Consider the following 49,643-nt stretch of genomic DNA (forward strand, 5'->3'; position numbering starts at 1 on the left):
ACCATGCGCGGATCGATCGGGATTTGCTTTGAGTTCCAGCACTTCTGCCTGCAGGAGAATTGCCTCTTGCAACTTGTCGAGACCGGCACCGGTTTTCGCGGAAACTTCCACGTCTAGAACGTCACCGCCCATATCTTCAACAAAGATTTCATGCTGGAGCAATTCCTGCCGTACCTTGTTCGGATCGGCGGCAGGTTTGTCACATTTGTTGATGGCGACAATAATTGGCACTTCTGCCGCCTTCGCATGTTTGATCGCCTCAATCGTCTGGGGCATCACGCTGTCATCTGCGGCAACAACCAGAATAACGATATCAGTGACCTGCGCGCCGCGCATGCGCATTGCCGTAAAGGCTTCATGGCCCGGAGTGTCCAGGAAGGTAATGATCTCACCGGAGGCAAGGGTTACCTGATATGCACCAATGTGCTGAGTAATACCGCCCGCCTCGCCGGAGACAACGTCCGACTTGCGAAGGGCGTCCAGCAGCGATGTTTTACCGTGATCGACATGGCCCATGACGGCAACAACCGGCGCACGGGGCAGGAGGTTTTCAACTGAATCCTCCTCTTCACCGCCCAGGCCGATTTCCACGTCGGACGCGGCAATTCGGCGTGCTTTATGGCCAAGTTCTTCAACAACCAGCTCCGCCGTGTCCGCATCGATGGTCTGGTTGGCTGTCGCCATGATCCCGAGTTTCATCAGCGCCTTGATCACATCAACAGAGCGTTCAGTCATGCGATTGGCAAGTTCCTGCACGGAGATAACTTCCGGAATGGTAACTTCGCGGAAAATCTTCTGTGGCGGTTCTGCATCTTGCTGCTGCTTTTTGCGGGCGCGCCGAATAGAGGCGAGGGACCGCTGTTTCGGCCCGCGGTCATCAAGCGCTTCCCCAATGGTCAGGCGGCCTGAGCGGCGGCGTTGCTCATTCGGTTTGCGAGTAGGCGTGGGACGTTCTTCACCCCCGCGTGTGTTTTTCGTTGGTTTCTTGCGGCCACCAGCGAGATCATTACCTGCCGTGTCGTCGCCTTCAACGGTTCGCAGATTGCGTGGCGGTGGCGCTTTCGCTTCGCGCCGAAGTTCCTCATCTTTCGCAGTTGACTTAACCTTCTCACGATGGACGGCAACTTGCGCATTTTTGGTCGCATTCGCTTCTTCTGAAAGGCGACGCGCCTCTTCCTCTTCTGCACGGCGTCTTTCTTCAGGAGAGCGACGCTTCGGCGCTTTCGCGGGTTCCGCTGCGGCTTCCGCCTCTTTTGCGGCGTCATCGGCAGCTTTTGGTTCTTCTGCCGCTTTGCGGGCGTCCTCTGCGGCTTGAGCTTCTTCGCGGGCTTTTTGCTCCGCGGCATCACGCAAGGATTGTTCGCGGGCGAGACCTAGCGCCGCTGCCCGCGCCGCCTTCTCGTCATTAGTCAGAATAACAGCTGCGTCTTTGGAGCCGCTGGATTTTGACGTTTCCGTTGATTTTTTCTTGCCTGCCGCAGGCTGCGCGACATGGAGAGTCTTCTTTGCCGCCGGTGCAGCGGGGCTCGCTGTAGCGGGCTTCTGACCGCCAAGGCCGAGGGTACTGCGCTTTTTCCGCACTTCCACCTGTACCGTTTTGGAGCGGCCATGGGTAAAGCTTTGACGGACCTGACTATTGCCGCCAGCGGATTTTTTCGCTTCTAACGGTTTATTCAGGCTAAGCGACTTACGCCCATCCTTGTCATTTGTCTCAGTCATTCTTACTCCGACACTTCGGTATTTAAGTTGCGTTGGCCCCTGAACATTTTCAGTCGGGAGGCCGCCGTCAAAATCTTTTTCGTCAGGGCGCTGTTTGTCAGGCAGGCATGGATCGCATTTTCCAAACCCAACGCCTGACTTAATTCGGCGCCGCTGAATATTTCTATCACTGGCAGCGGTCCAGCGATCCGCTTGAGCTTCTGTCGTCCGTCTTCGGCACCATCGTCGGCGGCAATCAACAAGGTTGCTTTCCCCGATTTCAGCGCCTTCTCGACCTTGGCAAACCCGACGGTCACCAGCGCGCCTTTACGTCCAAGCCCAATCAGGGACAGACACCGTTGCGCCAGGGACCGGTCAATCATCGTCGCCAGATCGTCCGGCACAGTCACCGCCTGCTTCGCAGACTTGGCGAACAACCGCTTTTTTACAGCGAGTTCAACGGCGTTTGCATCGCAGCTTACCCAGATTCCGCGTCCAGGCAAGTTAAAGCCAATATCATGAACCAACTGACCATCAGGTGAGATCGCAAAGCGAAGTAGTGCGTCCTTTTCCTGTATTTGTCCAGTGGCTATACACCGGCGCTGCGGATCACTCAAGTCTACTTCTCCGCCCGTTGTCTCAATCGGCTGAAATTTCTTCCTCTGTTTCTTCTTCTGCGGCGGCATCCTCGTCTTCGAACCAATGCGCGCGTGCTGCCATTACGACCTGGTTGGCTTCATCTGCTGTCAAACCGAATTCGCGTAAAATTCCGTCTTCCGGGCTGACAAGTTCGTCGCCGGACAGATCCGCGAGATCGTCTAGTTCCTTAACACCGGCTTCGCCCAGAGCGACAATCATGGCAGGGGTCAGGAGCTGCAAATTCACGATGTCATCACTGACACCCATTTCCTGCCGCTTTTCTTCCAGCTCGGAATTAGTCTGTTCGACATATTCCCGCGCACGATTGCTCAGCTCAGCTGCGATTTCTTCATCGAAGCCTTCGATTTCGGCAATTTCGCTGACATCCACATACATGACGTCTTCAACAGAGGTGAACCCTTCCGAGGCCAATAGTTGGGCAATCGTCTCGTCCACATCAAGAGCCGTCATGAAGTTTTGTGTGCGTTCAGTGAATTCAGCCTGACGCCGGTTGCTTTCCTCTTCCTCCGTCAGGATATCGATATCCCAGCCGGAAAGCTGCGAGGCAAGCCGAACATTCTGTCCGCGCCGGCCAATAGCGAGAGAAAGCTGATCATCGGGAACCACTACTTCAATGCGGTTGGCATCTTCGTCCAGCACGACTTTTGCGACTTCCGCCGGGGCCAGCGCATTAACGATAAAGCTCGCCTGATCCGGGGACCATTGAATAATATCGATTTTCTCGCCCTGTAACTCATTGACAACAGCCTGCACGCGAGACCCGCGCATACCCACGCAAGCGCCAACCGGATCGATACTCGGGTCGCTGGAGAGAACGGCAATCTTCGCCCGGCTTCCCGGATCGCGAGCGACCGCCTTCACCTCGATAATGCCGTCATAAATTTCCGGCACTTCCTGACCGAACAGCTTCGACATAAACTGCGGATGGCTGCGGGAGAGGAAAATCTGCGGTCCGCGCGGTTCCTGCCGGACGTCGTAAATATAGGCGCGAATACGGTCGCCTTGCCGGAATGTTTCCCGTGGCAGCATTTCGTCGCGGCGGACAACGGCGTCGGCTTTACCAAGATCAACCGTCACATTGCCATATTCGACACGCTTAACGATGCCGTTGACAACTTCGCCAACGCGATCCTTATATTCCTGATACTGACGCTCCCGTTCCGCTTCACGGACTTTCTGGACAATAACCTGTTTGGCTGTCTGGGCGGCGATGCGGCCAAAATCGATCGGCGGCAGCGGATCAACCAGCAGATCGCCAACGACGGCGCCTTCTTTTTCCGGCTGGGCGTCGGCAACCGAAATCTGGGTGGCCTCGTTCTCAACTTCCTCGGCAACCTCCCGGATGCGGGCGAGACGAATTTCACCCGTTCCCCGGTCGATATTGGCGCGAATGTCGTTCTCATGCCCATATTTGGCGCGCGCCGCTTTCTGGATGGCCTCTTCCATTGCCTCCAGAACGATATCCCGATCAATGACCTTTTCCCGCGCAACCGCATCAGCGACTTGCAACAATTCCAGGCGGTTTAAACTAGCTGCGTTTTCCATGACCAAATGTCCGTCCAAAAAACATGTTTACGATTTAACCGCGTTGCGTACTCGCTGCGATCAGTTCGTCTGTCAAAATCAATTTTGCCTTTCTCACTTCCGAAAAAGGCAGTTCCAGTCGGTTGCCATCATCCAGCTGCATGACGACCATATCATTTTCGAGGCCCAACAGCTTTCCGCGATATCGGCGCTGGCCGTCAACAGCCTGCTCCAATTCCACTTTTGCCTCGAACCCGGACCAGCGCTGAAAATCCTTGGGACGTGTCAGCGGCCGGTCAATTCCAGGAGAGGAGACTTCAAGATTATAGGCACCCGAAATGGGATCTTCCACATCTAACAGCGCCGATACCATCTGGCTTACTTCCGCGCAACCCTCAATGGTCATTGTCCCGTCCGGCTTCTCCGCCATAATCTGAAGCACTTTGCTTTCGCTTCCCGTCAGGCGTACCCGCACGACGTCATAGCCCATATCATTCAGGGACGGGGTGATCAGATCCTCTATTTTCTCGATCGCGTTCAGGGTACTTCTCGCAGTTGTGACAAACCATAAAAAAACAGCGGACCAGAGGCCCACCGCTCAAATGCTCATCCTGACGGTGAGCGAACAGTATGTGTATAGCTATAATAGCTGAGATACCAGCAAAGCCAAGCTTTTTATTTACCTTGGCCCCGCAGGAACCGGTCTATTGGCGGCGAAATCGATAGTAGACGGGCCGCAACCCTTTTTCGACCGCCTTCATCTCATAGCGCGTTGGAGGCCAGTCGCTCCCACGCTCCCGCCAATCCTCCGGTTTTTCGGATATCCATATGAACTTATCGGATTGCAGCATGTGCCAGAGGATCCAGGCTCCGTAATCCTCATGGTCAGTACCGATTCGAAGTTCTCCACCAGGTTTTATCACCCGGGCGAGAGTATCAATATTTTCCTTTGAGACGAATCGCCGCTTTTTATGTCCACTTTTTGGCCAGGGATCGGGGAAGAGAATAAAGGACCGTTCAATGCTTGCATCGGGCAGTTTTTCGATCAGCAACTCCGCCGCGTCGTTATGGAGACGCACATTTTCCGCATCATTTTCTTCCAGCTTGCCAAGAAGGGTCGCGACACCGTTAATATAAGGCTCGCATCCGATAAAGCCGATATCAGGATTGGCATTCGCCTGCCACGCCAGATGCTCCCCGCTGCCAAAGCCAATTTCCAGCCAGAAGGTGCGGCAAGGCGCGTCAAAAAGGCCGGGAAGATCCAGCATGTCTGCATCCAATGGAATGGTAAGCGCCGGAAGGCGGGAATCAATCAGGCGCTGCTGCCCCTTGCGGAGGGGCTTCCCCCGGCGGCGGCCATAAAGAATACGCGTGCCCTTCGCCTGTCTGTCAGACATTGCTACGCCGTCAGGAGAGCGCGGATTTCAGGCTCTCCACAAGATCGGTTTTTTCCCAGGAGAAACCGCCATCCGCTTCGGGCGCTCTGCCGAAATGGCCATAGGCGGCGGTCCGGGCATATATCGGCTTGTTCAGGCCAAGATGCTCCCGTATGCCGCGCGGCGTCAGATCCATAACTTCCATCAAGGCTTTAGCGAGTTTATCCTCGTCAACCTGGCCAGTGCCATAAAGATCGACATATAGCGATAACGGCTTGGAAACACCGATTGCGTAGGAGACCTGTATGCAGCACCGATCGGCAAGGCCGGCGGCAACGACATTTTTCGCGAGATAGCGGGAGGCGTAGGCGGCAGAACGGTCAACCTTGGTCGGGTCTTTACCGGAAAAGGCGCCGCCACCATGAGGTGCGGCACCACCATAGGTATCCACAATGATCTTGCGACCGGTCAGTCCAGCGTCACCGTCCGGGCCACCGATAACAAATTTTCCGGTCGGGTTGACGTAGAATTCATCCTCCGGGCACATCCAGCCGTCCGGCAATACATCGACGACATATTTGCGAACAATCTCCCGCACGGTATCGGTGTCAAGGCCGTCATCATGCTGGGTGGAGACAACAATTGAGGTTGTGCGCACAGGTTTGCCATCTTCATAAGCGAGAGTGACCTGGCTTTTCGAATCCGGTCCCAAGCCTTTTTCCGCGCCGCTGTGACGCGCGTCCGCTAGCGCTTTCAGGATGTTGTGGGAATAATAAATCGGTGCGGGCATCAAGACATCCGTCTCGTTCACCGCGTAACCAAACATAATACCCTGATCGCCGGCGCCTTCATCCTTATTGCCGGCGGCATCAACTCCTTGCGCGATGTCCACGGACTGCGCATGCAGATACACATCGACGGACGCATTCTTCCAGTGAAAGCCATCCTGTTCATAGCCGATGTCCTTGACGGCGGCGCGGGCGGTTTCTTCTATCAGGGATTTCGTGATCTCGGCGGGCCCGCGAACTTCGCCGGCAAGCACAATTTTATTCGTTGTGGTCAGAGTTTCGCAGGCAACGCGGGAAAAGGGGTCCTGCGAAAGATATAAATCGACGATACTATCTGAAATCCGGTCACAAACCTTGTCAGGATGCCCTTCCGATACCGATTCACTTGTGAAAAGAAAATTTTTGCTAGGCACGCGAACATCCTTTTGTTTTAGTCGATGGCGCTTTATGGAAGCCAAAGGGGACGGCGCCGACCACCCAATTTGAAAGTCTGCCGCACTCTATCAAAATCGAAGTTACGGTCAAGAAAATCTGCGTCCCGGTCTATTTCGCCGAAGCAGACGTGTCTTTATCCGTCTCATCAGAGGCCAATGCCTTGATGACATCGAACACCCGCTTGCGAACATCCAGATTATCAATTTTGTAGTAGGCGCGGACAAGCTCCAGCGTTTCGCGCTTTCCGAGAAACTCATGCTCGAATTCGTCCGTTGGTTCTTGAATGCCGGGGGTTTGTGAGGTGCCCCCCGTTGGCATCTCATCAAAGAAGAAGGAGGGCTTTACATCCAGAATACGGCTGAGCTCGAACAGGCGGCTCGCACCGATGCGATTGGCGCCGCGCTCATATTTCTGGATTTGCTGGAACGTCAGGCTCAGCTTTTCTCCCAGCTTTTGCTGGCTAAGACCGAGTAATGTCCGGCGCATCCGGAGTCGGCTCCCTACATGCGCATCTACCGGATGATTTGGCATCGATATTCCTCGTACTATCTGATGGTTCGAAAAGAAACCATACGTGCTAACAGTTTGCACTTCTAAACCTTCAAGTTGTTTTTTATCAGTATCGCCAAAGAAATTCCTAGTCAAGAAGACAGGCGCGTGTTTTTCGGCGGTCGACGGCGAAGACCGACCCCAATTCCGATAAAGGCGATCACCAGGGCAACCGGGATTGCTTCGCCATATTGTGCATACAGGGTCCGCTCCGGTATCGGTAGAGGCAATTCTCCGTCGATAAAGCCGGTTTCATTCAACGCGAGTTCTTCTCCGGCGCGGCCATAGGGATCAATGATTGCCGATATGCCCGTATTCGCGGCCCGCACGACCGCGACGCCCTGCTCAATGGCGCGGGTGCGGGTCATGGCAAAATGCTGATAGGGCCCCGATGTCGTGCCAAACCATCCATCGTTGGTGATATTGAGGATCCAGGAGAAGGCGGTGTCGGGGTCGACCTCCCACGGAAAGACAATTTCGTAACAAATCAGGGCGCGGGCGGGCGGCAGGCCGGGAATGGAGATTACCTTTTTCGCGGAACTATCCGGCGTGGCAAAATCCGACATCTGATCGAGTGCGGGAATGATTTTAGAGAGGCCCGTTGCCGCCATAAATGAGCGGAGCGGCATATACTCGCCGTAAGGCACCAGATGCTGTTTGTCATAGATATCCAGTATCTCACCGGTTTCGCCCAGAACCTGCAGGCTGTTCCATGATTGCCGGACAACCGGATCGCGGCGCGGCGCGCCGGTAACGATGGCGCCGCCAGACGGGATAATTTGCGCCAGTTCTTTTTGCAACGGTTTCGTCGTTGTCAGGTAATAAGGTACTGCCGTTTCCGGCCAGATAAAATAGCGAGGGGAATTGCCGTCATCGGTCAGGCTGAGTGCCACAATCTTCCGCAAATGATCAAGAAGGAGATCATGTTTCCATTTGTCTCTTTGTGAAATGTTCGGCTGAACAATGCGCATCGTTGAATTTTCGAAGGACTGCACGGGGCTGTCCGGAACCCGCAAAACCCCGACGCCATAGAGCGCAACAAAGAGCCCCAAGGTAATAGTGAGCGAAACAAGCGCCGTTCTTCGCGGCGTCCCAGCTTCTCCCAAAAGCGCGGGCAGGGAGCTTAGGAAAACAGTCAACAGGGTCAGGCCATACACCCCGATAAAGGCGGTTGATTGCAATACCGGGAGAATACCGCTCCAGCTATAGCCAATAGTGTTCCAGGCGAATCCGGTGAAAATCACGCCGCGGACATATTCAAATGCGATCCAGGCCCCGCTGAATAAAAATACTCTCGCAAGCGATTTCGCGCCGGACATATGGGTTACAAGTGTCGCGCAGCCTGAGACAATGGCAAGAAACGCAGGCAATACAAGAACGGGCAGGGGCATCAATAGGGCATGCGTTTTTGCATCCACCGTGAAGGCGACGCCGATCCAGTATAGGCCAGCAATAAACTGACCCCAACCGAACCACCATCCCGCGAGGAAGGCTTGCCAACGCGTCTTTGCAACGCTCAGAATCCAGAGAAGCCCCGTGAAACTGACTGGCAGTAGAAAGATGAGGTTGAGCGGTGGCAACGCGGCCGCGATAAGCATGCCCAAAACAAAAGCGAGAAGATATTTTTTAAGCCGGGGCAGGCTAGAAACCCAGGCGTTCAGGGCTGTCATTCAGCCAGTTCCGCATCCGGTGCGCGACGCCGAATTCTAACCTTTTTGACTTTTCTGGGATCCGCGTCGATAATTTCGAAATCCAACCCGCCGGAGTGGGAGATAATTTCCCCCCGCGCAGGAATCTGACCGGCGAGCTGAAAAACAAGGCCGCCAACGGTGTCCACTTCATCGTCTTCCTCTTCGGGAAGCAGATCCATATCCACCAGCGATTCAAGTTCCTCGATCGAGGCGCGCGCGTCGGCCTCCAGCATTCCATTCGCGCCGATAACGATCAGGGGGCCCTCCTGCTCGTCATGTTCATCCTCGATATCTCCGACAATTTCCTCAACCAGATCTTCGATCGTGACGAGACCGTCGATACCGCCATATTCATCGACAACGGCGGCCATATGGATATGGGTTGCCCGCATTTTAAGGAGAAGGTCGGGCACGGTCATCGATGGCGGAACAAACAGGATTTCCCGCCGGAAATTGAGCCAGTCGCCGCCGTCTTTCTCGTTCCAGAAATTAATAAGGTCCTTGATATGGAACATGCCGGTTACATTATCCAGCGTCTCGCTGTAAACCGGCATGCGCGAATGGCTCGTTTCTTTGAACCGCTCCACCACCTCATGCAGAGCCGAGTTCGCGTCGATCGCCTCAATATCCGCGCGAGGAACCAATACGTCGCTGATGCTGAGCTCACTGAAACTCAGGATGTTGGTCAACATCAGTTTCTCAGTGGCGTTTATGGATTGTTCCGGGTCGTCATGTTCCTCGATCAGTTCTTCCAGCGTAGAGCGAACGCTCCTGTCCGTTTGCTGGCCGATCCCCAGAACCCGCTTGAGCATACGTAGGACACCATTTGAGGATTTTGGTGATGTCGGGCCTTCCGGCGTTTCGGGAAGGCTCTCGCTCGACACATTCTCGGTCATTTTTGGTCAGGGGTCTCCTGTCGCGGTTGTTCAGAAAGCTCGTAAGGACTGGAAATATGTAAGCTTTGCAAGATCATGATTTCAAGATTTTCCATCTTTTCAGCTTCATTTTCTTCCATATGATCAAAACCGGCAAGGTGTAAAACGCCGTGGACCAGCAAATGTGTCAAATGATCGCGGATGCTCTTGTTCTGCTCGGCAGCTTCGCGGATCAATGTTTCCCGCGCCATGACAACATCACCAAGCATCAGTGGCTCTTTCATCCACATAGCATCTGCAAGTTCCGTCTGATCAAGCGGTGTGTTCGGAAAAGAAAGAACGTTTGTAGGCGCATCCTTGTTACGGTGATCCCGGTTCAGGATTTGAACTTCCGCATCATCCGTGAACACAAGGCTGATCTCTACCGCTGGCTTTTGGGCGTCGGCAAGAGGCGCAAGATTAAACTCCTTGCTGACAGCGCCAAGAGTTGTCTGGATGGCTTCCGTCGTCAGGCTGTCGATGTCTGAAACATTTTTCCGCCACGCGTCGTCGTTGATGGATATGGCTAGATCAATGGTAAAGGGGAGGTCGTCCATCAGGGCATCAGGATTTCCGCGACTTCAATGCCAACTGTTTTTCCCGGTCATGTTCCCCATAGGCGCGGACAATGCGGGTGACCAGCGGATGGCGGACAACGTCAGATTCACCAAAATTGATAAAATCGACACCTTTGACGCCCTTTAAAATTTCAACCGCCTCATGCAAACCGGAGCGCATCCCGAGTGGCAGGTCGATCTGGCTCAAGTCGCCAGTCACGGCCATGCGGGAATTTTCACCCATCCGGGTGAGCAGCATTTTCATCTGTACCGGTGTTGTGTTCTGTGCCTCATCGAGGATAATTGCCGCGTTGGAAAGCGTCCGCCCTCGCATGAAGGCAAGCGCGGCCACCTCAATTTCCCCGTTTTCAAGGCGTTTGACGACTTCTTCAGCGGGTAGCATGTCATAGAGCGCGTCATAAAGCGGCCTGAGGTAAGGATCGATTTTATCGCGCATATCACCGGGCAGAAAGCCGAGCTTCTCTCCGGCTTCCACGGCGGGCCGCGCCAGGATCAGCCGGTCGACTTTATTCTCGATCAGCATGGCGACGGCATTCGCCACGGCTAGATAGGTTTTACCCGTACCTGCCGGCCCAAGACCGAATACCAGTTCATGGGTACGCAAGGAATTGACGTAAACGCCTTGATTGGTGGAGCGGGGCGTGATCCGCCGACGCTTGGTGACAATCAAGCCATTTTCGCCGGAAACGGAGCCGCGACTGCCGTCTTCCGCCGGCGCGTCATTGGCCATGCGGATGGCGCCATCGACCTCACCTTCGGTGACATCCATCCCTTTTTTCAATCGCTCGTAAAGATCGAGCAGAACGGTTCTTGCGGCGGCCTTCGCCGTGTTACTACCGGACACTGCCATTTTGTTGCCGCGAGATACAACAGAAACATCAAGTCCCTGCTCAATCCGTGCAAGATATCGATCATGCTCTCCGACGAGCTGGGCGAGCAGATGATTGTCATCAAATTCAAGAATGGTTGCGTTGTTCTTGTCGGGGCTGGATTTCGAAGGTTTGGTGCTGGTTTGATTTTTTGCCACGTTTGTTCCTATGCCGCGTCTGCGACACTACCGGGTTTCAATTCGCCACGTAGAGAGTTTGCATTTCCCTCTTGTACGATGACAGTTGCGATGCGCCCAATTCGATGGGAGGGAGAGGGAACAAAGACGGATTGCATATAGGGGCTGCGACCGACGAGTTGCCCTTCGCGCTTTCCTTCCCGCTCCAGCAGGACATCGATTTCCTTGCCGACAAAAGCCTGGTTATAGGCAAGCTGTTGTTCGTTCAGCAGGGCCTGTAGCCGTGCCAATCGCTCTGATTTCACCGCCTCGTCAATCATGTCGCCGTCCAACGCGGCTGCGGGTGTTCCCGGGCGCGGGCTGTATTTGAAACTATAGGCCTGCGCATATTCAACATCGCGCACCAGTTGAAGGGTATCTTCGAACTCCTGATCCGTCTCGCCGGGGAAACCGACGATAAAGTCTCCCGACAGTGCGAGGTCCGGCCGGTGATGACGGAGCTTGTCAATAATACGTCGGTATTCGTCGGCTGTATGGCGACGGTTCATCGCGGCGAGGATACGGTCAGAGCCAGCCTGAACGGGCAAGTGAAGGTAGGGCATCAGGACATCTACATCCCGGTGGGCTTGGCAGAGGTCTTCGGTCATCTCCAAAGGATGCGATGTCGTGTAACGCAGCCGGTCAATCCCCTCAATCTCTGCCAGTTCGTTGATCAGGCGCGCAAGGCTTGCCGGATTTCCGTCCGCTCCCTCACCGTGATAGGCGTTCACATTCTGTCCGAGCAGGGTGATTTCCCGGGTTCCGCCAGCGACCATGCGTTTTGCCTCATCCAGAATCGCGGCGACCGGGCGGGAGAATTCCGCGCCGCGCGTATAGGGCACGACACAGAAGGCGCAGAATTTGTCACAGCCCTCCTGCACGGTGAGGAAAGCGCTCAGATTCTTGTCGATTGCCTCTTCCGGCAGATAGTCAAACTTGGGCTCGACCGGGAACTCAGTCTCCAGAATATGGCCGACACCGCGGGTGGCCTGCGCCACCATTTCGGGAAGCTGGTGATAGGACTGTGGCCCGAACACCATATCCACATAGGGCGCCCGTTTCATGATCTCTGCGCCCTCGGCCTGCGCGACGCATCCGGCAACGGCGATAATCATGTCACCTTCCTCACGGGATTTCTTGCCCTCCCGCATATTGCGCAAACGACCCAGTTCAGAGAATGTCTTCTCCGATGCTTTTTCGCGAATGTGGCAAGTGTTGAGAATTGCCATATCCGCATCTGCGGGTTTATCTGTCAGGGTGTAGCCGAGTGGGGCCATCAAGTCTGCCATGCGGGCTGAATCATAGACATTCATCTGGCAGCCATATGTCGAGATATAGAGTTTCTTGTTCACGCGTCCTAGTCAACCTCACCGGTTTCGAGGGTCTTGTCCATCAATCCAGACAATCATTTTATCATCGGTAAATTAGCAGTTATATGACAAATAGAGAAGCACGGTCTGGAATTCACGGGAAAAATTGCCAAATGCGCATTTTCCCCTAAATTGCAGGGCGTTAAGGCTCTTCTCGGCCTGTTAATGCCCGGCTAAGGCTTTTCGCAATGGTCAATTGACAGTCACTCGCCATTGTTTTTCGAGAATCATAGTCATCAATCGTCACTGGCGGGTGGAAGCGCAGCTCCGCCGTGATTGTGCCTCGTTTCAGAAACTCCCAGATATGGCTGAGCAATTCTTCATCCCCGACCCAGGCGACAATCCGCATGGTGCCGCGGGTCAATGGAATTCCGTTCAATCGGCTATAGGCGACGGTGACAGGCTGTACAAGAAGATGGCGATCGTTAATTTCCCGCTCCGCCAGCCCGAAATAGGCGCTCTTGAAATTCTGGATAATAATCCCGTTTGACGAGGTGCCCTCGGGGAACAGGAACAGGTTATCGCCATTTTCAAGATGTTCCTGCATCTCACCTTTATGGCCTTTGATGGCAGGGCGGGTGCGTTCGATAAAGATTGTCTGTTGCAGCTTGGAGATCGCCCCGACGAGAGGATATCGCTCCACCTCTTTCTTGGCGACAAAGCTGCCCGGAAGAACCTTTCCGACTACCGGAATATCGAGCCATGAAATATGGTTGATCACGAACAGGGTCGGGTTGCCATGCTCAATCTTGCCCGAAACAACAACCTTAACCCGCAGCAGCCAGCAAAGCCCCGTATGGAAAAGCTGAGGAATGCGATACCGGTGCCGTTTAAAGAACAGAAGAGAGATCAACTGAAAAGGCACCAGAATCGCCGCCCACAAAAGGACGGCCAGCACGGTAAGAATTGGACGGATGTTACTCATAAATGGAGACGCGCGGAACCATTAATCGAATTTCTTGCTGTGGATTGTCTGCTTGATATTGACGACGGATTCCTCGGGAGACACTTTCGTCATCTTCGATTTTGACAGTGGCTTTCCATAAAGTTCAAGCCGGTGGTCGATCAATTCAAAACCAAGTTCTTCGGCAATCTTCTTCTGCAATTCTTCGATCTGATCGCTGGTAAATTCAATCACCTGGCCCGTTTGCACATTGATCAGGTGATCATGATGATTTTCGGAGGCTTCCTCGTAGCGAGCCCGACCGTCGCCGAAGTCATGCCTCTCCAGAATGCCGTTTTCTTCGAACATGCGAACGGTTCGATATACCGTGGAAATACTGATGGTATCGTCAAGCTCCGAGGCCCGCTTATAAACCAGCTCAACATCAGGATGGTCCTGCGACTCCGAAAGGACGCGCGCAATTACGCGGCGCTGCTCTGTCATGCGCAGGCCCTTGTCAAGGCAGATTTGTTCCAGACGAGTAGGCATATGAACCTCTGTTACATTCAACGAACGCTGAACTTGCTGTCAGCGTCCCTGATTTTATACAAATTATTTTTTAGGGCCAGCGAAAGTAGATATTACTTGCTCTTCGCTTTTCTGCGGCGGGTGCCAAGGCCAATTTTCTTCGCGAGAGTGCGGCGCTGTTCAGCATAATTGGGAGCCACCATCGGGTAATCGACCGGCAGACCCCAACGTTCCCGATATTCATCCGGCGTCATGTCATAAGAAGTCTTGAGATGCCGTTTAAGCATTTTCAGCTTTTTACCGTCTTCCAGACAGATGATGTAATCCGGATGCACGGATTTGCGGATGGCAACGACCGGCTCCGGTTTGTCTTCTTCCTCGACTGCTTCACCAATGGTTGAAAGAGTCTTATATACATCATTAATCAGTGCCGAAATTTCCCCGGTGCTGACAGAGTTGCGAGACAGATGTGAGGTAACGATATCCGTCGTCAAAGCGAGAAGCTCCAGCTTTTCTATTTTCTCGGACATTGTAATAACCTTCCTCAATATCGAATGACTTAAAGTGTATAGTCAATATAATCCAAACAATGAAATATAAAATAGAATAAATAAAAAAAATATTATAATCTAACATTATTCTAATGTTATAATTTGTAACCTTATACAGGTTAAAGGATTTTCTTCATCATGATCGCGTCTTCCCGCTTCCCGCCATGGTTGTAATAATTTCTCCGAAGACCGATTTTTTGAAATCCTTCTGTAACGTAAAGACGGTTCGCAGTGAAATTTTGCGACCCAACTTCTAGATGTAGAAACCGCACGCCGGCTGTCTTTAGTTTTTTTATGCCCACGTCCAGAAGTTGCGTGGCAATTCCCTGATTGCGAAATTCTGGCAGGGTCCCGAGCGTAAGAATCTCCGCTTCATCCGATACAATCCGGTAAAGCGAAAAGGCGGCAGGCTCTCCGTCGCGGCTTAGTATCTGCAACAGGGTCCCCTGAATGCCAAGCGCGGAGGTAAACTCAGCTTCACTCCAGCCTGCTGCGAAACAACGGGCGTGCATCTCCGCCGCGAGAGTTACAGCAGATTCATCGGTGAAGAAGTCGATGGATATATTATCTTCCTGCATGGATCGCCTCGATCAGCCCGCCAGCGGATCTTTCCCGCCCGGTAGTTTCGCGTCTGGGGCGCGAAGATAGAGCGGGGCGGGTGACGGTGCCCCTGCCGCCGGCAAACCGCGCACAGCCGCGAGATGGACAAGATTAACCGCATCAGGATCGTCAAGAAAATCCAGGATTTTATATTTCTCGGCGTCAAAATCGGGCATGCTTTCCAACAGACGCGCGCCCGAGCCGACAACAACTGCCGTTTCAATATCAAGTGAGACCAATACCAGCTCCGTCCTGATCGCGGTGGGGGTTGTGAGAGGGAGAATGATCTCGCCCTGATCCAGACGCTTGAATGCCTGCACATAAACTTCCCCGCGCCGGGCGTCGACGGCTGCAATCACCGGGCGACCCTCCGTAAGGGCAACAGGCACAGCGGCGGTAAGCGTCTCAAGCGTGGTGAGGCCGATGATTGGCTTTCTGGCGGCAATGGCAATCCCGCGCGCAGCGGCGAGCCCGATCCGAAGCCCTGTAAAAGTGCCCGGGCCGACAGTGACGGCAATCAGATCAAGATCCTTATATGCCAGACCGGCTTTCTTCATCTCGGCTTCGATCATAGGCAAAAGGGTTTCCGCATGTCCCCGGCGACGTTTCTCATGCACATGGGCAAGAATATTGGTCCTGTCGGCAATGGTAACGGAACAGGCATTCAGGGCCGTATCAAATGCCAGTATCTTCATTATATTGCCTTCCGTAATCCAGCCATGTAGGGTCACCGTGAGGCGAGAGTGTTACGCTCAATGCCGCGTGATTTCAAGTCAACAGGTTCAAGATGCCCTTAAATGAGTCGTTAGTCGAAATAACCGCTGAAAATTTCAAAGTCGACCTTGATCTGCGTTATGCAACAACGAATAATTTCACCGATAAGGCGATATATAGCCGGGGCGCCTGTTTCCTGAATCAGGAGGCGGCGGAGAATTTGCGGCTTGCTGTCGACTTGGCGGCGGATATCGGTTTGCGGTTCAGGCTATTTGACGGTTTTCGCCCAACCGAGGCGGTGCAGGCGCTCTGGGATCATACACCGAACCCGGATTTTCTTTCCGCGCCGGGCAGTGGCTCACCGCATTCAAGAGGGGCGGCAATCGACCTTACCCTGATCGATAGTGCCGGGCAGGAGCTGGAGATGGGAACCGAATTCGATGCGATGACACCTACGTCTTATCATGGCGCGCGCGATATATCGGCCGAAGCGCAGCGAAACCGGGCCATATTGCTCGGTGTGATGACAGCGGCGGGCTGGGATTTTTATCGAAATGAATGGTGGCATTACCAATTGTTTAGACCCCGCCGATATCCTACTCTTTCGGACAAGGCAGCCGGCAGCCGGATGATGGAGAGAACCGGCCATTCAGGGGCGGATTAGAGAGACATGAGACAGACAAGAAAAGCAACAACACGCATCTTACAGGCCGTTTTAACTGCCGCCGCAATTCTGGGCATGAGTGGCCTTGCGCAGGCGGCGGACTGGGCGAGCGTGATCATGTATCACCGCTTCGGCGAGGACCAGTACAGCTCGACAAATATTCGCGTTGAACAGTTTAAAGAACATATCGCGGAACTTCAGAACGGCCAATATACTGTTCTCCCGCTTAACGAAATCGTAGATCGTCTGGAAAAAGGAGAAGAGCTGCCCGATCGTACCGTTGCCCTTACCATTGATGACGCCTACGCCTCTGTTTATGATGTTGCCTGGCCTTTGCTGAGGGAGGCAAAACTGCCGTTTACGGTTTTTGTCGCTGTCGAAGGGGTCGACAAACAGTTTGCGGACTATATGAACTGGGATCAGGTCAGGGAACTTCGTGATGCAGGCGTTCATATCGGCCATCATACCTATTCACATACCCATCTACCGCTCCTGAGCCCGGAAGAAATTGAAGCCGATATCAATCTGGCGAGCGAACGGTATGAGGCGGAACTGGGCTTCGTTCCCGCCATATTCGCCTATCCCTACGGTGAATATGGCAATGATGTGAAGGCGGCTATTCGTAAAATCGGTTTCAAGGCCGCCTTCGGCCAGCAGTCTGGCGTCTCTTATTCCGGACATGACCGGCTTGAGCTGCCGCGCTTTGCGATGAGTGAGAATTATGGCGGCATCGGGCGCTTTCGTCTGGCGGCCAATGCGTTGCCGTTGCGGGTAACGGATGTGACGCCGTCGGATAATGTATTGAAGCGCAATCCGCCCAATTTCGGTTTCACCATTGCCGAGGATTATGGCGGTCTTAACGGTCTTTCCTGTTTCTCCTCCAACCAGACCGGGGGTGCGGTGCCGATTGAGAAAATCGGCAATGCCCGCATTGAAATACGGCTGGCATCAGAATTTAAGCCCGGACGCGGCCGCATAAATTGTACGCTTCTCGGGCCGGATCGCCGTTGGCGCTGGTTCGGTTCGCTGTTTTACATCCCGAAATAATATTAACGAAAACGAGGAATGCCGATGTCGCGTCCGAACACCCTAAAAGAAAAACTAAAAGCAGGTGAAAAAGCGGCGGCCTGCTGGCTCTTCTCAAATTCCTCGGACATGGCGGAGATTGTGGCGGGCGCCGGGTTCGATGCGCTTATGATCGATCATGAGCATGGTTCCGGCAGTTTAGAGACCGCAATTGATCAACATCGGGCAGTCCGATCAGTCAGTGACGTGATCGTTCTGATGCGGGTTCCCTGGAATGATACTGTGCTGATCAAGCGGGCACTGGATAGCGGAATGGATGGCATCATGGTACCATCTGTCAATACCGCAGAGGAAGCAAAAGCGGCCGTTGCCGCCTGTCGCTACCCGCCTACGGGAATAAGAAGTGCAGGGTTTGGCGCGGCGCGCGCAGGCGGATATGGTCGCTCGGCACAGGCATATCGCGACAATCTGGACAAGGATCTGATGATTATCTGTCAGATCGAAACAAAGGAAGCCGTCGGTAATATCGACAGCATTGCGGCCGTTGATGGCGTGGACATGCTGTTTATCGGTCCCAACGATCTCTCCGGCAGCATTAATAAACTCGGTGAATTTGATGATCCTGAAGTCAAGGCCCTCTTTGAAGAAGCGAGGGACTGCATAAAGGCGAGCCCAGCCTTTCTGGGGTGTATTTCGAAAGGCATAAAACAGACCAATGACCTGTTTGCACAAGGGTTCGATTTTCTGCTTTGCGCCGGGGATACTGGCCTTGTATCAAGCGCAGCGGATGAGTTACTGAAGAACATCAAGAAATAGCTCTGCCGTCTAAGGGTAGATGTTCTCAGACAGCAGAACCGATTATAATGTCACATTATGACTCGCGGCGGCTTCGGTGATCTGACGCCAGGTTTCCTCGTCAATCTCGATGCCATCGGCGCGACGTTTCTCCCGCTGCTCCCGCTCTGGATCCCCCGGCACAATGACGTTGTCATACCCTGCGCGGGGCGGAGAATCGCGCACATAATCGCACATGGCTTTCATCTCGCTTGCGATATAGTCCGCCTCCGTCAGGCGGGCCGGATCGATGACGATCGAGAGCATGTTGTTGATGATGCGGGTATCACGGACATTCTTAGGCTGGATTGTTCCGCCGCCGCCGATGGCGCCGGTTAGTAACTCGCACATCAGCGCGAGGCCATATCCCTTATGCTCCGCCAGCGGAAGGAGAGAGCCTACTTCATCTGCGAACATGACACCGGGATCGGTGGAGGCGTTGCCATCCTTGTCGATGAGCAGGCCCTCTTCCAGTTTCTTGCCACTGTTGTGGGCAACCCGGATCTTTCCAAGCGCGACCTTGCTTGTTGCGAAATCGAGGATGATGCGGGGCTCTTCCGCGGTATCGGGGAGAGAGATACAGATCGGGTTGGTGCCGTAGCGGGCATCCGCGCCACGATGTGGCGCGACAAGCCCCCGGTGGCCCGTGACATTGACAAAGTGGATAGAAACAAGGCCTGCATCAGCGCATTGTTCCCCATAGGTGCCGACGCGGCCGATATGATGGGCATTTCGAAGCGCGGAGAGCGCGAGGCCGGTTTCCTTGGCGACCGAGATGGCCGCGGCCATTGCTTCGCGGGCGACGACTTGGCCAAAACCGGCCCTGCCATCAAAAACCAGGATTGAACCGTCCTTCTTGACCTGCTCCACATGCTCATTGGGATGAAGCGAGCCGGCCTTGATGTTGTCGATATAGCGGGGGATCATCCCGACGCCATGGCTGTCATGACCGGAAAGATTAGCGAGGACGAGATGATCGGCAATGATGGCCGCCTCTATGGGCTCGCTCCCGGCGGCTTTAAAAATATTCTCGACAAAGGCCTGTAGGACGTCATGCTCAATACGCATAGATCGGTTTCTCCCGCTAATTGTTATTATTTTATATCGCTGTCATGCCACCATCGACTACAAGCTCTGACCCCGTGACATGGCGCGCCTCACTGGAGGCGAGAAAGAGGATGCAATTGGCTATGTCAACGGGTTCCGCAGCGGCTTTCAATGGCACACGTCCGGGGATGGCGTCCCAGCCTTTATCGATATTCCCGCCATACATCTCCATCAGTTCGTCTCCCATATTGGTGCGGACCGGATCGGGATGTACGGAGTTACAGCGGATACCATATTCATTGTTTGCGCAGTGAATGGCGACCGTTTTGGTCAGTTGCCGCACCGCTGCCTTCGACGCGCCATAGGCCGCGAGGGTCGGCGTGCCGATAATGGCAGCAACGGAGGATATATTGACGATGGAGCCGCCCCTGCCCTTCATCGCCTTGACGGCTGCCTGGCACCCCAGAAAAACGCCTTCGACATTGACCTTCTGAATAGCCTGCCAATGGGCGAGATCCGTATCCTCAATGGTTTGATGATCGCCGATTGAGAGAATGCCGGCGTTGTTTACGAGAATATCGAGCCCCTTGGTATCAGAAGTGATCGTTGCCATTACTTGCTGCCAGTCTTCTTCTTTTGAGACGTCCTGAGCGATGAACCGGGCATTTTTACCAAACTCCTTCACGGAGGCTTCCCCTGCCTCTGTATTTTTGTCGGTCATCAGGACATAAGCCCCTTCCTCGACAAACCGCCGGGTGGTTGCAAGCCCGATACCGGTTGCAGCCCCGGTTATCAGCGCGACCTTGTTTGCTAGTCTATCCATGTTTCCCCCTTTATTTTTCTTATGGCGTGCTCTGGATGAAGCACCGCCTTTTTTCAGCTTTGCGCTCGCCTATCTTTCCACATACTTCGGCAATATGCGAGATGGAAAGTCATCGCACTAAAACGGAGAAACAGAAAGACAAAAGGGGTTACGGTCGGCTGTCCGCTAGTTGCTCAGGAGAAAGGGCCGCATCTTCGAAATCATCGAACTGGTTTGTTTCAATCAACGACCGCAGATTATCCACATATTCCGGTCCCTTTTCGGAATAGACATGCAGCGTATCAAGGAGAGGGGAGGTATCATGTGTGATTTGCATGCCCGAATGACGACGCGCGCGAATTTCCCGGAATTCAGCATAGGCTGAATGGGAATTGAGATTATGGATATAGGCTGCGATCGAGTCGCCAATTGACCTGAACGCCTTTACCTCGTGGGATTTGTCCTCAGCCCTGCCTTCGGGCACAATCCCCTTGCCGGTCGACCAGATCCGCTGACCGAAGAGGGCATTTCCCTCCCGCGCGAAGCGTGACGTGCCCCATCCGGACTCTTCCACGGCCTGAGCAAGTGCCAGTGATACAGGAATCTTATCGACCTTTAACAAAAGCTGTTCCGGATCGGTCGCTTCCTCACGGTATTGGATGGCTATCTCATCAAGCCATTTTTGGTCTGCAGGGGGGAGGTTATCATTCCGGGACTTATCTTGAAGAAGGACCGAAAGACGTTCCCGTCGTTCCAAGATTTTCTCATTGGTGCTCAGAATGAGGGGTAAAACAATCTTGATAAAGGCCTTTTTGCGCTGGTCTACGTCCGTAATATCGGCAATATCAACCGGAATCTGAGGAACATAGAAGCGTGGCACAGGTTGCCCATTCCGAATGTCTTGCAGTTGGTAGTCAACCTGATCAAGGGCGGTATCCAGCGAGGCCATGTCGAATTGATCCGACTTGGACATGCGCCCCGGTCTGCCAACAGGAAATGCCCCGTTCTTGGCGGAGAATACTCGGGCTTCACCGTTGGACGCAGTGCGGACATCATAAGTGCTTTCAACGAGCTCAGGCACCAGATATGCCGCCGCCAGAACAAGTCCTGCTAACGTCGCGATCTTGTTTGATTTAATACCAGATTTAAATAGCTGCATGATTAAGTTTGCGTTGTGTCCCTAGCAATCAAAATGCATCACATAGTGTAAAGCACAATATATAGGTGGTACTATCGATTTTCTACACAATATATAGGCCCAAAATGCATTTTATGCCACTTTGAGCCGAGGATGGAATATGTGGGTCTCTCACCAGGATATCAAGAGCAGATTTTTTTGATCCCATTTTAGCAATCGATTCAACTGGTTATAAAATTGCCGTCAATTTTTTGCAAATTCGGCCCAAATTAAATTGGGCTGAATCGCGAATCGAGAGGTTGATGCAAACGGTAACGAGAACTGGCGAGATCAAGTCACCGCATCCAGCTGCCGGGTTGTCAGATTTCCCGGAACAACGGTAATCGGGATGGCGAAGGTGCCGGACATTTCCCCGACAAGGCTCTTGATCAGAGGACCTGGCCCACCCGTATCGGGCGATGCGGCGAGAACAAGGACGCGGATATCAGAGTCTTCCTCGATCAAGGCCAGGACTTCTTCTTTCATATGGCCGTCGCGGATGACAAATTCCGGGACTATCGTTGTTTCCTTCTGAATCTCTTCGGCGAGATTCTGGAGAAGTTCTTCCGCTGCTTCACGGGCCTCTTCCCGCATCGCCTGCTCCACTCCCATCCAGTGCTGGAACTCGGGTGGTTCAATAACATAAAGCAGGATCACGCCGCCCCCGACGTGCCAGGCCCGGCGGCTGGCGAAGCGTATTGCCGACTTGCATTCCGGCGTTTCGTCGACAACGACAAGAAATTTGTTGCGCACGCTGCTTTGGGTCTCCTCTGACATAAAGACTCCGTCAGTTGTTTTGGGAAAATTATCCTGCCACTATCGGCACGGTTATTTCAAGAGAATGTTGCTGATCTCTTGCAGCTGTGTCCGGGCGCGCAATACATAGAAGCCCTGCGCGGTCAGGTGATTGGGGAGGAACTGGGAATCCGGTGCGGCATTGACGACGATAAAGGGATCAAGGTCAATCACGGATTTGAAGCTTGCCAGCATCTGCGCCCAGGCATTGGTGAGGCCCCGCTCCTTGATCAGGCTTTCATAATCCTGCGACAGCGCCTTGAGCAGAAGGTAGTAGCCATAGGCCTGCCCTTTGACGCCATAGAAAATATCATCTGCCTTGAAATCAATGAGATCGCCGGAATTTTCATCGATATGCTTGTCGATTGTCGCCGTGGATGACCCGATATCAAGGGCAATCCGGTCAAGCGTTGCCAGCAGGTTATCGGCGCGCTTCTCGAACACGGCCTTACCTTCGGCCAGCCGCTTGTTATAGCTGATCAGGGAAGTGCGTGCCTTCTCGTACTGCTCCTCAGAGGCAGCCGTCGGCAGCAATGAGACCGACGGATCCCAGGCCCATTTTGTGCCCGAATATTGCAGCAAACCAGCGGCTTCCTGCAAATCGGGGTCTGTCTGGCTGGACCCGCGTGTCCGGCCGATCTGATCGGTCAATTCAAACCCGAACCGGGCAAGCGCGGAGATAATCCCCTGCTGGTAATTCGGCATATTGTCGAGAGCGGCGGAGGGCATGAAGAAAGGGTCATTCGCCGTCCAGCGATTGACATTGATTTCCCGGTCAATAAGCCCGGCCATCATATCTACCGCATGGCTACCCCCGGCAACGACATTTGTCCCGGTGGGCACGAATTCCGTATCATCCTCGATATTATGGATCATGATCATCCCGACGGGATAATAGAGAAGCAGGAAGAGCAGAATAAGCAAGGCAAAGACTTTCCAGCTTCGCTTTGCGCTCTCCCGAACTGCTGCGGCACGCCGACCGATCCGTTTGGTTTCCGTCCCGCTACTGCCGATTTCGCTCATCTAACCTGTCCCGTCACCGCGTGATCCGTTCATCTGGCTTTAATGAAAGATGTATGTTGTTTCGATCAGACTTACAAGCAGCCTTACTCAAGGGCGAATAAATCCGACAACTTCCTTCACCTCCGCCATGACCGGCGCCGCGAGGGCAGCGGCACGTTCCGCCCCTTCTTTCAGGATGGCATCCACATGCGCTGGATCCGCCATTAGCCGCTTCATCTCCTCGCCTATAGGACCGAATTTCTCGACGGCCAGATCGGTAAGCGCAGGTTTGAAGGTCGAAAACGCGGCTCCGGCGAATTCATCGAGAACGGCCTGTTTGTTAAGGTCGGCAAGCGCGGCATAGATACCAACAAGATTGGCGGCTTCCGGGCGGCCTTCCAGCCCCTCTTCCTTTTCAGGGAGCGGATCTGCATCCGTCCGCGCCTTGCGGAGTTTCTTCGCAATGCTGTCGCGATCATCGGTGAAGGTGATGCGCGAATAATCACTCGGATCGGACTTCGACATTTTCTTCGACCCATCGCGCAAAGACATGACCCGCGTTGCCTCGCCGAAGATTAAAGGTTCCACCAGCGGGAAAGTTTCGGTTTCGTAGTCATTATTGAACTTCTGCGCGATATCGCGAGTTAACTCCAAATGCTGCTTCTGATCTTCGCCAACCGGAACATGGGTTGCCTTATAGGCGAGGATGTCGGCTGCCATCAGGCTAGGATAGGCATAGAGGCCGAGAGAGGCATTCTCGCGGTTTTTGCCAGCTTTTTCCTTGAACTGGGTCATGCGATTCAGCCAGCCGAGACGCGCAACGCAATTAAATATCCAGGCAAGCTCCGCATGAGCCGCAACAGTGCTTTGCGCAAAAATTATCGAGCGCTTGGAATCTACCCCCGCCGCCAGATAAGCGGCGGCCACTTCGCGGGTATTGCTGCGCAAATCGGCCGGGTCCTGCCAGACCGTGATGGCATGCATATCGACGGCGCAATAAATGCATTCATAGTCATCCTGCAGTCCGACGAAATTGCGGATTGCGCCGAGATAGTTACCGAGATGAAGATTTCCGGTTGGCTGAACGCCGGAGAAAATACGAGACATAACTTAAAGCTCCTCACGCTTTGGACACGGGCCCCAAATTGACGAACTGACGATCAGGCCGCCGGGACCGGGATGGGCAACTGCCCGGGAATTGATCCCGGCCTTATTGCAGGCGCCTTGAGGAACGTCAACAGATTTACGCGCCCGACCGGCGTTTCAGCATGGATTTTATTTCGTGAAGATGGGCCGTGCCGGTAAGAAGACTGCTGATCGCGTAAAGCGCGCCGCCACCCGCCACAAGTGCGATCAGTGCGCCCACTCTTTCCGCCAGGTCTCCTGTGAAGGCACTGGCCAGATACTCCCGCGCGAAATAGAGCCCGGCGGCCATGATGGCGGACGCGACGATCATCCCGACAAGCCGCCGCAAGAGCCGCGCGTCCGCAGCATAGTGTCCGCGGCGATGTAGAATCACGAACAGAAGGACCACATTAAACCAGGAGGAGAGGGATGTTGCGAGCGCAATCCCCACATGATCCAGATAGCGGATCAGAATGAGGCTCAGCACCACATTCAGTATCATGGCGAGAACGCCGACAATCACGGGCGTGGTCGTATCCTCCCGCGCGAAAAATCCGGGCGCGAGGATTTTCACAAGAACATAGGCCGGAAGGCCTGTCGCGAAGGCAAGGAGGGCCGCCGCTGTTGCGCGGCTTGCCTCTGGAGTGAATTCCCCATGCTGAAACAGGACAGAGGTAATTTCTTCCGGGATAACAATCAACGCCGCCGCCGCAGGTAACGTCAGCAGCATGGAAAGCTCCATCGCGCGGTTCATACTGTTCATCGCGGTTTTATCTTCGCCTGAACGGAGTTGACGTGAAAGCATCGGCAGCAACGCCGTGCCGACCGCAATGCCGATCACCCCGAGCGGCAGCTGATACACCCGGTCAGCGTAATACAGATAGGAAATGGAGCCGGTCGCCAAAAATGACGCGATAATCGTGCCAACAAGTATATTGATTTGCATTACGCCAGCACCGAGCGCGCCGGGGAGCATCAGGCGGAAGAGACGTTTGATATCCGCGTTGAAGACGGGCCGACGAAACTTTATTGCGATTTCCGCGCGTTTGCACGCGACGGCAAGAAATATAACCTGCGCCAGTCCAGCAAGGGCAACCCCGATGGCGAGTAGCATGCCGACGTGGGCCTCCGTCTGGCCGATCCCGATCAGCAGGCAGGCAATCAGGATAATATTGAGCAGGATTGGCGCCGCGGCCATCGCTGCGAATTTATAGAAGGCATTCAGGATGCCGCCCAGAAGGGCGACAATCGCCATCGCGGTAAGGTAGGGAAAGGTGATGCGGGTAAATTCAACTGCCAAGTCAAAGCGCAAACCATCGGGCGTAAATCCGGGCGCGAGCATAAGCATCATCACCGGCATGAAGATCATGAACAGGGCGGAGAAGATAAGAAGAAAGCCAACCAGAATGCTGAGCGCATGGCCAGCGAACTCCAACGCGATTTCTTTGCCCTCTGCCTCCAGTTTGCGGGCGAAAAGCGGAATAAAGGCAGCGGAAAATGCGCCCTCTGCCACTAGTCGGCGAAACATGTTCGGAATGCGAAAGGCGATGAAAAATGCGTCCGCTACCGGTCCGGCGCCCAAGACCGACGCCATCAGAATGTCGCGTAGAAACCCGAGGACGCGACTGATCATGGTAAAGCCACCGACTGTGGCCACGGACTTAATCAAACTCATGCATCCCCTATAGCACAGGCGCGCTAGAACTGCCCATCAGCTTCCGCTACTCGCCGCTTTTTTTGTCCGGGTTGTTTTTCGTTTCGGTTCCATATCCTCGGTAAGAGCGAGAAGCAGTTTCTTCTCGATATTGGCAAGTTTGACCTTGTTGGTGATTTTCAGACCGAAACTGTCCTTCACATAGAAGACGTCAACAGCCCGTTCGCCATAGGTGGCAATATGCGCTGAAGAAATCGACAGGGATAACGTGAATAAGGTCCGCGCGAGGTTCGCGAGGAGGCCAGGGCGATCACGGCCTCGCACCTCGATCACTGTATGGGTGTTGGAGGCCTTGTTATCGAGAATGACAGCCGGCTGGACTGTAAAAATCTCTGTCCGGCTCGGCAGGCTCGACTCCCGTCGGTCGACAATCTCCAGATGCGGTTTGCGCGTCCCCTGCAGGGTGTCTTCAATCGTTTGACGCAATTTTTTCATGCGCCCTCGCTGATCGTAAACCTTGCCTTCTGAATCCTGAATAAAGAAGGTGTCGAGCGCCATGCCGTCCGTCGTCGTATGAATTTTCGCGTCCACGATATTGGCGCCGCTGACAGACATCGCCCCGGTAATCCGGGAAAAGAGGCCCGGATGGTCGGCCGTATAAACAATAACTTCCGTAATCGAACGGAAGGGGTCGCTTTTTGACTCGATAGTAAAAAGGGCTTTTTCCTTGTCCGCCTTTCGCATCAGTTCCGCTTGGGTGACGCGGTCTTCACTGCTGGTTCCGATCCAGTAGGATTGATAGAAACGCCTGATATGGGCATCGATTTCCCCTTTTTTCCAAGATTTCAGAAGCTCACGCAGCTCTTCCTGATAATGCGTGGCCCGCTCTGCCCGACCTTCAGAGATATGGCCGCCAGTAAGGGCGTTTTCGGCCGCGTAATATAGCTCGCGTAGAAGCTGGCCTTTCCAACCGTTCCAGACGTTCGGCCCGACCGCGCGAATGTCCGCGACCGTCAGGACAAGCAATAGCCTCAGCCGCTCCGGGCTTTGAATGATTTTGACGAAATCCTCGATAGTTTTTGGATCCGAGATGTCCCGCTTGAACGCGAAACCGCTAAACACCAGATGATATCGCACGAGCCAGGCAACCGTCTCCGTTTCCGATGGAGACAGCCCAAGCCGGGGGCAGAGTTTCTCCGCCACCTCGGCCCCGAGGATGGAGTGATCCCCGCCGCGTCCTTTGGCGATATCATGGATCAGAACGGCGCAGTAGAGGACGTTCCGCGAGACAATCTTTGGCATGATGTTGTGGGAAAGCGGGTGATCCTCTTTCAACACCCCGTCTTCAATCTGCGAGATGATGCCGATCGCGCGGATCGTATGCTCATCCACTGTATAGACATGATACATATCATGTTGCATCTGCGCGACGACGCGCCCGAAATCCGGAATAAAGCGACCGAAGACACCCGCCTCATTCAGGCGCCGCAGGGTCGTTTCCGGGTCCTTGCGGCTGGTCATCATTTCAAGAAAGAGCTGATTGGCGCGTTCGTCGCTGCGGATATTGCGATTGATCAGCTTGAGGTCCTGACGGATCAGACGGAGCGCATTCGGGTGGACATCCAAGCCTTTTTCCTGGGCTAGATGGAACAATTCCAGCATCCGGACGGGGTCTTTCTGAAAATCATCATCTTGTGTCACGTCAATGCGCCCGCTTTCGACGACATAGCCTTTCAGCTTTCGTTTGGCGAGTCCGAACCGCGGGATTGGCAGGCGGTTTTTCTTCTGCTGTTCGGCCTCCAGATTGGCACAGAAAATACGCGTCAGGTCACCGACATCTTTCGCAACGAGGAAATAATGCTTCATGAACCGCTCAATTCCGCTGGTGCCGGCGTGATCCTTATATTGCAGCCGTTTGGTGAGCTCTGTCTGAACGTCAAATGTAATGCGCTCTTCCGGTCGTCCGGTCAGATAGTGAAGATGGCATCGCACGGAACGGAGGAAATTCGATGCCTTGGTAAATCTGCGGCGCTCCTTCTCGGTGAAAACGCCAAGCTTCACAAGCTTTGAAATATCTGTAGTCCCGTGCAAAAATTTCGCTATCCAGAACAGGGTCTGCAAATCTCGAAGGCCGCCTTTTCCCTCTTTGATATTTGGTTCGACAACGTACCGGGAATTGCCAAACCGGTCATGGCGTTCTTTTCTTTCCTGCAGCTTGGCCTCGATAAATTCGCGGCTGTGCCCGGAAACAACATCCTTCATATATTTGCGATACATCTCCTTGAACATATCCTGATCGCCCCAGACATAGCGCGCCTCCAGCAGCGCAGTCTGGATCGTTGTATCTTTTTTGGAGAGACGGATGCATTCATCCACAGTGCGGGTGGAATGCCCGACTTTCAGGCCGAGATCCCAGAGCATATACAGAACGAATTCAATCACCTGTTCACACCAGGAGGTCTGTTTGTAGGGAAAGAGAAAGAGCAGGTCGACATCGGAGAAGGGCGCCAGTTCCCCCCGGCCATATCCCCCGACAGCAACAAGTGACAGCTTTTCTTCCGGTGTGGGGTTGCTCAATTGATAGACATACTGGGTTGCGACATCGAAAATACCGCGAATTAGCTGATCGACCAGGAAGCATTGGGCATACATCATCGCCCGGCCCTTGTTCGACTGCATAAAGCGTTGCTCCACCGCCTTGCTGCCGTGATCGAGACTTTTCTTGAATTGACGCAGGACTTCCTGCCTGAACTCAAAACTGTCCGGCGCGAATTTGTCTGCTGCTTTGGCAATCGACTGAACTAATGCGCGTCGGTCGATAATCTCTTTACGGTTTGGAATTTTTTCCATTTCTGATCCAATTGGTCTGCCAAGCTTGCCATATGGCAGACGGCCTTTTAAACTTTATTGAAAGGCTGTTTAGCAAATATCGGGATCAAAAGCCCGAAATATATGCTCAGCCCGACTATGTAGCGCGGCATTCTATCAACAGGCTCAGCATCATGAAACAGTTCGATATAGAAGATTTATCGGTTGCTGCGGCGTATAAATCCTATCCCGAAAAACAAAGGAACAAACTGTTGGCGCTGCGGCAGCTCATTTTCGAGACGGCTGATACTATTGGCAATGTGACGCTCACTGAGACCCTGAAATGGGGGGAGCCGAGCTACAATGCAAGCAGCAAGGCGGGAACGCCAATCCGGCTTGCGCCATCCAAGGAAAAGGGGGTGTGCGGCCTTTTCGTGCATTGCCAGACCAGCCTTGTCGATGAATTCAGGGATAAATATCCGCAGGCGTTTCAATACAGCGGCACGCGTGCCCTTCTTTTTGCGCCTGATGATAAACTTATAAAGCCGGAGCTTCGTGAGTTTATTACCGCGGCGCTGACCTATCATCGGCGAAAATCCTCCGCCACTAAGAGCTGACTTTATGAATTTTCTGGCATTTGCTGATGGCGCGGTGCTGGGTGCCGCCCTGATTATCGCCATCGGCGCACAGAACCTGTTTGTTCTGCGGCAGGGCGCGCGGCGGGATCAGATATTTATCATCTGCCTGCTGTCTTCCTTGATAGACGCATCGTTGATCTTGTTGGGCGCGATGGGACTCGGTTCCATCATAGCAGCCTTTCCCTCTCTGGTCCCCTGGGCGAGTTGGGGCGGCGCGCTTTTCCTGATCGTTTTCGGGGTTCTTTCCTGTCGGCGGGCGATCTGGCCGGAGCCCCTGCAAACAGGCGAAGATACACCGACCACCACTTCACGGCGAAAAGCGGTTCTGCTGACGCTTGCGTTCGGATTTTTAAACCCGCATGTCTATCTGGATACGGTAATCCTGTTGGGCGGGATTGCGGCCGGATATGCGATGCATGCGCGAATCTACTTTGTCATCGGGGCAGTTATCGCCTCCTTCGCCTGGTTTTTCGCTATTGGATATGGCGCCCGCGTGCTTGCGCCGTTGATGCAAAACCCGACGGGTGCCCGTAGTCTTGATGTGATTGTTGCCGCGATGATGTTCTTTATTGCGGCCAGCCTGATCCATGAGCAGCTGACCGCAATAGATTAAGGGCTGAATCAGGTGATCGTCTGGCCGCCATCAATCACAATCGTCTGGCCGGTCAGGAACGTACCGGCATCGGACGCCATCAGTATGGCGGCGCCGGCAATTTCTTCAGGCTGTCCGATCCGTTGAAGCGGTGCGCGTGATGTCGCGCGTTTCAGGATCTCAGGATCTTCCCAGAGCGCGCGGGCGAAATTTGTCTGAATCAACCCGGGCGCAATTGCATTCACGCGAATATTATCCGCGCCATGTTCCACGGCGAGGTTGCGGACGAGCTGCATATCGGCCGCCTTGGAAATACTATAGGCGCCCAAAACAGCAGAGCCACGAATGCCGCCGATCGAGGAGACAATAATGATTGCGCCATCCTTGCGGGCCTTCATCTCCGGGAGGACCATGTTGCAGAGCCAGTGGTTGGACTTGATATTGGCGGACATGATCTTGTCAAACGCGTCATCGGGAATATCTGTGGACGGACCGAAGAAGGGGTTGAGGGCTGCATTACAAACCAAGGCATGGATATCGCCCAACTCTTTATGCGCCTCATCCACCAGATTTTGCAGCGACTCCTTGGAATTGATGTTGCAGGGGATGACAATTGCCTTGCCGCTGCTTCCCTCTGGCAGACTGTCATTGATTTCCTTGGCAACCTCTTCACAAACATCGGCTTTCCGGCTTGAGATCGTGACTTTTGCGCCCGCCAGCGCCATCTGATGGGCAATTGCCTTGCCGATGCCCTTGCTGGAGCCGGTAATGACAATATTTTTTCCGGACAGATCAAACATATAATGTCTCCCTTATTGTTTTTTTGTGGTTTTTGCTGAGTTGAAACCTAATGAGTTGTGACAGTCTTGTCATTAACAAGTTGGTCAATCGCGGCCCAGTTTCTTAAGCTCATAAAGCAGGTTGAGCGCGTCACGAGGGGATAGGTCGTCAACATTGACGGACTTGAACCGTTCTTCAAGCTCGGATGGTGTTTTCCTTTTTTCCTGTGCCGCTGTTTCCTCAATTACCGCAGAGAAAAGGGGCAGGTCATTGGCGAGCCGCGTCGCCGCCGATCCCTGGTCTTTTTCCTCCAGCGCGGTCAGAACAGCTTCCGCCCGCTTGATCACGGCTTTTGGAAGACCGGCCAGCTTGGCGACCTGAATGCCATAAGACCGGTCTGCCGATCCGTCTCCAACTTCATGGAGGAAGATGACGTCGCCTTTCCATTCCCGGACGCGCATGCTGTGGTTCTGGAGTGCGTCAAGCTTGGAGGCAAGCGCCGTCAGTTCGTGGTAATGGGTCGCGAACAGGGCTCGGCATTGATTGATATCATGCAGATTTTCAACGGTTGCCCAAGCGATGGACAATCCGTCATAGGTGGCAGTTCCTCGCCCGATCTCATCAAGGATCACCAACGCGCGCGGTCCCGCCTGATTGAGGATGGAGGCAGTCTCCACCATCTCGACCATAAAGGTTGACCGACCCCGGGCTAAATCATCGGCGGCGCCCACCCGGCTGAACAAGCGATCGACGATGCCTATATGGGCGGCGTTCGCGGGCACAAAGGCGCCCATTTGTGCCAGGATGGTAATGAGGGCGTTTTGCCTTAAAAAAGTACTTTTACCCGCCATATTCGGGCCGGTCAGAAGCCAGAGGCGTTGGGTTTCGTTGAGGCAGCAGTCATTGGCAACGAAATCTGCTTCGGCGCTCGTTTTAAGCGCGGCTTCAACAACCGGGTGACGTCCTCCGGTAATTTCAAAGCTGAGACTGTTATCTACGATAGGACGGCAATAGGATTGCTCAATCGCCAGTTCCGCATGGCTGGCGGCGACGTCTATGCGGGCAATGGCTTCCGCAGCGGACAAAATGGCCGGACCCGCTTTCTTCACCTTATCGACCAGTTCATCAAATAAAGTTATTTCCATCGCAAGTGCCCGGTCCGCCGCGCGGGAGATTTTACCTTCCAATTCCCCGAGCTCGATCGTTGAATAGCGCACTGCATTTGCCATGGTCTGGCGATGGATGAAATTCTCCGTCATTTTGTCGACGAATCTTGGGGTGATCTCGATAAAATAACCTAGCACATTATTATGCTTGATCTTGAGCGACGGGATATCGACCTCTTTCGCGTAAGCCGCCTGCAAATTAGCGATATGGCGGCGGCTTTCGTCGCGGAGCGTGCGGAATTCATCCAGATCGGCACGAAAACCGCGAGCGATAAAGCCGCCATCCCGGGCGAGCAAAGGAACATCCGGTGCAAGGGCCGCGCGAAAAAGGTCAACAAGCTCCGCATGGTACCCAAGCTGTTCGCTTGCCTCTATTAAGCCAGCGGGCAGGGAATCAAGCTCGCCTGTTGCCATGCCTGCCCGGATATTGGCAGTCTCCGCGAGGCCATCTCGAATAACCGCAAGGTCGCGTGGTCCGCCACGGCCCAGCATCAGACGCGACAGCGCCCGCTCTGTATCGGGGCAGCGCCGCAGGATGTCGCGAAGCTGCTCTCGTCGGCCACGGTCGCTCGTAAAAAAGCTCACCATATCGAGCCGCTTTGCGATTTTCGCGGGATCGGTCAAAGGGCTCGACAGATCGGCGGCGAGGCGTCGGCCGCCACCGCCGGTGACCGTCCGGTCGATTGTGGAAAGCAGGCTTCCGTTCCGTTCTCCGCTCATTGTGCGGATCAGTTCAAGATTACGGCGGGTGGCCGCATCAATGGACATGACATCATTTGCCGCGAGCTTCACCGGTGTTTTGATCAGGGGGAACTTTCCCTTCTGCGTCAGTTCCACATAATCCACCAGCGCCCCGGCCGCAGCCAGCTCCGCTCGGTTGAAAGCCCCAAACGCATCGAGGGTTGCCACATCGAAGAGGGATTTAAGGCGGTTTTCACCATTCTGGCTGTCAAAGCGGACAGACGGCAGTGGAGTCAGCGCTTTTCCCCAGTCGCTTACTAGCTCTGAAAAATTCTCTTCATCCAGCCACTTGTCCGAAATAAGAATTTCGCCGGGTTGCAGGCGCGCAATCTGCGCAGACAGTTCCTCCGGCTCGGTCCCGGCCGCGAAAAATTCGCCGGTCGAAATATCAAGCCACGCCATTGCATAGTCTTTCCCGGCACGCGCGAGCGCGAGCAGGAAATTATGGCTTCTGGCGTCAAGAAGGCTGTCTTCGGTAATGGTACCGGGTGTGACCAGACGGACAACTTCGCGCGCAACCACGGCCTTATAGCCGCGTTTCTTCGCCTCCGCCGGGCTTTCCGTCTGTTCAGCAACTGCGACGCGATGTCCTTTCCGGATAAGCTTTTGCAAATAGTTGTCCGCCGCATGAACGGGAACGCCGCACATGGGTATGTCGCCCCCTTCGTGCTTGCCGCGTTTCGTCAGCGCAATATCCAGCGCTTTCGACGCGACTTCGGCGTCGTCAAAAAACAACTCGTAAAAATCGCCCATCCGATAGAACAGCAGGCTATCAGGATGTGCCTCCTTGATAGCGAGATATTGCGCCATCATGGGCGTTACTGCTTTATTCGGTTGCGACTTGGTTTTGACTAGGGTAGGCATGGGGGAAAACTACCATAGCAGGCCATTTTGCCAACTGCTTAATCGTAATTTTTAAACATGAAAAAATACAAGAGTTTTTTGGGGACAGGGGTCGATGAGCGATAAACCGGATTTCAGCCAGTATGAAGAGGCATTGCGTTACCATGCGCAGGGTAAGCCCGGGAAACTTGAAATTGTGGCGACCAAGGCCGTGGCTACTCAACAGGATCTTTCCCTTGCCTATTCACCAGGTGTTGCGGGGCCGTGCCTTGCGATCGCTGACGATCCCGAGCGAGTGTATGACTACACCACGAAAGGAAATCGCGTCGCCGTTATTTCCAATGGCACGGCTGTCCTTGGTCTTGGCAATCTGGGTGCTCTCGGTTCCAAGCCGGTAATGGAAGGGAAGGCAGTTCTTTTCAAGCGCTTTGCCGATATCGATTGTTTTGATCTTGAGCTTGATACCGAGGATGTGGATGAATTTGTCAATTCGGTCCGTCTGATGGGACCGAGCTTTGGCGGGATTAACCTTGAGGACATCAAGGCACCGGAATGCTTTATTATCGAGCAGCGCCTGCGCGAACTTATGGATATTCCCGTCTTTCACGATGACCAGCATGGCACGGCGATTATCTGCGCCGCTGGAATCATCAATGCGCTGGACCTGACGGGACGGTCGCTCAAGAATTGTAAAGTTGTGGTAAATGGCGCGGGAGCTGCCGCTATCGCCTGCCTTGAGTTGATCAAGGCAATGGGGCTGCCGCATGACAATGCCATTCTTTGTGACACGAAGGGCGTTATCTATCAGGGCCGTGAAGACGGGATGAACCAGTGGAAATCTGCCCATGCGGTCACGACGGATTCCCGCACGCTGGAAGAAGCCATGGTGGGCGCGGATATATTCCTTGGACTATCCGTAAAGGATGCCGTCAGCAAGGAAATGGTCACGACCATGGCGGACAAGCCGATCATTTTTGCCATGGCTAACCCGGACCCGGAGATACGCCCGGAGGAAATCGCCGAGGTGCGAAAAGATGCGATTGTCGCGACGGGACGTTCCGACTTTCCGAATCAGGTGAATAACGTTCTCGGCTTTCCCTATATATTCCGCGGGGCGCTCGACGTGCGGGCGACGACGATTAATGAGGAAATGAAGATCGCCGCCGCCGAAGCGCTGGCCGAACTGGCGCGGGAGGATGTCCCCGATGAAGTTGCTGCTGCCTACAAGGGAAAACGCCCGATCTACGGCCCTGAATATATCATTCCGGTACCGTTCGATCCGCGGCTGATTAGTCATGTGCCGACGGCGGTCGCGAAAGCGGCCATGGATAGTGGCGTTGCCCGCCGCCCTATCATAGATGAACTGGCCTATCGCAATGAGCTTCGGGCGCGTCTCGACCCGACAGCAGGGTCCTTGCAGCTCATCCTCGATGAAGTGCGCGCCGCGCCGCGCCGGGTTGTTTTCGCGGAAGGTGAGGAAGAAAAAGTCATCCGTGCAGCCGTCGAATTCCAGAAAGCCGGGTACGGTATTCCGGTCCTTATCGGGCGTGAGGACGAAGTTAAAAAAATCATGACCGGAATCGGTATTGAAGGTTCCGAGAATATCGAGATTTACAATGCCCGCGAGATGGAAAATCGGGAGAAATACTATAATTTTCTCTATGAACGGCTGCAGCGAAAAGGATATCTGCTTCGGGACTGCGCGAGACTCGTAAACCGGGATCGTAATATCTTCGCTGCCTGTATGGTTGCGATGGGGGATGCGGATGCGGTTCTTACCGGTGTTACCCGCCGTTTCTCCGTTGCCTTCAAGGAAATCCAGAAAGTGATCGATCCAAAGCCTGATCAGCGCGTGATCGGGGTTTCCGTCATTGTCGGTCGCGACCGCACGGTTTTCATGGCCGACACAACTGTTACCACTTTGCCAACGGCGGAAGAGCTTGTCGCGATTTCCAAGGAAACAGCGGAAGTTGCAAGGCGTTTGGGACATGAGCCACGCGTCGCGCTTCTGTCCTATTCCAATTTTGGAAACCCGAAACATTATACTGCCGACAGCGTTCGCGAGGCAGTTGAGATGATGGATCGCGAAGAGCTCGATTTTGAATATGAGGGTGATATTTCCGCAGATGTCGCACTGGATCCGGATTTGATGGCCAGCTTCTACCCGTTTTGCAGATTGTCCGGCCCGGCTAATGTTTTGGTCATGCCCGGGCTGCATTCCGCCAATATTGCAGCGAAACTGCTGCCAGTGCTGGGTGAGAGCAAGGTGATCGGCCCGTTGCTTGTCGGGTTGTCAAAGCCAGTGCAGATTGTCCCGATCGGGGCAACTGTTTCCGATCTGGTCAATATGGCGGCGCTTGCCGCGCATGAGGCCAGCCAGTAGCGCGCATCACGTCTCAGTCATAAAGCCTCTGGCGCAACTTGCGATGGGCAATCCAAAATGCAGCCGCACTAAAGACGGTGATGTAGCCGGTATGCAAGAAGATGGCGGCGATATCCAACTCCGTGCCCGCAGTAAGCGGACGAATGGCCGCGACCAGATGCGTCATGGGGAATAACCAGGCGAAATACTGGATAAAGTCTGGAAAGCGGTCAATGTCGAAGAACACGCCGCAAAATATAAACATGGGCGTCACCCAGAAGGTGAAGAAATAGCTGAAAAACTCATATCCCTTGGCGTAGGCAGTCGCGATCAAACCGGCACAGGCAAAACAGATTGATCCCAGAAACACAATTGGCAGGGTGAGAAGCGGCTCAAAGGAAGTCGGCACGCCGCCCCATAGCCAGCCAACAATCAGGACACAGATGGCAGAAAACAGGGCCTTCACCGACGCCCAGAGAATTTCCCCCATCATCAGTTCCGCTAACGTAACCGGGGTTGAGAGAATGGCGTCCCAGTTTTTTTGCAGAAAATAGCGGGTGAAGGCGCCGATAGATGTTTCGAAACTCGCAGCGAAGGCGGCTGAATAACCGATCATGCCGGCGACCACGAACGTCAGGTAGCTCATCCCCGACATTGTGTCGATGAAGGATCCCATGCCAAAGCCGAAGGCGAACAGGAACAGAATGGGGTTGGCAACGTTCGCGACAAGGGAAGAACCAAGAAGCTTTCTAAACACCCTGTATTGGCGGTCATAGACGGCCATCACATAAACGGATTCCGGCATTTTCATGGGCTTAATTCTCCCTCAGAATTCGCCCGGTCAGGCGCAGGAAAACATCCTCAAGGTTGGCGGGGCGATGCAGATAGATGGCATCTTCGGGCAAATCGGTTATGAACTCTGCTGTATCATCGACAAAATAAAGCACAGAATCGCCGATATCCTCCTGATCCCAGCGATTTTCGGGGGAGATGGCGAGGTTGGGTTTTTGAACCTCAAACACATACCCTTTTACATGGCGGGCAATGAGCTCCTCCGGCGTACCCTGATCGAGGATTATACCGTTATCAATGACGACAATCTGGTCACAAAGCCGCTGCGCTTCATCCATATAATGGGTGGTCAGAAGGAGCGTGCGCCCCTCCTTTTTAAGTTCCGTCAGCTGTTTCCAGATGAGTACACGAGCCTGGGGATCAAGGCCGGTCGTTGGTTCATCCAGGATCACCATTTCCGGATCGCCGATAAGGGCGCGCGCAATGGTCAGCCGCCGTTTCATGCCGCCGGAAAGAGCGTTCACCGGTGCGAATTTCTTGTCGTTAAGCTGCATGAATTCCAACAGCTTATTGCTTCGCTGATCGATTGCGGATTTGGAAAGGGCAAAATATCGGCCGAATGCGACAAGATTTTCAAGAACCGAGATGTCTGGGTCGAGATTGCTTTCTTGCGGAACCAGACCGATTTTCGCCTTTATTTCCCGCCGCATGTCGCTGGCGGGTTCCCCGAATACCTTCAGCTCTCCGCCAGTTACCTCGGATAACCCCATGATCATCCGCATGGTCGTTGATTTTCCCGCTCCATTGGGTCCAAGCAGGCCGAAACATTGTCCTGCCGGAACGGAAAAATTAATTCCCTTAACCACTTCCAGCTTGCCGTATCGCTTGACAAGATGGGTGGCGGTGATGACAGCTGTACTCTCCATGGGGGTCCCTCTCGCGCAATCAGAGCGGGAGGGTATGAAGTTTGACCTCAAAGCGCAAGGCTTTGGTCTTCAATATCGAGCTTTGATTGGTTGCGGAGGAGTTTAAGTGTGCGCCGCCCCGGCGACGTTCTCGTCATTCTTTTCGTACACACCAAGACCAAGCACGGTACGGTTGACATATGAAAAGTAGGAAACGGCCTGATTGATCTCGAGAATTTCGCCATCCGAAAGGCCGGAATTACGAAGTTCATCAATCATGCTGACGGAAATCTGGTTTGGTCGTGTCGTCAACAGGTTGGCATAGAGCATCATCGCGAGATCTGGCCCGGCGAGAATGTGATCGGGCTGGTCTGCCTCAAATGCGGTCCAGAGCCTGTTCAAATAATCCTCATCATCCAAAAGCTCGGAGAGTCCCTTGAAGTAGAAATCTGCACAGTAGTCACAGCCATTCAGTTGACTGACATAGACTCCGATTGCGGCAATTTTCCACTGCTCAAGCGCATTGGCACTGTTATTGAGAACGTTCTGGGACAGGGCTATATGCCCTTCCATCATATGCGGTCGGAGAGAGTGGGCGACCATGATGGTGTCAAGTTCACCGTCCTCACCCCTGATGCGCTCATAAAGGCTTTTAAGGGGGCCGTCCGCATGTTCCATCGGGATTGTTCTGATCCAGGTCATTTTACTCCCCTTGCAATAGCGCTGTGGGTGAATAGTACAGGGTTAAGCCAAATGGCAAGGATACTGCCTATTTTTCGCAAATGCTTTTGTACTCCGTAAAAATGCAGCCTATATTCGCTGATAGGGCCTTAACGAACTGTTAAGAGAATAATTTACCGCCGAGGGAGGATGAAATGGGGGCCAATCACAAGCATGGAGATCCGTTGCCGGAAACAGTTCTTCGGGTTAAAAGCCTTGAATCCCTGCTTATTGAAAAGGGACTTGTCGAGGCGGAGGCACTCGATGCGCTGGTTGATCGGTATGAAAACAAGGTGGGTCCTAAGAATGGCGCGAAGGTTGTTGCCCGGGCCTGGGTGGATGACGCTTATCGCGAGCGACTGCTGAAGGACGCGACTTCGGCGGTGGCGGAATTCGGATTTACCGGCGCACAGGGAGAAGAACTGGTGGCGCTGGAGAATACGGACAAGGTTCATAATGTTGTCGTTTGTACGCTTTGCTCCTGTTACCCATGGCCGGTGCTGGGCTTGCCACCCGTCTGGTATAAATCCGCTCCATATCGTGCGCGCGTGGTTCGTGAACCTCGAAAAGTGCTGGAAGAGTTTGGAACCCGGCTTCCCGAGGGCACGGAAGTCCGGGTGTGGGACAGCACGGCGGAAACCCGTTATCTTGTTATCCCGAAACGGCCCGAAGGGACGGAAGAAATGGATGAAGACGCTCTTGCAGAACTTGTCAATCGTGACAGCATGATCGGCACGCGGGAAGCGGATAGCCCGACCATGGCGGAAGGAGCCTGACATGGATGGCATTCATGATATGGGCGGCATGCATGGCATGGGCCCGATAGAGCCCGAGGAGAATGAACCGGTTTTCCATGCGAACTGGGAAAAGCGAATGTTCGCCATGAATAATGCAATGCCTGCCGGGATACGTAGTATAGACGAATCCCGCCATGCGCGCGAACGCATGAACCCCGGCACCTATCTTTCAAGCAGCTATTACGAAATCTGGCTTGATGGTCTCATTCGTATCCTGAGTGAGAAAGGCATTATTTCGGAAGAAGAGCTGACCGGCGGTGTTGCGCCGAAGCCAGTATCAACACCAAGGCCAGCCTTGAAAGCCGAAGATGTCGACGCGGTTATGAGCAAAGGTGGAAACTATATTGCGGACGCGGGAAAGCCAGCCCGTTTCAGGGTGGGGGATAAGGTGCGCGCAAGAAACATACATCCGGTGGGGCATACGCGACTCCCTCGTTACGCAAGGGGGCATATTGGTGAGATCGTTGCCGATTACGGCCCGCATGTTTTCCCGGATGCAAGTGCTGCGGGCAGGAGCGATCCGCAGCCGCTTTACAGCGTCAAGTTCGCCTCCACCGAACTTTGGGGCCCGGACGGCACCGAAGGTGACTATATTTATATTGATCTGTGGGACGATTATCTGGAGGCGGCAAGCGATGGCGCTTGATCCCACTCTGCAGTCTATCAGCATCCCGCAGGATGAAGAGGGTCCTGTGTTCGATGAACCCTGGCAGGCGCAGGCTTTTGCTCTGACGGTCAAGCTGAATGAGGCGGGGCAGTTCAGTTGGAGTGAATGGGCGGAAGTCTTTGGTGCCGAAATCGCGGCGGATACAGAGTCAGGGCAAGGGGTCGGCAATACCGCCTATTACCATTGCTGGCTCTCGGCACTAGAAAAAATCGTCGCTCTAAAAGCATTGCTCACGCCAGAACAGTTGTCGGTGCGCAAGGCGGAATGGCGGGAGGCGTCGGAACATACGCCACATGGCCAACCGATTGAAATTCGCAAATCGCCGAAATAGATTTGCGTATCGCGCTCCAAAGACTTATGTCTCTGGTCAAATCAAACTAGAATACTGGAAAGCCCGTGTCTGATAATTTTTCACCGCCATCGCCCGATCCCGAAATTAAGGACAAGCTCGACAAAGCTGCGGAGATAATCACGGGCCATCTCGACAAAGCCTTGCAGGATTGCGTGTCCGCCGGGCTTGAGCGCGAACATTTCACAGCGGCCGTGATTGCTACCATGATGCAAGCGGTGGAAACGAGCCTGGGTGGGAATGCCGCGGGCGCTCTTCAGGAAATGGCGCAGATGGCGGCGGAACGCGAAGACGAAACGCCCGTCCAGTAGACGGGCGTTTCAGCATTAATCCAATGTATGGATCGGCAGATCCAGAAGTGCACGGCGACGGAGCCACTGGCTCGGCCGATAACGGTCTTCCCCGGTAATTTCCTGCAGTGTCTTCATAATCTTGAGGCAGTTCCGGGTGCCCATATTTTCGGCGAGTTCAACCGATCCCAACGGATAATTGAGCCCCAGCTTCATCCCCTTGTCGATATCCTCCGGTGTTGCGACTCCAATTTGAGCCATTTCGCAGCCGAGATTCGCGATCATGGCTCGGATGCGTTGGGCGACAAAACCCGGGTTATCCTTGATGCGCGTGACACCGCCGGAAACCTCGCTCAACATTGCCATAACGGATTGAACGATTTCTTCGTTGACACCGGGAGCGGCCATCACGGTCGCGCGGGAGAAAACGCCTGTATGGGTATCGATGGCGACAAGGCGCTTCGGATCAAGGTCGAGACGGGCGCATAGCGCCGTACAGTCTTCCCCGATCGGATCGGCAAGAATAGGCGACGCGCCGTCGTCCTCAGAGAGAACACTCACGCCAAGATCCCGTAATAGACCATCCAGCGCAGCGGAAGGTTCGGCAAGGATAACGCGGCGCGCCGGACTTGCGGAGATTTCTTCTGCTACATCCGGCCGGATGATGGTGCCATCTTCGGTGTATTCATAGAATCCGGCCTTCGTCTTTTTGCCAAGGCGGCCCGCCTCCATCATGCTTTCATGCAGGGGATAGGTGGAGAGGCGCTTGTCTTGGAAATAGCCGTTGTAAATGATCTGGCTAACCGGAAAATTAACGTCAATACCGGTCAGGTCGATAAGCTCGAACGGACCCATGCGGAAACCGCAGGCCTCCCGCATGATGGCGTCTACCTGAAACGGCGTTGCCACGCCTTCAGATACGATCCGAAGGGCCTCCGTGGTATAAGCACGACCGCCAAGATTGACAAGGAAACCGGGCGCATCCTTGACGACTACGGGAACGCGGCCCATTCGCTTTCCGATGACTTCCAGCGCCTTGGTGACATCCTCGCTGGTGTCGGTGCCATTAATGACCTCGACCAGTTTCATCAGGGGAACCGGGTTGAAGAAATGCAGACCCGCAATCCGACCGCGATGGGTGCAGGCGGAGGCGATGGAGGAAATGCGGATGCTGGACGTGTTGGAGGCAATAATGGTGTCCGGCTGGACAACGTTTTCCAACTGCTGGAAGACCTTCTGTTTGATATCGATATTTTCAATAATCGCCTCAACGACCAGATCGCATTCAGAAAGCCCTTCGATGCCGTCCGCGACATGGAGGCGCTCAATCGCTTCGTCGCCTTCACTCTTCTCCAACCGGCCCTTTTCAACGGACCGACTAATCATGGAGGTGATAAAATCTTTTGCCGCGGCTGCCGCACCGTCGGCGGCGTCGTAAATATAAACCAACATGCCGCCGGTTGCGGATACCTGTGCGATGCCCCTGCCCATTGCGCCAGCGCCGACGATACCTATCTTTAAATCCCGCTTTTGCGGATCGATGCTCATTTGCTTTTCCATTATTGTTCTTGTCGAAAGTTGATGTGACTTATACCGTGCGCAGGAAATTTGTAAAACCCTACCTTGATGCCACGGCACCTAGTCCTTACATAAATAAGCAATAGTGCCTTTTTGGGCTATTCAGGGCTGCGGTTAATGGCTAACCGGCAGCAGGCTCGCTCATTTGGAGGAGAATATGTATGCCGCGCGCATCATCATTTAATCACCCGCTCATGCTGGGGTTTGATCGGTTTGACCAGATTCTCGACCAGCTTTCGAAATCTTCAAAGGAAGGTTATCCGCCCTATAATATTGAGCAGATGAGCGATAACGCATTGCGAATTACGCTTGCTGTCGCCGGTTTTACCGAGGATGATCTCCAGATAACACTGGAACAAAACCAACTTATCATTCATGGTAAGCAAAGGGACGAGTCGGAGCGTGTTTTCCTTCACCGTGGAATCGCAGCTCGTCAGTTCCAGCGTAAATTTGTTCTTGCGGAGGGGTTGAAAGTTACCGGCGCTGATATGGAAAACGGGCTTCTACATATTGAATTGCAGCTGCCGACGCCGAAAATGGAAAGTCACCAAATCAAGATCAGAAAAAAAAGTTCTAAAAAAGAAATGAAGCCCGTCAATTCGTCGGAATTTATTGACTGATAATTTATTGGGGTCGCGTTAAGGAGTTTTAAAAATGCAATATCAGGAAGCTACTCTCCGCCATTTAAGTCCCGCCGCTTTCGGCATGTTGGGCTCAATGGATATGGCTTATATCCGTGCCGCTGAAGAAGACGGAGGCATTGTCTTTCGCATTTTTGCCGCCAACGGCCAGCAACTTGGAGAAGAGAAGTCGGCCGATGCTGCTATGGTTGTCGCCCGCCAGAATGATTTCGAGGCGTTTCTCGTCAACTAGGCACGGAAGCGGATTTTTTTCCCTTAGATTAAGACTAGGCTGCGGACTGTGCGCCTTCTTCTGTCAAGATGGCGTACAGGGCATCCGCATCCTGACTGCCTCTCAGCTTTTCACACCGCCCCTTGTCCCGAAGCGTGCGGGATACCCGGGCCAGCGCCTTGAGGTGATCGGCGCCGGATGATTCCGGCGCAAGCAACAGGAACAGAAGATCGACCGGAAGGTTATCCATCGAATCGAAATCAATGCCAGTGTTCAGTTTTGCGAACACCCCATATACCTTGTCAATTCCAGGCAGTTTACCATGAGGGATGGCAATACCCTTGCCGATACCCGTGGTGCCGAGACGTTCGCGTTCAATCAGAACGTCCAGAATATCCCGCTCGGCGCAGCCGGTAGCAACGGCGGCACGGCGTGCCAACTCCTGCAAGGCTTGCTTTTTGCTTGTTGCTTTCAGATCCGCAAAAACTGTCTGCGGCTGAATAAGATCACTGATTTCCATGATACCTGATCTGGTTGCTCATTAAGACGGCAAAATAAAATTTATGCGGATTTTTCGACCTTGGGGTCGATCCAACCAATATTGCCGTCAGGCCGTCGGTAAACCACGTTCAGCTCCTGCGTTGAGGAATTCTGGAACATCATCGCAGGCAGATTCGCAAGATCCATCCGCATAACTGCTTCGCCAACCGAGCAATCGGGGATATTTGCACTGCTTTCTGCAATGATCATGGGTTGCCAATCGTCCTGGGTTTCCGTGTCCGACGGTTCTTCCTCCGGCTCTGGCGCCAGAATATAGCTTTGGGCGGCAAAGGCCATTTTCGCCTGATACCGCTCCTTACCATGATGGCTTTTGAGGCGGCGTTTATATCGACGGAGTTGCTTCTCAACACGTTCCAACGCGGAGTCGAAACTGCTATACGCATCGGTGTGGTCGGCCGAAGCAGCGACATCAATGCCAGAGCCGATATGGACATTGCATTCCGTGTGAAAGTTATGACTGTTTCGGCTCAATGTCACCTGCGCATCAATTGCGTTATCAAAATATTTGGAAACGCCGATTTCCAGACTCCCTTCAATATGTTCGCGAAGGGCGTCGCCGACATCAATCTGCTTACCTTTTACAATCACATGCATCACAATGATCCAATCTTAAGAAGTGAGACCAATATCCGCCAAAAAATAGCGCTAAATTCCATTTGAGGGCGGGACCATAGTTTTTGCGCGTGGCAATGTCAACACGCGCTATTTGAAACGGAAAAATGCCGTGCCAGAGGCACCATTTGTTGCATCCCATTTATGAAGCAATCAGTTGCTTCTTCATTCTCCGCCGTTCCACGGACGACGGTATATTCATAGCATCACGATACTTTGCAACAGTACGCCGTGCAATATCTATCCCCTGAAGTTTCATCAATTCGACGATTTTGTCGTCAGAAAGAATGCGATTTGGGGCTTCGTCATTAATAAGCTGTTTTAATTTATGTCGGACGGACGCCGCCGAGTGGGAATCGCCTCCGGATGTTGAATTGATGGCGGAGGTGAAAAAATATTTCAGCTCGAACACCCCGCGGGAAGTGGCCAGATATTTATTAGAGGTAACCCGGCTCACCGTGCTTTCATGCATCGAAATCGCCTCGGCAATGGTTTTCAGGTTAAGCGGACGGAGAAATTCAATCCCCTGGGTGAAGAACATTTCCTGCTCCTCAACCAGTGCGGTGGCAACCTTCAGGATAGTATGGGCACGTTGATCCAGAGATTTCACCAGCCAGTTGGCCGAGTTCAGGCATTCGGACAGATACTCCTTTTCCTCCTTACGCCGCGACTTGTTGCTGATAACCGAATAGTAGCGGTTATTGACAAGCACCTTGGGTAGGGTTTCGCTGTTCAGCTCGATTTGCCATCCACCGTCGGGTCGCCGGTGAACAAAGACATCGGGTACGACGGTCTGTGCCACCTCTCCCCCGAACTGCAAACCGGGTTTCGGGTCCAGCGCCTTGATCTCAGAAATCATGTCGGCGAGATCTTCCTGATCGACGCCGCAGACCTCCAGCAAACCTTTGAGATTACCCTCGGCCAGCATCTGCAGGTTTTGAAGAAGTGCCGCGATCGCCGGATCGTAGCGGTCCTTTTCCTTTAGCTGCAATGCAAGACATTCGGTGAGATCGGCTGCAAAAACGCCTGTAGGCTCCATACCTCGCAGGATTTCGAGGACAGACTTTATCCGCTCCGCAGTGCAGCCTAGGCTTTCTGCTGCCTCGATCAGATCGCCAACTAGGTATCCCGTATCGCTCACCATATCAATAAGGTATGACGCGATCAGTTTGTCTGCAGGCGAAAGAGACAGGAGATTTAGCTGCTGGCTGAGATGGTCGTGAAGGGATAGATCCTCACTTAAGGTATTCTCTAGATTAAGATCAGCCCCGGAAAAGGAATTGCTGCCCCCAGAGCTTGCGCCTAGAACACCGGTATTGGCGGCATCCGCGCCAATCGCATCTGACGGAGCATCAAGAGGGGAGTCACTTGTATAGATATTGTCGTAATCGGTATCGATGGCGGTATTTTCGGCGGCGGAGAGGGGCACTTCTTCAGAAATATTTATTTCCTCAAGTGATGTGGGGTCTCCGTCAATTTCGATGTCTGCGTCACCATCCGTGGCAGGATATTCATCTTCGCCGGGTTGCGTCTCGTCGCGTTCAAGAAGGGGGTTTTTCTCCAGCTCCTGTTCCACATAGGCAGCTAGGTCCAGATTGGACAATTGCAACAGCTTAATTGCTTGCTGCAACTGTGGCGTCATCACAAGTTGCTGGCTTTGCCTTAGATCAAGTCTGGGCGTTAGCGCCATTGTCTCTCCTGATCTCTGTCAATCTCAAGCTGTCTAGAGATTGAAGCGATCCCCCAAATATACGCGTCTCACTCCTTCATCGGATACGATCTCCGACGGGTTTCCTTCCTTTATGACACGACCTTCGTTAAGAATATATGCACGGTCAATGATATCAAGCGTTTCACGCACATTGTGTTCGGTAATCAGAACACCTATCCCACGGTCTTTGAGGTGAGAAACCAGATCGCGTATATCGCCAACCGCGATTGGGTCAATGCCCGCCAATGGCTCGTCGAGCATAATGTAGTTAGGCTGGCCCGCGAGCGCGCGGGCTATCTCAACACGGCGGCGCTCCCCACCTGACAGGGCAATCGATGGCGTGCGGCGAAGGTGAGAGATGGAAAACTCCGCGAGCAGACTCTCCAACTGGTTCTCGCGCTTTTCCCGGACAGGCTCGATAAGTTCCAGAACGGAGCGGATATTCTGCTCCACATTCATGCCACGGAAAATTGATGCTTCCTGCGGCAGATAACCGATACCCAGACGGGCACGCCGATACATCGGGAGTTCCGTGACATCCCGGCCATCAAGATAAATTGTGCCATAGTCGGGTCGCAACAAGCCTGAAATGATATAGAAGCTGGTCGTCTTGCCGGCACCGTTGGGCCCGAGGAGGCCAACGGCCTCACCGCGGCTGACGGTTATGTCGACGCCGCGAAGGATCGGTCTCTTTTTGAAGGCCTTGCCGATGTTTTGCGCTCTCAAGCCGGAGTTTTCGGCTACCAGCCGCGGGCCCCGCTCCACTTCCTCTGTTCCTGTTGTCATATCCGTCTCATACTCTACTCGCCGGTTTTTTTCTCAGGAACAAAAATCCCTTTCACACGGCCCGTGTTTCCGCCTGTCGCGCCGCCGCCTTCGACCCGGCTTTTGCCGGTAATCAGGTCAAGGGTCAGCGTGTTACCACGTAGAACGTTCTTTCCTTGCGTTAATACCACATTTCCCTGCAATTCAATCTGCTTATTTATGACATCATAAACGCCCTTGTCTCCCTGCGCCGTTTCTCGCGGGCTGGAAAGGAATACATTTCCCAAAGCATCGATCTGGCGGATGTTGGCAGGCTCCCCATTCTCAGACTGGTTCTTGTCGGCGTAATGCACCATCAGCTTGGCGGCCCGCATCCTGATCTCGCCCTGCACAACCTGAACATTTCCTTCGAAGATGGCGAGCTGGTTGGCCTGTTGCACCTCAAGCGAGTCCGCGGTGATCTCGATCGGCTGATTGGTATCGAAACTGCCCCCGGTGAGGGCGGATTGCGCCATGGCGCTCTCGGGAGACCCTGCAGCAAACAGGCCAATGGCAAGGATCAGTATTATTAGTTTTTTTGTCAGCCTGCGCATTTGGGGATGTCCAAGATTCTTTTTAAGGATTGATAGTCATTTTGACATTGCCGTCAAATCGTATGTTACCAGTAATCTGGTCGGCGGCAAGGCTATCCGCTTCAATGGCGCCGAGCGGACCATGGCCTTTCAACGGATTTTTACTTGTGATCGTCCGCTTCTTCAGGTTGACTTGGGCCGAGTTGGCGGAAAACTGATTGCCGCTGTCGCTGAAAATATCAATCTCGCCATAAAGGTCCAAAACGCCGGTTTCCGTATCCAGTTCTCCCGCCGGTGCCGTGATGGAAATCCAGTCCTGACTGGGAAGGGTGATATCCGCCTGAATATTTTTGAGCGAGACAAGGGACGCCGTTGCTGTCTTCTGCGTTGCTGTATCCGCCGTCACGACATACTGCCGCTCGTTAATATCGCTTGCGACATATTGCGGGTTCTTCATCGTCAGCCCGTCATCGGATACCGTGACGTCCGCGTAATCGAGCTTGAACCCCTCCGGCTTATCAAGATTAGGAAGGATAAAGGCAAGCCCGACAAGCAGGATAGCAAGTCCCAACAATATGAACTTAATAATCGTAACAAAATGGCTGTAGCGGGCGTTGAACTTCATTTCCACCAGCCCCGGCGTGCCAATGAAGTCAGTCGTGCCGGCAAGCGTCTCGTTCGAGATTTCGTCCTTTGTTGGTATGGCATCCACGCGTTTCATTTGTTACATGACTCCGCTGCGCAGGCAGTCATGCACACTGATGATGCCGATCGTTTGCCCTTCATCGACCACAAACAGGCAGGTAATACCATTAAACCCTGTAGAATTCATCTGCGCGAGAGCTTCTCCGGCCAGCGCCCTTGCGGAAATCGTCTGCGGATTACGGGTCATCACCTCATTTACAGGTTTACCGAGAAGGTCTGCCCCCATATGCCGGCGCAAATCTCCATCGGTAATTATCCCGACAAGGGCATTTTTCTCGTCCAGAACGCCGACGCAACCGAAACTTTTTGCGGAAATCTCGATAAGCGCTTCGCTCATTAACGTGCCTTCGCGGGCGAGTGGCATGGCATCTCCGGTGTGCATCAGGTCCGCGACTTTGATAAGGGAGCCACCCAGCTTGCCACCTGGGTGAAAAACGCGGAACTGTTCGGCATCGAAGCCGCGGCGCGAAAGCAGGGCAACCGCAAGGGCATCTCCCATCGCCAGCGCTGCCGTTGTCGATGTTGTTGGCGCGAGACCCATCGGGCAGGCTTCCGGTGCGTCGGGTAGGAGTAACAGCGCATCGGCGCGGCGACCAAGCGTGCTGTCGGCTTTGCCGACAATCGCGATGAGAGGGATATGGAACCGCCGGGTGTAGGCAATGATATCGCTCAGTTCTTTTGTGCCGCCGGAATTGGAGAGGCACAGCACCACATCATTCTTTGTGATCATGCCAAGGTCCCCGTGGCTCGCCTCGGCCGGGTGAACGAATTGCGCAGGGGTGCCAGTGGATGCGAGTGTCGCCGCAATCTTGTTGCCGATATGCCCGCTTTTGCCCATGCCGCTGACAATGACGCGACCGCGCGCCTTGAAGATAAAATCAAGGGCTTTGATAAACTCTCCGTCGAGATCGTCCAGAAGCTGTAGAAGCGCATCCGCTTCAGTTTTCAGCACTTTCCGGGCGGCAACGAGATCGGCTGTCTCGTCAACTCGGGCTGTCGCCACGTCCTTTGAAAATGCCATTAACCGATCCGCCATCTGTTTGCGCTTTCCGGCGCCGTTACAACCGGTCCGACACACTATCACTGAAGTCCATCAATATATAAGAAAATTGCGTCTTCTTAACAAGGATAATAGCGCTTTGCCGTCCCTACCTCTAGCTATGTGCGAAGATGTCTGTATCCGCCCATCCCGCAAGATCGAGCCTTGCGCGGGTCGGCAGAAATTTGAAACATTGCTCCGCGAGTTCCATTCGTCCTTCGCGTATCAGCATTTCATCTAGGTTTTCTTTCAACTGATGCAGATAGAGAACATCGGACGCGGCATATTCCATTTGTGCGTCACTGAGTTCTTCGGCGCCCCAATCTGAGGACTGTTGTTGCTTTGAAATATCAATGCCGAGAATCTCCTGACAGAGGTTCTTGAGTCCGTGGCGGTCGGTGTAGGTCCTGACCAAGCGGGACGCGATTTTCGTGCAGTAAACAGGCGCGCAGGTCACATTGAGGTAATGTTCCATCACAGCAATATCGAACCGGCCGAAATGAAATATCTTGAGCCGCTCCGGATCGCCAAGCTGCCGGACGAGGTTTGGAGCGTCATAGCTTTTGCCATCGAACTTGACGAGATGCGCATTTCCATCGCCGGACGAGAGCTGCACAAGGCAGAGCCGGTCACGATGCGGGAGAAGCCCCATCGTCTCGCTGTCCACCGCGATGGACGGACCGAGGTCGATATCGTCGGGAAGGTCGCCATGATGCAGAAAAATTGCCATTTCATCCTCCGGTAACGGCTAGTGCGGCGAGAAGGATG

General features: G+C 53.7%; 51 protein-coding genes. 12 read left to right on the forward strand and 39 right to left on the reverse strand.

The annotated features are described in order from the left end of the window. The 17 genes from P1U71_RS06930 to tsaB form a co-directional block, all read right to left on the reverse strand. Positions 1-1,719 (reverse strand): translation initiation factor IF-2 N-terminal domain-containing protein (locus tag P1U71_RS06930; RefSeq protein WP_301104837.1); only part of this gene is annotated, 1,719 nt, incomplete at its 3' end. A 2-nt stretch (positions 1,720-1,721) separates the two neighbouring features. After that, positions 1,722-2,384 carry an RNA-binding protein gene (locus tag P1U71_RS06935; protein ID WP_301104838.1) on the reverse strand — a complete coding sequence of 221 codons (663 nt, stop codon included), beginning with the start codon at positions 2,382-2,384 and terminating at the stop codon, positions 1,722-1,724. After that, positions 2,338-3,903 (reverse strand): transcription termination factor NusA, encoded by a 1,566-nt coding sequence (gene nusA / locus P1U71_RS06940; protein ID WP_301104839.1) that lies wholly within the window; start codon positions 3,901-3,903, stop codon positions 2,338-2,340. The genes P1U71_RS06935 and nusA overlap by 47 nt, the downstream gene beginning before the upstream one ends. Positions 3,904-3,937: 34 nt before the next feature. Further along, complete coding sequence (gene rimP / locus P1U71_RS06945; protein WP_301104840.1) at positions 3,938-4,477, reverse strand: ribosome maturation factor RimP; 540 nt, start codon at positions 4,475-4,477, stop codon at positions 3,938-3,940. Positions 4,478-4,586: 109 nt separating this feature from the next. Continuing rightward, positions 4,587-5,279 (reverse strand): tRNA (guanosine(46)-N(7))-methyltransferase TrmB, encoded by a 693-nt coding sequence (locus tag P1U71_RS06950; protein ID WP_301104841.1) that lies wholly within the window; start codon positions 5,277-5,279, stop codon positions 4,587-4,589. Positions 5,280-5,289: 10 nt separating this feature from the next. Beyond that, a complete protein-coding gene (metK, locus tag P1U71_RS06955) occupies positions 5,290-6,459 on the reverse strand; it encodes a methionine adenosyltransferase (protein ID WP_301104842.1) in 1,170 nt (389 codons plus the stop codon). 130 nt (positions 6,460-6,589) lie between these two features. Further along, positions 6,590-6,967: a helix-turn-helix domain-containing protein gene (locus P1U71_RS06960; RefSeq protein WP_367281143.1), complete on the reverse strand. Its 378-nt coding sequence runs from the start codon at positions 6,965-6,967 to the stop codon at positions 6,590-6,592. A gap of 155 nt (positions 6,968-7,122) precedes the next feature. Beyond that, a complete protein-coding gene (gene lnt, locus P1U71_RS06965; RefSeq protein ID WP_301104844.1) occupies positions 7,123-8,700 on the reverse strand; it encodes an apolipoprotein N-acyltransferase in 1,578 nt (525 codons plus the stop codon). Further along, entirely contained in the window at positions 8,697-9,617 is a 921-nt protein-coding gene (locus tag P1U71_RS06970; protein ID WP_301104845.1) for a hemolysin family protein, read from the reverse strand. The genes lnt and P1U71_RS06970 overlap by 4 nt, the downstream gene beginning before the upstream one ends. Continuing rightward, positions 9,614-10,192: an rRNA maturation RNase YbeY gene (gene ybeY / locus P1U71_RS06975; RefSeq protein ID WP_301104846.1), complete on the reverse strand. Its 579-nt coding sequence runs from the start codon at positions 10,190-10,192 to the stop codon at positions 9,614-9,616. Before ybeY ends, P1U71_RS06970 begins: the two co-directional genes overlap by 4 nt. 7 nt (positions 10,193-10,199) lie before the next feature. Next, positions 10,200-11,240 (reverse strand): PhoH family protein, encoded by a 1,041-nt coding sequence (locus P1U71_RS06980; protein ID WP_301104847.1) that lies wholly within the window; start codon positions 11,238-11,240, stop codon positions 10,200-10,202. Positions 11,241-11,248: 8 nt separating this feature from the next. Next, complete coding sequence (gene miaB / locus P1U71_RS06985; protein ID WP_301104848.1) at positions 11,249-12,610, reverse strand: tRNA (N6-isopentenyl adenosine(37)-C2)-methylthiotransferase MiaB; 1,362 nt, start codon at positions 12,608-12,610, stop codon at positions 11,249-11,251. Between the two features lie 160 nt (positions 12,611-12,770). Continuing rightward, positions 12,771-13,553, reverse strand: coding sequence for a 1-acyl-sn-glycerol-3-phosphate acyltransferase (locus P1U71_RS06990; protein ID WP_301104849.1), 783 nt, complete (start codon positions 13,551-13,553; stop codon positions 12,771-12,773). A 21-nt stretch (positions 13,554-13,574) separates the two neighbouring features. Continuing rightward, positions 13,575-14,060 (reverse strand): Fur family transcriptional regulator, encoded by a 486-nt coding sequence (locus P1U71_RS06995; protein ID WP_301104850.1) that lies wholly within the window; start codon positions 14,058-14,060, stop codon positions 13,575-13,577. A gap of 92 nt (positions 14,061-14,152) precedes the next feature. Further along, a complete protein-coding gene (locus tag P1U71_RS07000) occupies positions 14,153-14,569 on the reverse strand; it encodes a MucR family transcriptional regulator (protein WP_301104851.1) in 417 nt (138 codons plus the stop codon). Between the two features lie 140 nt (positions 14,570-14,709). Beyond that, on the reverse strand, positions 14,710-15,168 hold the full coding sequence (gene rimI / locus P1U71_RS07005) for a ribosomal protein S18-alanine N-acetyltransferase (protein WP_301104852.1): 459 nt from the start codon (positions 15,166-15,168) through the stop codon (positions 14,710-14,712). Between the two features lie 12 nt (positions 15,169-15,180). Further along, the gene (gene tsaB / locus P1U71_RS07010) at positions 15,181-15,885 is read right to left on the reverse strand and encodes a tRNA (adenosine(37)-N6)-threonylcarbamoyltransferase complex dimerization subunit type 1 TsaB (RefSeq protein ID WP_301104853.1); all 705 of its coding nucleotides are present in this window, start codon (positions 15,883-15,885) and stop codon (positions 15,181-15,183) included. 92 nt (positions 15,886-15,977) lie between these two features. Between tsaB and ddpX the strand changes: the two genes are divergently transcribed. From ddpX to P1U71_RS07025, 3 genes are read left to right on the forward strand one after another with little or no spacing between them, the layout of a single operon-like run. After that, the gene (gene ddpX / locus P1U71_RS07015; protein WP_301104854.1) at positions 15,978-16,568 is read left to right on the forward strand and encodes a D-alanyl-D-alanine dipeptidase; all 591 of its coding nucleotides are present in this window, start codon (positions 15,978-15,980) and stop codon (positions 16,566-16,568) included. A 6-nt stretch (positions 16,569-16,574) separates the two neighbouring features. Then, positions 16,575-17,615: a polysaccharide deacetylase family protein gene (locus P1U71_RS07020; protein WP_301104855.1), complete on the forward strand. Its 1,041-nt coding sequence runs from the start codon at positions 16,575-16,577 to the stop codon at positions 17,613-17,615. A 24-nt stretch (positions 17,616-17,639) separates the two neighbouring features. Then, complete coding sequence (locus P1U71_RS07025; RefSeq protein WP_301104856.1) at positions 17,640-18,410, forward strand: aldolase/citrate lyase family protein; 771 nt, start codon at positions 17,640-17,642, stop codon at positions 18,408-18,410. Positions 18,411-18,452: 42 nt separating this feature from the next. Here P1U71_RS07025 and P1U71_RS07030 read toward each other — a convergent pair whose 3' ends face one another. From P1U71_RS07030 to P1U71_RS07065, 8 genes are all read right to left on the reverse strand, one after another. Continuing rightward, positions 18,453-19,496, reverse strand: coding sequence for a malate/lactate/ureidoglycolate dehydrogenase (locus P1U71_RS07030; protein ID WP_301104857.1), 1,044 nt, complete (start codon positions 19,494-19,496; stop codon positions 18,453-18,455). A gap of 31 nt (positions 19,497-19,527) precedes the next feature. Further along, on the reverse strand, positions 19,528-20,298 hold the full coding sequence (locus P1U71_RS07035) for a glucose 1-dehydrogenase (RefSeq protein ID WP_301104858.1): 771 nt from the start codon (positions 20,296-20,298) through the stop codon (positions 19,528-19,530). 148 nt (positions 20,299-20,446) lie between these two features. Beyond that, entirely contained in the window at positions 20,447-21,436 is a 990-nt protein-coding gene (locus P1U71_RS07040) for a glucosaminidase domain-containing protein (RefSeq protein WP_301104859.1), read from the reverse strand. Positions 21,437-21,745: 309 nt separating this feature from the next. Continuing rightward, positions 21,746-22,231, reverse strand: a complete 486-nt coding sequence (locus tag P1U71_RS07045; RefSeq protein ID WP_301104860.1) for a universal stress protein — start codon at positions 22,229-22,231, stop codon at positions 21,746-21,748. 51 nt (positions 22,232-22,282) lie between these two features. After that, positions 22,283-23,272, reverse strand: coding sequence for a DUF2333 family protein (locus P1U71_RS07050; protein WP_301104861.1), 990 nt, complete (start codon positions 23,270-23,272; stop codon positions 22,283-22,285). Positions 23,273-23,359: 87 nt separating this feature from the next. Then, the gene (gene trpS / locus P1U71_RS07055) at positions 23,360-24,358 is read right to left on the reverse strand and encodes a tryptophan--tRNA ligase (protein WP_301104862.1); all 999 of its coding nucleotides are present in this window, start codon (positions 24,356-24,358) and stop codon (positions 23,360-23,362) included. A 136-nt stretch (positions 24,359-24,494) separates the two neighbouring features. Then, positions 24,495-26,051 carry a murein biosynthesis integral membrane protein MurJ gene (gene murJ, locus P1U71_RS07060; RefSeq protein WP_301104863.1) on the reverse strand — a complete coding sequence of 519 codons (1,557 nt, stop codon included), beginning with the start codon at positions 26,049-26,051 and terminating at the stop codon, positions 24,495-24,497. A gap of 36 nt (positions 26,052-26,087) precedes the next feature. Next, positions 26,088-28,880, reverse strand: a complete 2,793-nt coding sequence (locus P1U71_RS07065; protein ID WP_301104864.1) for a [protein-PII] uridylyltransferase — start codon at positions 28,878-28,880, stop codon at positions 26,088-26,090. Positions 28,881-29,032: 152 nt separating this feature from the next. Between P1U71_RS07065 and P1U71_RS07070 the strand changes: the two genes are divergently transcribed. Together P1U71_RS07070 and P1U71_RS07075 are read left to right on the forward strand one after the other, a co-directional pair. Next, positions 29,033-29,455: a DUF1801 domain-containing protein gene (locus P1U71_RS07070; RefSeq protein ID WP_301104865.1), complete on the forward strand. Its 423-nt coding sequence runs from the start codon at positions 29,033-29,035 to the stop codon at positions 29,453-29,455. Positions 29,456-29,459: 4 nt separating this feature from the next. Then, positions 29,460-30,089: a LysE family transporter gene (locus tag P1U71_RS07075; RefSeq protein WP_301104866.1), complete on the forward strand. Its 630-nt coding sequence runs from the start codon at positions 29,460-29,462 to the stop codon at positions 30,087-30,089. Between the two features lie 8 nt (positions 30,090-30,097). Here P1U71_RS07075 and P1U71_RS07080 read toward each other — a convergent pair whose 3' ends face one another. After that, positions 30,098-30,868, reverse strand: a complete 771-nt coding sequence (locus tag P1U71_RS07080; protein ID WP_301104867.1) for an SDR family NAD(P)-dependent oxidoreductase — start codon at positions 30,866-30,868, stop codon at positions 30,098-30,100. A gap of 84 nt (positions 30,869-30,952) precedes the next feature. Then, a complete protein-coding gene (gene mutS, locus P1U71_RS07085) occupies positions 30,953-33,619 on the reverse strand; it encodes a DNA mismatch repair protein MutS (protein ID WP_301104868.1) in 2,667 nt (888 codons plus the stop codon). 94 nt (positions 33,620-33,713) lie between these two features. On the opposite strand from mutS, the gene P1U71_RS07090 reads away from it, so the two are divergent. Continuing rightward, on the forward strand, positions 33,714-35,981 hold the full coding sequence (locus P1U71_RS07090; protein ID WP_301104869.1) for an NADP-dependent malic enzyme: 2,268 nt from the start codon (positions 33,714-33,716) through the stop codon (positions 35,979-35,981). A 13-nt stretch (positions 35,982-35,994) separates the two neighbouring features. On the opposite strand, the gene P1U71_RS07095 is transcribed toward P1U71_RS07090, so the two are convergent. The 3 genes from P1U71_RS07095 to P1U71_RS07105 form a co-directional block, all read right to left on the reverse strand. Beyond that, a complete protein-coding gene (locus P1U71_RS07095; protein ID WP_301104870.1) occupies positions 35,995-36,771 on the reverse strand; it encodes an ABC transporter permease in 777 nt (258 codons plus the stop codon). Positions 36,772-36,775: 4 nt separating this feature from the next. Continuing rightward, entirely contained in the window at positions 36,776-37,678 is a 903-nt protein-coding gene (locus tag P1U71_RS07100) for an ABC transporter ATP-binding protein (RefSeq protein ID WP_301104871.1), read from the reverse strand. 102 nt (positions 37,679-37,780) lie between these two features. After that, positions 37,781-38,359: a hypothetical protein gene (locus tag P1U71_RS07105; RefSeq protein WP_301104872.1), complete on the reverse strand. Its 579-nt coding sequence runs from the start codon at positions 38,357-38,359 to the stop codon at positions 37,781-37,783. Positions 38,360-38,532: 173 nt separating this feature from the next. Between P1U71_RS07105 and nthA the strand changes: the two genes are divergently transcribed. The 4 genes from nthA to P1U71_RS07125 all read left to right on the forward strand — a co-directional run bounded on the left by nthA (position 38,533) and on the right by P1U71_RS07125 (position 40,501). Continuing rightward, the gene (nthA, locus tag P1U71_RS07110; RefSeq protein ID WP_301104873.1) at positions 38,533-39,153 is read left to right on the forward strand and encodes a nitrile hydratase subunit alpha; all 621 of its coding nucleotides are present in this window, start codon (positions 38,533-38,535) and stop codon (positions 39,151-39,153) included. A gap of 1 nt (position 39,154) precedes the next feature. Next, positions 39,155-39,820, forward strand: a complete 666-nt coding sequence (gene nthB / locus P1U71_RS07115; protein ID WP_301104874.1) for a nitrile hydratase subunit beta — start codon at positions 39,155-39,157, stop codon at positions 39,818-39,820. Beyond that, positions 39,810-40,172, forward strand: a complete 363-nt coding sequence (locus P1U71_RS07120; RefSeq protein ID WP_301104875.1) for a nitrile hydratase accessory protein — start codon at positions 39,810-39,812, stop codon at positions 40,170-40,172. Before nthB ends, P1U71_RS07120 begins: the two co-directional genes overlap by 11 nt. A 65-nt stretch (positions 40,173-40,237) precedes the next feature. After that, complete coding sequence (locus P1U71_RS07125; protein WP_301104876.1) at positions 40,238-40,501, forward strand: hypothetical protein; 264 nt, start codon at positions 40,238-40,240, stop codon at positions 40,499-40,501. A gap of 15 nt (positions 40,502-40,516) precedes the next feature. Here P1U71_RS07125 and P1U71_RS07130 read toward each other — a convergent pair whose 3' ends face one another. Next, positions 40,517-42,028 carry a 3-hydroxyacyl-CoA dehydrogenase gene (locus P1U71_RS07130; protein ID WP_301104877.1) on the reverse strand — a complete coding sequence of 504 codons (1,512 nt, stop codon included), beginning with the start codon at positions 42,026-42,028 and terminating at the stop codon, positions 40,517-40,519. A 191-nt stretch (positions 42,029-42,219) separates the two neighbouring features. Here P1U71_RS07130 and P1U71_RS07135 point away from each other — a divergent pair, with 191 nt between their 5' ends. Both P1U71_RS07135 and P1U71_RS07140 read left to right on the forward strand, forming a co-directional pair. Next, the gene (locus P1U71_RS07135) at positions 42,220-42,678 is read left to right on the forward strand and encodes an Hsp20 family protein (RefSeq protein WP_301104878.1); all 459 of its coding nucleotides are present in this window, start codon (positions 42,220-42,222) and stop codon (positions 42,676-42,678) included. Between the two features lie 34 nt (positions 42,679-42,712). After that, positions 42,713-42,931 carry a hypothetical protein gene (locus P1U71_RS07140; RefSeq protein ID WP_301104879.1) on the forward strand — a complete coding sequence of 73 codons (219 nt, stop codon included), beginning with the start codon at positions 42,713-42,715 and terminating at the stop codon, positions 42,929-42,931. Positions 42,932-42,965: 34 nt separating this feature from the next. On the opposite strand, the gene ptsN is transcribed toward P1U71_RS07140, so the two are convergent. The 8 genes from ptsN to P1U71_RS07180 form a co-directional block, all read right to left on the reverse strand. Beyond that, a complete protein-coding gene (gene ptsN, locus P1U71_RS07145) occupies positions 42,966-43,430 on the reverse strand; it encodes a PTS IIA-like nitrogen regulatory protein PtsN (protein ID WP_301104880.1) in 465 nt (154 codons plus the stop codon). A gap of 41 nt (positions 43,431-43,471) precedes the next feature. Continuing rightward, positions 43,472-44,065, reverse strand: a complete 594-nt coding sequence (gene raiA, locus P1U71_RS07150) for a ribosome-associated translation inhibitor RaiA (protein WP_301104881.1) — start codon at positions 44,063-44,065, stop codon at positions 43,472-43,474. 160 nt (positions 44,066-44,225) lie between these two features. Further along, complete coding sequence (rpoN, locus tag P1U71_RS07155) at positions 44,226-45,773, reverse strand: RNA polymerase factor sigma-54 (protein ID WP_301104882.1); 1,548 nt, start codon at positions 45,771-45,773, stop codon at positions 44,226-44,228. Positions 45,774-45,806: 33 nt separating this feature from the next. Beyond that, positions 45,807-46,580, reverse strand: coding sequence for an LPS export ABC transporter ATP-binding protein (gene lptB / locus P1U71_RS07160; RefSeq protein ID WP_301104883.1), 774 nt, complete (start codon positions 46,578-46,580; stop codon positions 45,807-45,809). Between the two features lie 14 nt (positions 46,581-46,594). Continuing rightward, positions 46,595-47,152, reverse strand: coding sequence for a lipopolysaccharide transport periplasmic protein LptA (lptA, locus tag P1U71_RS07165; protein WP_301104884.1), 558 nt, complete (start codon positions 47,150-47,152; stop codon positions 46,595-46,597). A 22-nt stretch (positions 47,153-47,174) separates the two neighbouring features. Next, positions 47,175-47,852 (reverse strand): LPS export ABC transporter periplasmic protein LptC, encoded by a 678-nt coding sequence (gene lptC, locus P1U71_RS07170; RefSeq protein WP_301104885.1) that lies wholly within the window; start codon positions 47,850-47,852, stop codon positions 47,175-47,177. Between the two features lie 3 nt (positions 47,853-47,855). Further along, positions 47,856-48,872, reverse strand: coding sequence for an SIS domain-containing protein (locus P1U71_RS07175; protein WP_301104886.1), 1,017 nt, complete (start codon positions 48,870-48,872; stop codon positions 47,856-47,858). Between the two features lie 118 nt (positions 48,873-48,990). Then, positions 48,991-49,605 (reverse strand): ribonuclease D, encoded by a 615-nt coding sequence (locus tag P1U71_RS07180; RefSeq protein ID WP_301104887.1) that lies wholly within the window; start codon positions 49,603-49,605, stop codon positions 48,991-48,993. Between the last annotated feature and the right edge of the window lie 38 nt (positions 49,606-49,643).

This window comes from Sneathiella sp. (assembly GCF_029233945.1).
GTDB lineage: Bacteria > Pseudomonadota > Alphaproteobacteria > Sneathiellales > Sneathiellaceae > Sneathiella.

Excerpts from the sequence above, each read along its gene's own strand:
- P1U71_RS07020 (WP_301104855.1), top strand. The coding sequence starts at position 16,575 with ATGAGACAGACAAGAAAAGCAACAACACGCATCTTACAGGCCGTTTTA.
- P1U71_RS07140 (WP_301104879.1), top strand. The coding sequence starts at position 42,713 with ATGCAATATCAGGAAGCTACTCTCCGCCATTTAAGTCCCGCCGCTTTC.
- P1U71_RS07080 (WP_301104867.1), bottom strand. The coding sequence starts at position 30,868 with ATGTTTGATCTGTCCGGAAAAAATATTGTCATTACCGGCTCCAGCAAG.
- P1U71_RS06950 (WP_301104841.1), bottom strand. The coding sequence starts at position 5,279 with ATGTCTGACAGACAGGCGAAGGGCACGCGTATTCTTTATGGCCGCCGC.
- lnt (WP_301104844.1), bottom strand. The coding sequence starts at position 8,700 with ATGACAGCCCTGAACGCCTGGGTTTCTAGCCTGCCCCGGCTTAAAAAA.
- ptsN (WP_301104880.1), bottom strand. The coding sequence starts at position 43,430 with ATGGAAATCAGTGATCTTATTCAGCCGCAGACAGTTTTTGCGGATCTG.
- P1U71_RS07025 (WP_301104856.1), top strand. The coding sequence starts at position 17,640 with ATGTCGCGTCCGAACACCCTAAAAGAAAAACTAAAAGCAGGTGAAAAA.
- P1U71_RS07070 (WP_301104865.1), top strand. The coding sequence starts at position 29,033 with ATGAAACAGTTCGATATAGAAGATTTATCGGTTGCTGCGGCGTATAAA.
- nthB (WP_301104874.1), top strand. The coding sequence starts at position 39,155 with ATGGATGGCATTCATGATATGGGCGGCATGCATGGCATGGGCCCGATA.
- P1U71_RS06960 (WP_367281143.1), bottom strand. The coding sequence starts at position 6,967 with ATGCGCCGGACATTACTCGGTCTTAGCCAGCAAAAGCTGGGAGAAAAG.
- P1U71_RS07040 (WP_301104859.1), bottom strand. The coding sequence starts at position 21,436 with ATGCAGCTATTTAAATCTGGTATTAAATCAAACAAGATCGCGACGTTA.
- ybeY (WP_301104846.1), bottom strand. The coding sequence starts at position 10,192 with ATGGACGACCTCCCCTTTACCATTGATCTAGCCATATCCATCAACGAC.
- rimI (WP_301104852.1), bottom strand. The coding sequence starts at position 15,168 with ATGCAGGAAGATAATATATCCATCGACTTCTTCACCGATGAATCTGCT.
- P1U71_RS06970 (WP_301104845.1), bottom strand. The coding sequence starts at position 9,617 with ATGACCGAGAATGTGTCGAGCGAGAGCCTTCCCGAAACGCCGGAAGGC.
- nusA (WP_301104839.1), bottom strand. The coding sequence starts at position 3,903 with ATGGAAAACGCAGCTAGTTTAAACCGCCTGGAATTGTTGCAAGTCGCT.
- P1U71_RS07090 (WP_301104869.1), top strand. The coding sequence starts at position 33,714 with ATGAGCGATAAACCGGATTTCAGCCAGTATGAAGAGGCATTGCGTTAC.
- lptB (WP_301104883.1), bottom strand. The coding sequence starts at position 46,580 with ATGACAACAGGAACAGAGGAAGTGGAGCGGGGCCCGCGGCTGGTAGCC.
- P1U71_RS07175 (WP_301104886.1), bottom strand. The coding sequence starts at position 48,872 with ATGGCGGATCGGTTAATGGCATTTTCAAAGGACGTGGCGACAGCCCGA.
- P1U71_RS07075 (WP_301104866.1), top strand. The coding sequence starts at position 29,460 with ATGAATTTTCTGGCATTTGCTGATGGCGCGGTGCTGGGTGCCGCCCTG.
- tsaB (WP_301104853.1), bottom strand. The coding sequence starts at position 15,885 with ATGAAGATACTGGCATTTGATACGGCCCTGAATGCCTGTTCCGTTACC.
- nthA (WP_301104873.1), top strand. The coding sequence starts at position 38,533 with ATGGGGGCCAATCACAAGCATGGAGATCCGTTGCCGGAAACAGTTCTT.
- P1U71_RS07130 (WP_301104877.1), bottom strand. The coding sequence starts at position 42,028 with ATGAGCATCGATCCGCAAAAGCGGGATTTAAAGATAGGTATCGTCGGC.
- murJ (WP_301104863.1), bottom strand. The coding sequence starts at position 26,051 with ATGAGTTTGATTAAGTCCGTGGCCACAGTCGGTGGCTTTACCATGATC.
- raiA (WP_301104881.1), bottom strand. The coding sequence starts at position 44,065 with ATGCATGTGATTGTAAAAGGTAAGCAGATTGATGTCGGCGACGCCCTT.
- P1U71_RS07180 (WP_301104887.1), bottom strand. The coding sequence starts at position 49,605 with ATGGCAATTTTTCTGCATCATGGCGACCTTCCCGACGATATCGACCTC.
- P1U71_RS07135 (WP_301104878.1), top strand. The coding sequence starts at position 42,220 with ATGCCGCGCGCATCATCATTTAATCACCCGCTCATGCTGGGGTTTGAT.
- lptA (WP_301104884.1), bottom strand. The coding sequence starts at position 47,152 with ATGCGCAGGCTGACAAAAAAACTAATAATACTGATCCTTGCCATTGGC.
- lptC (WP_301104885.1), bottom strand. The coding sequence starts at position 47,852 with ATGAAACGCGTGGATGCCATACCAACAAAGGACGAAATCTCGAACGAG.
- mutS (WP_301104868.1), bottom strand. The coding sequence starts at position 33,619 with ATGCCTACCCTAGTCAAAACCAAGTCGCAACCGAATAAAGCAGTAACG.
- P1U71_RS07095 (WP_301104870.1), bottom strand. The coding sequence starts at position 36,771 with ATGAAAATGCCGGAATCCGTTTATGTGATGGCCGTCTATGACCGCCAA.
- P1U71_RS07045 (WP_301104860.1), bottom strand. The coding sequence starts at position 22,231 with ATGTCAGAGGAGACCCAAAGCAGCGTGCGCAACAAATTTCTTGTCGTT.
- P1U71_RS06935 (WP_301104838.1), bottom strand. The coding sequence starts at position 2,384 with ATGCCGCCGCAGAAGAAGAAACAGAGGAAGAAATTTCAGCCGATTGAG.
- P1U71_RS07030 (WP_301104857.1), bottom strand. The coding sequence starts at position 19,496 with ATGCGTATTGAGCATGACGTCCTACAGGCCTTTGTCGAGAATATTTTT.
- rpoN (WP_301104882.1), bottom strand. The coding sequence starts at position 45,773 with ATGGCGCTAACGCCCAGACTTGATCTAAGGCAAAGCCAGCAACTTGTG.
- P1U71_RS07035 (WP_301104858.1), bottom strand. The coding sequence starts at position 20,298 with ATGGATAGACTAGCAAACAAGGTCGCGCTGATAACCGGGGCTGCAACC.
- P1U71_RS06990 (WP_301104849.1), bottom strand. The coding sequence starts at position 13,553 with ATGAGTAACATCCGTCCAATTCTTACCGTGCTGGCCGTCCTTTTGTGG.
- P1U71_RS07050 (WP_301104861.1), bottom strand. The coding sequence starts at position 23,272 with ATGAGCGAAATCGGCAGTAGCGGGACGGAAACCAAACGGATCGGTCGG.
- ddpX (WP_301104854.1), top strand. The coding sequence starts at position 15,978 with ATGCCCTTAAATGAGTCGTTAGTCGAAATAACCGCTGAAAATTTCAAA.
- P1U71_RS07105 (WP_301104872.1), bottom strand. The coding sequence starts at position 38,359 with ATGACCTGGATCAGAACAATCCCGATGGAACATGCGGACGGCCCCCTT.
- P1U71_RS07120 (WP_301104875.1), top strand. The coding sequence starts at position 39,810 with ATGGCGCTTGATCCCACTCTGCAGTCTATCAGCATCCCGCAGGATGAA.
- P1U71_RS07100 (WP_301104871.1), bottom strand. The coding sequence starts at position 37,678 with ATGGAGAGTACAGCTGTCATCACCGCCACCCATCTTGTCAAGCGATAC.
- P1U71_RS07065 (WP_301104864.1), bottom strand. The coding sequence starts at position 28,880 with ATGGAAAAAATTCCAAACCGTAAAGAGATTATCGACCGACGCGCATTA.
- trpS (WP_301104862.1), bottom strand. The coding sequence starts at position 24,358 with ATGTCTCGTATTTTCTCCGGCGTTCAGCCAACCGGAAATCTTCATCTC.
- P1U71_RS06995 (WP_301104850.1), bottom strand. The coding sequence starts at position 14,060 with ATGCCTACTCGTCTGGAACAAATCTGCCTTGACAAGGGCCTGCGCATG.
- P1U71_RS07000 (WP_301104851.1), bottom strand. The coding sequence starts at position 14,569 with ATGTCCGAGAAAATAGAAAAGCTGGAGCTTCTCGCTTTGACGACGGAT.